We start from the raw sequence: 51189 nt of genomic DNA, 5'->3' as shown, positions 1-51189 counted from the left end.
CATCGCTGGCGCTCCTTCGAATCAAAGCGCCAGTGAGAGAATCATACAACATGCTGCAGAGACGCCACTTCTTGCTGTACCGAGTCAATCTGTCGCGCCCCAAAACCGTGTAGACACGCTAGTGCGAAAGCAGGGACCCATAACCACCGATGTGTGTTGCTAGCGAAAGCTGGGGCCCCAGCCTTCGCAAGACTAGCATCGGTGGTTATGGGTCCCGGGTCGCGCGGAGCCTGTCATCGGGCGGCGCTTCGCGCCGACCCGGTGGCTTGCCCGGGACGACATCGAATATGTGGCACTCGCGTGAGTCATACATCCGCATCCTCGCGGCGCGCTGCATCCGAGTCTTGCGTTTACTTGCCTCCCCGTGGAAGCAGAGGACGCCCCGGAATGACGGTGAAAGCTTCAGGTCGAAATCGGATGACCGGCAGAAATCTTGACGGCAACATAGCGGCGTGTGTTACACCTCGAAAGCAACAGGGACGTGCGCATGACATCCACCGTCGATCTCACGAAACTGCATATTGAAGATTTCACGCCGCATCAGGATGCGGAGTTCGCGATGCAGGCGGAGAGGGATCGCGTCGTGCCGCTGAAGCTCGCCAAGGTCGAGCCCGCGGGCAACAGCGGCCGGCCGGGTGGCGCATTCTCGCTGCTGTTCACGGCGCCGAAGGGCGCGTGGCTGCCGCAGGCGATCTATCCGGTGCGGCATCCGGCATTGGGCGTGATCGAGATGTTCCTGGTGCCGATCGGTCCGGTCGCGGACGGCAATGGTTATCAGGCGATCTTCACCTGACGCTCTGCCGCCCGCCAGCGCATCAGGTCGTAAACGCCCTTGTCTTCCTCGGTGATGAAGCCGAGCCGCCGGTAGAGCCGCATCGCCGGGTTGAGCTTCTCGACGTGGATCGAGACGTCCTTGCCGGCGGCCTTCGCCTCGTCGATCGCGTCGCGCAGCAACGCTTCGCCGTAGCCCCTGCCGCGATGCTCGGGCAGGAAGGCGATGTCGATGATGCGGTGCTGGCTCGGCCACCGTTCGAGATAGAACCGGCCGACGTCTTCACCCTGGCGCGCGATCACCAGCCAATCGGCGTTCGGATAGTGCTGCTGGTAGTGCGCGTGCTGGGCGCGGAATTGCTGCTCGAGAAAGGCAGCCTTGTCGGCCTCGCTCCACGGCACCGGCGCAAGTTCCTCGGCGCGCGTCGAGGCATAGAGGCGGCCGAGGAACGGCAGGTCCGCCTCCGACAGGCGGCGAAAGCCGCAACCGACTTCGGCCGCGCGCGCCCAGCCGAAGGCGGACGTGATGGTGCCTGGCGCGTCGAGAGCCAAAACGAGCTCAGCCTCGCGCCGGGAAGACGCCCTGCAGTGCGATGCAGAAGTTCAGCGTGAGGTAAGGTTGCATGTTGTTGTGCGGAAGGTTGCCGCCCGTCATGCCGATCATGGTGGCGTTCATCTGCGTCAGTGTTGGCGCCGGGCTCCCGGGCACGTAGGCGAACGCGTTGGCCGATTTGCCGAGGATGCGGGTCGGGCTCGGGACTTGAACGTCGGCCGTGTCCTGCGTACCGACGTTCACGGGGTGGTTGTGCTGCGGTATCTGGTTTTGCAGCAGCGTCACATTGGGGGAGCCGATGGTCTCGCCGAGGTCATACAGCGACAGCCCCGGGCCCTGTCCGGGCGCCAGCGGCGCGTTGCCCTGCATGTTGGGAAGCGCGAAATTCGAGGTGCCGTTGCCGCCATAGGTGACGCCGAGCAGCGAAAACAGCGCCGTGTTCTGCGAGATCGGCAGGATCTGGCCGCTGCAGAAGGCCCAGCCCTTGGGAGCGAAGTTGAACGGAAAGATGCGGATTTCGGCGACGAAGGGGTCGGCCATGGTGTCGCGCTCCTAGCCCTGGCTCGGGAAAATGCCGGACAGCGAAATGATGAAGGTGACGCAAAGCAGCGGCTGCAAATTGCTGTGCGGCAGGTTTCCGCCGGTATTCGTCAGCATTCCGCCTGCCATGGCCCCGTCGGGCGGCTGGCCGTCGATATACATCGCGATTGTGCCGGTCGTCTGATCGAGAATATTTCCCTGCGGGTTCGACGCGGTGCCGGTCTGCTTCGCGGCGATGAAGGCGTGCGAATGCTGCGGGATCGTCTGCGTCGTGAGTGTTACGTTTTCGACGCCGCCAGTCTGCCCCATGGCATAGGTCGTGCCGCTGCTGGCGGTGCCCGTGTGGATTGGCACACGGCCGCGCAGATCGGGGACCGCGAAGGTGGATTGGCCATCGCCGCCATAGGTGGTGCCGATCAGATTGAACAGCGCGTCGTACTGGGAGATCGCCAACAGGCTGCCGTCACAGAAATTCCATCCGACCGGGGCAAAGCTGCCGCCGAACATACGGATTTCGCCTAAATAGGATTCTGACATCGGCGCTTCTCGTCAATTCTGCGAGGGGAAAATGCCCTGGAGGGCAATGCTGAAATTGATCGTCAGGAACGGTTGCATGTTCTGATGGGCCTGGCCGCCGCCGGCATTGCCCACGGTCAATGGATTGAGCGGGGTGATGTCGGTCGTCGACGTGCTGTAGCCGTTGTTGAAGGCACCGAGATAGGCCCCCGAATCGAGCGGCTGGCTACCGTTGCTGTTGGTGGCGTTGGCCAAATGATTGTGCTGCGCCATCTCGTTGATCGTGAGCGTGTGGCTCTCCTCGCCGCCGCGTTGGCCGAGCGTATAGCCGGGGCCCATACTTATCGGCACCCGGCCTCGAAGGTCGGGCAGGCCAAAAGTGACGCGCCCGTCCCCGCCATAGGTCGTACCTAGCAACGAGAACAGTGCCTGATTCTGAGCGATGGGAAGCAGTTGGCCGTTGCAAAATGCCCAACCCTTGGGCGCAAAGCCGAACGACATCATGCGGACTTCGGAAAGAAACGGATCGGCCATCGGTCCTCCGCGAATACGCCGTACGATTTGTGAAAAATTCGAAGCAATGATGCTGCGTGTGCAACGTCTGCACGATAGCGTGTTTTGTGGCTAGTGCAACCTCAACGATTGTCTGGTTTCCGCGATTTTTTCGATTCCGCGGCCGCGCGAGCCATTCGCAGTTCGCGACGAGACGGTATCGCTGCTGACGGGACCGTTGTCACGAATCGGACATGTCCAAGCGGACATCATGAGGCGATTGAAGTTTGCCGGGTCGACGGAAGCGCGGATCCCATCCATCTGAGGCAAGCCTGCCGGAACGCTTCGGCAGGCGTTGTGTAGTCGATACGGTGCCCGGTCAGACGATCAGGTCATGGTGCAACTGGGCGTGGTTGTCGGTCGGCGTGCCGCCCATGGCGGCAAACGTCGCCTCATGGCCGACCCACCATGGGGTGCCGGCATTGGCGTGCCCGCTGAACAGATCGGACCAGGTCTGGGTGTTCGCGGCCGGGTCCGCGTGGCTCGTGCTGGCCTGCGACGGTGTCTGGGTGAACGACGAGAAGTCGAAGCCGTCGCGGTTCAGAGTCGAGGATGTGTTGCTCTGCATGGGCATCGCCTTCGCCGATCCCACGTTGGCCTGCGTGACATCCGCGGCGGTTGGGAGCCGCCGCTCGCCGTCGGTGAGACTGATATACATCAGGTCGTTGGCATCGGATGACGACGTCAGGTCGGGGAGGCCGAGCACGTGTCCCAACTCATGGACCACGGCGGTCAATAGATCGAGATGACCGGCTGCGGCCGTCGACGAATCGGTCTGCAGATCGGAGCCGGAAGCATTGAGCGCGTGGGGGAACTCAAAATTGTCAAACGGTGTCGAATCGACGAACCAGCCATGGCCGGCGGCATCGGCATCGATCGTAATGTGGCCGGCGCTTTCCAGGCCGACCACCTGGCCGGCGAGATCAGCGACGCTGAAGGTGACGGCATGCAGCGCGGCCAGTTGATCCGCGTCCACGCCAGCCTTTGCCCATTGGGTAATGGCCGCCGAGACGACCGAGTCGAGCTGGCTTTGCGTCAGGTGGGTTTCACCCGGGGTCGCGACGGCGGCCTGCACGCCGCCATCCGCGGCGAGCAGCGGCGACGAGCCGAAGCCGTTGGTGCTGCCCGCCGTGACGCTGATGGTCGGCGCCGTGGTGACCGTATTGTGCGCCAGGACGTAGCTCGAGATTGCGGCGGTATCGGTCGCGCCGCCGCCATAGGACGAGCCGTCGCCCGCGTGCAGGCCGACGGTGGTGGCAAACCGATCGCGCAGCCGGATGTCGGTGCCGGTCGCGCCCGAACCGAGGAACTGATTTTCCTGGGCGCCGGTGCCGCCCAGCGTCAACGAGACGCTCTGCGCATCGCCCGCGACCGTGCCGGCATTAAGTTCGAAGCCATGAGCGCCGAACGCACCCGGGTTGGACACCGTGTTGCCCATGACGATCGCGGTCAATAGGGCGTTGCCGCCGTTCGCAGCGTCACCGGTCTGCAGTTCGATTCCGTCGTTGTTGTACTGATACAGATGATTGTTGGTGATCGTGACGCTGGAATTGGCCCCGCCCATCGTGACGAAGCCGATGTCACTGCCCTGGGCGGAGCCGCTGTTGGCGACGCCGGCGACGCCGATCGTGTTGGAATCGATCGTGCCGTTGAACGAGCTTGCGCCTGATCCCGTGCTGATGCCGAGCGCGGTGCCGAGGGCATCACGCATGGTATTGTTGGCGATGTTGAAGGTCAGGTTGGCGTGGTCGCCGGTCCCGCCGGAGCTGATGGTGATGCCGCCGCCGCCCGAGACGATATTCTGGTTGTTGTTCGAGAAACTGTTTCCGTTCAGCACGAGGTCCGAGTTGACGCCGCCGTGCAGATCGAGCTGGAACAGGTCGCCGCGCGCCGACGTGAATGTCGAATTCTGCACGGTCGCGTTGAATGTTCCGTCGGTGGCCTGGAACACCAGGGCATCGCCCGAGCTGTTTCCGGCCGCCGAATTGGTCGCGAAGGTCGAGCCGGTAATGGTGATGCGGTTGAGTGTCTGACCGCTGTTGTTGAAGACGTGGAACGCATCGAGCGCCGCGCCCGTGAAGGTCGAATTCGTTACCGACGCCGTGCCGGACAGGCCGGTGAAGTAGACGTCGCCCTCGCCGATGCCGCCGACGTTGGTGCCGTTGGTGCCGGTCACCGTGGTGTTGCCGAGGGCAAAGCCGGTGACGCTGGTGCCGACGATGCCGTAGTTCTGGAAGTCGTGCATCGCCAGATAGGACAGCTGAACGTCCTTGGTGTTGTTCAGATAGACGCCGCTGCCCTGCGTGGTGCTGCCGTCGGCGCCGGTCTTGTTGGCGATGGTGCCGCCGCTGCCCGCCGTCGAGCCGTCGCCGGTGATGTGCAGGCCGCCGTTGCCGGCGGCGGTGCCGGTGTTCGACAGGATGATGCCGTTGTTGGACCCGCCGCTCGAGGTGATGCTCTTGAGGATGAGGTTGGACGAGCCGATCTGGGTGTTCTCGACATCGAGCGCGGTGCCGGTGCCCGACGTGATGGAGTTGTTGGTGCCGGTCAGCGTGATGGTGCCGCCATGGGTGAAGCTCATGCCGGTGCCGCTGGCAGTCTTGACCGTGATGTCGGACATCGTGACGGTGCCGACATTGTTGTTGTCGTCGCTGATGCCCATGCCGGTCGAGGCCGAGGTGTCGATGCTGACGCCGCTGATGCTGTGGCCCGAGGTGCCGAGCAGGTCGATGCCGTTGTCGGCGCCGGTCACCTTGATCACCGGATCGGTGCCGGTCGCAGTGTTGGCGGTCACCACGGCGCCGGTCACCGGATTGGTGAACGTCAGGGAGTGACTGCCGCCGACCAGGTTGACGCCATTGGCGAGGTTGATGCCGTTGGCCTCGGTATAGGTGCCGGACCTCAGCACGACATAGTCGCCAGAGCCGGCCGGATTCGCCGCGTTGTAGGCGGCGATCGAGGTGTATGGATCGGCCGCGGTGCCGAGATTGGCGCTGTTGGCCAGCGCCGTGGGCGAGTTGTCGATATAGAACACCTGCGGGACGACGCCGACGTGGAAGGTCTGGGCGCCCGACGTGAGCGGCCCGCCGGTGCCGGTGTTGCCGTTGTCGTTGATGTTCAGCGTGACGGTATCCGAGCCGGTGAAGCCGTCGTCGCTGTTGTATGTCAAGGTCGCCAGCGCGGTGTTGACCTGTGCGACGGTGCCGGTCAGCGTCACCGTGTGGCTGCTGTTGTTGGTGGAGCTGGCGAGCCCGGCGGTATTGAAGGTCAGGTTCGCATGGCTCGAGGCAATCGTCGCCGTGACGTTGCCGCTGGCGGCATCGATGTCGGCGACCGAAAGTCCTGAAACCGCGAAGTCGGTGTGCGAGAATGCCGTGCCGATCGAATTGTCCGCCGGCACCGACGCGGTGGGTCCGTCGTCCACCGCGGTGACGCTTCCCGTCGTCGATCCCGTCCCGGTGTTGCTGCCGCCATTCGCGGTACCGCCGTCATCGTGCACGGTCAGGCTGTAGGAGCGCGCGGTGGTGTCGGGGTTTTCGCTGGTGTTGTTGAACTGGATCAGGTCCAGCGCCGCATTGTAGTGCGCAAGCGTGTCGGTACCGGTGAAGCTGATCGTTTCGGTACCGGCGGTGCTGGTGATCTCGAAGTGGATGCCGCCGATATCGCCGCTGTTGCCGGCGTGGCCTGCGATCGACAGCGCATCCGACGGCTTCAGATTGTTCAGAACGAAGGTCGCATCGGTCAGGTTATTGCCTTCGGCGTCCGTGATCGTCAGGTTCGGCGTGATCGTGACCGGCGTCGAGTTCGCTGCCGGCGTGCCGTTCGGCGGCTCGGAGAAGCCGGTGATGGCACCGAAGCTCACGACCGGCGCATCGTTGACCGGCGTGACGTGGATGGTCGAGGTCGAGGTGTTGCTGCTGTCGGTGCCGTCGGTGACCGTAAAGCTGACGGTGCGATCCGCCCCGGATGGGTTGTCGCTCGAGTTGAAATAGGTGATGGAATCGAGCGCGGCCTTGTAGTTGGCGACGCTGGCGGAGCCGGTCAGCGTCAGCACGCCGGTCCCGGAATTGTACGAGCCGGTGATGCCGTTCTGGTTGACGAAGCCCAGCACGTCCTGGCCGGCGGCGAAGCCGCCGGTGATCTGCACCGTCGCGCCGGTCAGATTGGCGCTGTCGACGTCGGTCACGTTGACCGACGCATCGATCACGGTCGCGGCCTGGTTTTCGGTGTAGTTCAGCGTGCCGCCGGCGGTCGTGACCGGCGGATCGTTGACCGGCGTGACGTTGATGGTGCCGGTGACCGGCGTGGAGGTCGCCGTGCCGTCGTTTGCGATGATCGTGACGGTGCGCGCCAGGCCCGACGGGTTGTCGCTGGTGTTCTGATAGGTCACCGAGGCGAGCGCCGCCTGATAATCGGCGACGCTGGCGGTGCCTGTCAGCGTCAGCATGCCGGTTCCCGCATTGAACGAGCCGGTGATGCCGTTCTGGGACGTAAAGGCGAGGACGTCCTGACCGTTCGCGTAGTTGCCGGTGATCTGCACCGTCGCGCCGGTCAGCGTGGTGTTGTCGACGTCGGACACGATGATCGCCGGGTCGAACGCGGTCGCGGCCTGGTTCTCGGTGTAATTGAGGGTGTGACCGGCGGTGACGACGGGCGGGTCGTTGACCGGGGTGACGTTGATGGTGTCGGTGACCGGCGAGCTGTCGAGCGTGCCGTCATTGGTCGTGATGGTGACGGTGCGCGCCAGCCCGGACGGATTGTCGCTGCTGTTGATGTAAGTCACCGACGCCAGCGCGGCCTGGTAGTTCGCGACGCTGGAGGAGCCGGTCAGCGTCAGCGTTCCGGTCGCGGCATTGAACGAGCCGGTGATGCCGTTCTGGTTGGTGAAGCCGAGGACATCCTGGCCGCTGGCATAGTTGCCGGTGATCTGCACCGTCGCGGACACCAGATTGGCGTCATCGCCGTCGGTGACGGTGATCGCCGAATCGATCACGGTCGCGGCCTGGTTCTCGGTGTAGTTCAGCGTGTGGCCGGCGGTGACGACCGGCGCCTGGTCGACCACGACGGCGATGGTGAAGGTCTGCTGGCTGTGCAGCGTACCGTCGCTCGCATCGACCGTGACGTCATAGGACGGGTCGGCAATGTTGATCTTGCTGGGATCGGCGACCGTGATCTTGCCGGTGGTCGCATCGATGGTGAAGCCGCCGCCGGAAGTGTCGCCGACCAGCGAATAGGTCACGGCGGGGCCGTTGACGTCCGTCGAGGATGCCGTGACGCTGGTTCCCGCGCCGACCGGTGCGTTGACCGCAACGCGGTTGGCGCCGGCGTCGGCATCGACCGGGGTCGACGGCGCGACGTCGGTGACGGCGATGGTGAAGGTCTGCGAACTCGTGAGCAAACCGTCGCTGGCCTGCGCGGTGACGGTGTAGGCGTGCCCGGCCGGGTTTTCGTAATCGATCTTGGAGCTGTCCGCGACGGTGATGACGCCCGTCGTCGCGTTGATGGTGAAGCCGCCGCCGGAGGTGTCGCCGATCAGCGACCAGATCACGGCCGGGCCGTTGACGTCGGTTGCCGCCGCGGTGATGCCGACGGTCGAGCCGTTGGCAGCGCCTTCGGCGATCGTGTTGGTGCCGGCGTCGGCATCGACCGGGGTCGACGGTGCGGCGTCGTTGACGGCGATGGTGAAGCTCTGCGAGCTCGCCAGCGTGCCGTCGCTGGCCTGCGCGGTCACCGTATAAGAATGGGTCGGGCCGCTGCCCTCATAATCGATCTTGGTCGGGTCGGCGACGGTGATGACGCCGGTCGTCGGGTCGATGGTGAAGCCGCCGCCGGAGGTGTCGCCGATCAACGACCAGGTCACGGCCGGGCCGTTGACGTCGGTCGCGTGCGCGGTGATGCCGACCGCAGTGCCGGCAGCCGCGCCTTCGACAACGATGTTGGCGGCGGCGTCGCCGTCGACCGGCGTCGACGGCGCAACATCTGCGATGTTGATGGTGAAGGTCTGCGAGCTCGCCAGCGTGCCGTCGCTGGCTTGCGTGGTGACGGTGTAGCTGCCGCCCGAGCTTTCGAAATCGAGCTTGCTCGAATCGGCGACCGTGACGACGCCGGTTGCGGCATTGATGGTGAAGCCGCCGCCGGAGCTGTCGCCGATCAGCGAATAGGTCACGGCCGGACCGTTGATGTCGGTCGCCGACGCGGTGATGCCGACGGTCGAGCCGTTGGCTGCGCCTTCAATGACGGTGTTGGCGCCGGCGTCGGAGTCGACCGGGGTCGACGGCGCGACGTCGGTGACGGCGATCGTAAAGGTTTGCGAGCTCGCCGTCGTGCCGTCGCTGGCCTGCGCGGTGACGGTGTAGGAATGGGTCGGACCGCTGCTCTCGTAATCGAGCTTGCTGCCATCCGCGACGGTGATGACGCCGGTTGTCGCGTCGATGGTGAAGCCGCCGCCGGAGGTGTCGCCGATCAGCGAATAGGTCACGGGCGGGCCGTTGACGTCGATCGACGACGCCGTGACACCGACGGTCGAGCCGTTGGCCGCGCCTTCGGCGATCGCATTGGCGCTGGCGTCGCTGTCGACCGGGGTCGACGGCGGGGCTTCGGTGACGGCGATGGTGAAGGTCTGCGAGGTCGCAAGGGTGCCGTCGCTGGCCTGCGCGGTGACGGTATAGGCGTGGCCGGGCGCGCTTTCGTAATCGAGCTTGCTCGGGTCGGCGACGGTGATGACGCCCGTTGTCGCGTTGATGGTGAAGCCGCCGCCGGAAGTGTCGCCGGTCAGCGAATAGGTTACCGCCGGGCCGTTGATGTCGGTCGAGGATGCGGTGACGCCGACCGTGGTGCCGACGGCCGCGCCTTCGACGACGGTATTCGCGGCAGCATTGCTGTCGACCGGGGCCGCCGGCGCAACGTCGGTGACGTTGACGGTAAAGGTCTGCGTGCTGGTCTGCGTGCCGTCGCTGGCCTGCGCGGTGATCGTGTAGGCGTGGCCGGGCGCGGTTTCGAAATCGACCTTGGTGGGATCGGCGACGGTGACGACGCCGGTCGCGGCGTTGATGGTGAGGCCGTGGGCATCGCCGACCAGCGAATAGGTCACGGTGCCGCCATTGATGTCGGTGGCGTGCGCGGTGATGCCGACGGCGGTGCCGATGGCGGCGCCTTCGACCACTGTGTTGGTCGCGGCGTCAGAGTCGGTGGGAGCCGACGGCGGGGCGTCGGTCACGCCGATCGTGAAGGTTTGCGTCGTCGTGGTCGCGCCACTCGTCGCCTGCACCGTGATGGTGTAGGCGTGGCCCGGCGCGCTCTCGTAATCGAGCTTGTTCGGATCGGCGACGGTGACGACACCCGTCGTGGCATTGATGGTGAAGCCGCCGCCGGAGGTGTCGCCGGTCAGCGAATAGGTGGTTGCGGGGCCGTTCGGATCGACCGCGGAGGCGGTGATGCCGACCAGCGTATTGACGGCAGCGCCTTCGACGACGCTGTTGGCGGCGGCATTGACGTCGACCGGGGTGCTGACCGCCACGTCGTTGACGTTGATCGTGAAGCTCTGCGAGCTGACGCCGCCATGGCCGTCGCTGGCCTGGACCGTGATGGTGTAGGCGTGACCCGGCGCGGTCTCGAAGTCGATCTTGGTGGAATTGGCGACGGTGACGATGCCGGTGGTGGGATCGATCTTGAAGCCGCCATTGGAGGAATCCGATGTCAGCGAGTAGGTGACGCCGGGGCCGTTGACGTCGGCCGACGACGCGGTGATGCCGACCGAGGTGTTGACCGCGGCGCCCTCGTTGACGGCGTTGGCGGTGGCGTTGCCGTCGGTCGGTGTCGAGGGCGGCGCATTGCTGACCGCGATCGTGAAGCTCTGCGACGAGACGAAGATACCGTCGGTCGCCTGCACATTGACAACGTAGCTGCCGCCGGAGCTCTCGAAATCGACCTTGGAGGGATCGGCAATCGACACGACGCCGGTATTCGGATCGACCTTGAAGCCGCCATGCGAGGAATCGGACGCCAGCGAATAGGTGACCGGAAGACCGATCAGGCTGGTGGATTGCGCGGTGATGCCGACCGACGTACTGGCTGCGGCGCCCTCAACGACCGTGTTGGCGCCGGAATTGGCGTCGGTCGGAGGCGATAGGAAGCCGGGCACCGGCGGCCACGGCGTGCCGGGAGGACAGCCTAGGTAAAGATATTGCAGACCATACGTATTGACGAACGCCTGCGCGGCCGGATCCAGAATGATATTGCCGCTCGGATCGAGATGAAGCTCGGGGCGGGTTAAACCACCGATTGTATAGGCAGGTATGGTCGTCATGAGTACTCCCGCGATCGGCGTGAAAGCCGATCAACTAACTACAATTTTTGGGGACGACGAGGTGTGAAGCAGTTCACACGTTGAGGTTGACTACTTGCGATCCGAGATCGCACCGGTCTGCTCGCAATATGCGGACACCGCGACGGTTGCGGAGTCCCGACATCAGCAAGTTCAAATGCGCTTGCCATTACGTAATCGCTTCCACTCACTCACGCCGCGAGAAAGGCCCAATGAATGTTCGAGAAAAGCGCGGCGGCCAAGAAAATTTACCGGTTGGCAACCACGACCGTATTGTCGATGCTTCCGAGTGTCAATGTGTGTCCACGTGACACCGCGCCGTTAACCACGATTCGGCCATGCAGCGGGAGGTAGAGTGTGGGAACTCGACCATTTTTAATCTTGTGCGACCCCCGGTGGTTTCTGCGCCGCAGGCGGAATTGTCGTTGTGTGACGAACATGTGTCGGTGATTCGCCTTGTGATTGATTCCCGGCAAGCCGTCTGTGATCTCTCCTCACCCGAAAGGCCAGTGAATCTGTCCCTTCCTGTCGTCACGGCTTTGCGATCACGTCGTAAGGCTTTCAGATTGCGCAACTATTCGCTTGATCCGGCGGCCATCTTGAACAGACTGGGGGGCGGCTACATCTGTGACGTCCGCTGCCGCGACATTGCGGTGGTCCATCCGCGTTGAATCACCGCAAGTTCAATTGCGACTTTCGTAGCCCTGCACTGATCCTGGGGGAGAGGGAATTGAGTTCGATCGACAGAACGGGGCGTGTGGCTCCGGTGACCGGCGTCGAGCGTCATTCGCTTCGCCGCCATGCCTCGCGTGGCCCGTCGCTCAAGCCTTGGCTCGGCCTTGCGCCGATCGGGCTGCTGGCCGCGCTGGCGCTCGGCGGCTGCGACAACAAGAGCGCGCAATCGCAGGCCGCGCCTCCGCCGCCACCCGTGACCGTCGCGCAACCGGTCAAGCGCACCGTCACCGACTGGGACGAGTTCACCGGCCGCTTCGAGGCGATCGAGGAGGTTCAGGTCCGCGCCCGTGTCGGCGGCTTCGTCAACAGCGTCGAGTTCAAGGATGGTGCGATCGTCCACGCCGGCGATCTGCTCTACATTATCGACCCGCGGCCGTTCGAGGCGGTCGTGCTGCAGGCCGAAGGCCAGCTGGCCGACGCGCGCGCCAAGGGGGAGCTTGCCAAGCGCGATCTCGAGCGCGGGCTGAACCTCGTGCAGACCAGCGCGGTCTCGGAGCAAGTCGTCGATCAGCGCCGTCAGGCGTTGCAGGCGGCACGCGCCGCCGAGACCCAGGCCGAGGGCACGCTGAAGGCCGCGCAGCTCAACGTCGAATTCACCCATGTGCTGGCGCCGATCACCGGCCGCGTCAGCCGGCATCTGGTCACTCCGGGCAATCTCGTGCAGGGCAGCGAGGGCGGCGCGACGCTGCTGACCTCGATCGTGTCGCTCGATCCGATCTACATCTATTTCGACGTCGACGAGGCGACCTATCAGCGCAATAGCAAGCTGTGGTTCGAAGGCAGGCGGCCGAGCTCGCGCGACACCGCGAACCCGGTGCAGGTGACGCTGACCGGCGAGACCAAGCCCTCGCATGAAGGCAAGATGGACTTCCTCGACAATCGGCTCGACGTCTCGACCGCGACGCTGCGCAGCCGCGCGATCATTCCGAACAAGGATCTGTCGGTCCTGCCCGGCCAGTTCGGCCGCGTCCGTATCATCGGCTCCTCGCCCTATGAGGCGCTGTTGATCCCGGACAGCGCTGTTGCCACCGACCAGTCGCGCAAGATCGTGTTCGTGGTCAAGGACGACAACACGGTGGAAGCAAGAGCGGTCACGCTCGGGCCGCTCGACGATGGCTTGCGCGTCGTCCGCGAAGGCCTCAAGGCGGAGGATCACGTGATCGTCGACGGCCTGCAGCGCGCCCGCGTCGGCGCCAAGGTGACGCCGAAGATGGCGCAGGCTCCGGCGGATTCCAAGCCCGCCGCAGGCGACAAGCCCGCGGCCGCTGACAAGCCCGCCTCAGGTGCCAAACCATGAATCTCGGCAGGCTCTCCATCAACCAGCCCATCCTCGCGATGGTGCTGTCGATCGTGCTGCTGATCGTCGGCGCGATCGCCTATCCGACGCTGCCGGTCTCGGAATATCCGCAAGTGGTGCCGCCGACCGTCGTCGTCACCACGCAATATCCGGGCGCCTCGGCGCAGACCGTGTCCGACACCGTCGCCGCGCCGATCGAGCAGGAGATCAACGGCGTCGAGGACATGCTGTATCTCTACAGCCAGGCGACGTCGAACGGCCAGCTCACCATCACAGCGACCTTCAAGCTCGGCACCGACCTCGACAAGGCCCAGGTGCTGGTGCAGAACCGCGTCGCGATCGCGCAGCCGCGGCTGCCCGAAGAGGTGCAGCGCAACGGCGTGACCACGCGCAAGAACTCGCCCGACATCCTGATGGTCGTGTTCATGCTGTCGCCCGATGACACGTTCGACCAGCTCTACATCTCCAACTACGCGCTGCTGCAGGTCCGCGACCAGCTGTTGCGGCTCGATGGCGTCGGCGACATCCAGATGTTCGGCGCGCGCGATTACTCGATGCGGCTGTGGCTCGATCCCGACCGGATCGCCAATCTCGGTCTGACCTCGACCGAGGTGCTGGCGGCGATCCGGGCGCAGAACCTGCAAATCGCCGGCGGCCAGATCGCCGAGCCGCCGATCGCCGATCGCGCATTCCAGCCGAACCTCGTCTTCACCGGCCGCCTCAAGGACATCAGGCAGTTCGAGGACATCGTGGTGAAGGCCGGCTCCGACGGCCGCACGGTACGTCTGCGCGACGTCGCCCGCGTCGAGCTCGGCGCGCTGTCCTACGCCACCAACAGCTTCCTGCTGCGCAAATCCGCGGTCGCCCTGCTGGTGACGCAACGGCCCGGATCGAACGCGCTCGCCACCGCCAAGAGCATCTCCGACACGATGGAGCGGATGAAGGCGAGTTTCCCGAAGGGGCTCGACTACAATATCGGCTACAACCCGACCGAATTCATCGCCCAATCGGTCCACGAGCTGATCAAGACGATCTACGAGGCCATGGCGCTCGTCGTCATCGTGGTGCTGGTGTTCCTGCAGGGATGGCGGCCTGCGATCATCCCGATCATCGCGATCCCGGTGTCGCTGGTCGGCACCTTCGCGGTGATGGCGGCGCTCGGCTTCTCGATCAACAATCTGACGCTGTTCGGCCTCGTGCTGGCGGTCGGCATCGTGGTCGACGACGCCATCGTGGTGGTCGAAAATGTCGAGCGGCATCTCGAGCACGGCATGAGCAGGCGCGACGCTGCGCTCAAGACCATGGAGGAGGTCGGCGGCGCGCTGGTCTCGATCGCGCTGGTGCTGTGCGCGGTGTTCGTGCCGACCGCCTTCCTCGGCGGCATTTCCGGGCAGTTCTTCCAGCAATTTGCGGTGACGATCGCGGTCGCGACCGCGATCTCCTGCTTCTGCTCGTTGACGCTGTCGCCGGCGCTGGCCTCGCAGATCCTGGTGCCGCATGAGGCGAAACGCCCGCCGGCGCGCTGGAACATCATCGCGCGCGGCTGGGACAGCTTCACCGCGCTGTTCAACCGCGTGTTTGACCGGCTCGCGCACGGCTATGCATCGGTGGCCGACTTCGTGATCCGGCATACGGTGGTGATGCTTGCGCTCTACCTCGTACTTATCGGCAGCGCCGGCTGGCTGCTCGCGACCACCTCGCAGGGCTTCATTCCGGCGCAGGACCGCGGCTACGTCATCATCTCGGCGCAGCTGCCGGGCGCCGCGTCGCTGGCGCGGACCACCGCTGTTGTGCGCGAGATCGAGCGGATTGCGCTGGATACGCCGGGCATCGTTCGCGTCGCGGCTTTCGCCGGCTTCTCCGGTGCGACGCGCACGCAGCAGGGTAACGCCGCGGCGCTGTTCCCGGTATTCGACGAGCCGGAGGCGCGCCTGAAGAAGGGGCTGACGGCGAACGCGATCACGGCCGAATTGCGCAAGCGTCTGTCGGTGATCCAGGGCGCCTTCATCATCGTCATTCCGCCGCCGGCCGTGCCCGGCATCGGCACCGGTGGTGGCTTCACCATCCGCGTCCAGGACCGGCAGGGGCGCGGACCCGAACTGCTGGCTTCCGCGACCGATGAACTGGTGACAGCCGCGCGCAAATCGCCGTCTCTCACGTCGGTGTTCTCGCCGTTCACCGCGAACACGCCGCAGCTGTTCGTCGACATTGATCGCGTCAAGGCGCAGAAGCTCGGGGTGCCGATCGCCAACATTAACGACACGATCCAGACCTATTTTGGTTCGACCTATGTCAACGACTTCAACCTGTTCGGCCGCACCTATCACGTTACCGCGCAAGCCGATCTGCCGTTCCGGAAAGACAGCCCCGATCTCGCAAGGCTGCGCACCCGCAACGTCGCCGGCGACATGGTGATGCTCGGCAGCATCGTGGACTTCAAGGACGTCTCGGGACCCGACCGCGTCGCGCGCTACAATCTGTACTCGGCGTCCGAACTGCAGGGTGAGCCGGCACCCGGCGTGAGCTCGACGACGGCGCTCAACACCATCAAGCAGCTCGCCGACCAGACATTGCCGAGTGGCTTTTCGTTCGAGTGGACCGACCTGTCCTATCAGCAGGTGACCGGCGCCAATGCCGGCCTCTACGTGTTCCCGATCTGCGTGCTGTTCGTCTATCTGGTGCTGGCCGCGCAATATGGCAGCTGGACATTGCCGTTCGCGGTGATCCTGATCGTGCCGATGTGCCTGTTCGCGGCCACGATCGGCGTGCGCCTGATGGGCCAGGACGTCAACATCCTGACCCAGATCGGCTTCGTGGTGCTGGTGGGGCTGGCCGCCAAGAACGCGATCCTGATCGTCGAGTTCGCACGCGACATCGAGCTCGAGGGGAGGTCGCGGCTGGACGCGGTGATCGAGGCCTGCCGGCTCCGTCTGCGGCCGATCCTGATGACCTCGTTCGCCTTCATCCTCGGCGTGCTGCCGCTGGTGGTATCGACCGGTTCGGGCTCGGAGATGCGGCAGGCGGTCGGCGTTGCCGTGTTCTTCGGCATGCTCGGCGTCACCCTGTTCGGCCTGATCTTCACGCCGATCTTCTACATGGTGGTGCGCAACCTCGCGGAAGGAAAGAACGAGGGCAAGCCGGCCGAGCCCAAGGCAACCGTGGCGGGTTGAGGGCGGCACCCAACGTTCCGCAGCAGCAAGTCCTTGCCCGTCATCCTGAGGAGCCTGCGAAGCAGGCGTCTCGAAGGATGCACGGCCACCGGCCGGGCCGTCGACCCTTCGAGACGCGCGTTCCGCGCTCCTCGGGGTGACGGGAAGCTAGCAAGTGCTGTCGACGCAGCCCATACTTTTGGCTGAGCGGAAAGAGATGGGCAGGCGTGGGGTTATAAAATAATGTCGCGCCGATTTTCCTGATAGAAACTGCTGGGAGAGCATAGAATGAAGTCCGGATTTTTGGCCGCGGTCGCGGCCTGCAGCCTGATGCTTGCGGCGCCGGCGATGGCCCAGGGCGTCAAGATCGGCATCCTGAACGATCAGTCCGGCGTCTATGCCGACTACGGCGGCAAATATTCGCTCGAAGCCGCGCGGATGGCGGTCGAGGATTTCGGCGGCGAGGTGCTGGGACAGAAGATCGAGATCGTTACCGCCGACCATCAGAACAAGCCGGATCTTGCGACCGCGATCGCGCGGCGCTGGTACGAGGTCGAGAACGTCGACATGATCACCGAGCTTACGACGTCGTCGGTCGCGCTCGCGGTGCAGGAGCTGTCGAAGGAAAAGAAGAAGATCGACATCGTGGTCGGCGCGGCGACCTCCCGTATCACCGGGGATGCCTGCACGCCCTACAGCTTCCACTGGGCCTATGACACCCGCGCGCTCGCGGTCGGAACCGGCGGTGCGCTGACAGAAGCCGGCGGCAACACCTGGTTCTTCCTGACCGCCGACTACGCCTTCGGCTACGCGCTGGAGAAGGACACCAGCGACATCGTCACCTCAAAGGGCGGCAAGGTGGTCGGCTCGGTCCGCGTGCCGCTCAATTCGTCGGACTTCTCGTCCTTCCTGCTGCAGGCGCAGAGCTCGAAGGCCAAGATCATCGGGCTCGCCAACGCCGGACTCGACACCACCAACTCGATCAAGCAGGCGGCCGAGTTCGGCATCGTGCGCGGCGGCCAGAAGCTTGCCGGCCTGTTGATGACGCTGTCGGAGGTGCACGGTCTCGGGCTCGAGGCGGCGCAGGGTCTCGTGCTCACCGAGGGCTTCTACTGGGACCACGACGACGCCTCGCGCGCCTTTAGCGAGCGCTTCTTCAAGCGCACCAGCCGGATGCCGAGCATGATCCATGCCGGCACCTATTCGGCGACGCTGAGCTATTTGAAGGCTGTGAAGGCCGCCGGCACCAAGGACAGCGAGGCGGTCGCCGCCAAGCTGAAGGAGCTGCCGGTCGATGACGCCTTCGCCAAGGGCAAGGTGCTCGCGAACGGCCGCATGGTGCACGACCTCTATCTGTTCGAGGTCAAGAAGCCCTCGGAGTCGAAGAAGCCGTGGGACTATTACAAGCAGATCGCCGTGGTGCCCGGCGACAAGGCCTTCTTCACCGCCAAGGAAAGCGGCTGCCCGCTGACCAAGTGAGGCGAATATCCACGGGTGGTGTCGTCCTGGCGAAAGCCAGGACCCATTACCCAGATTGGATGTTGTTGCACCACGCTGTGGCCATCAGATTGCCCATAACCACGCTCTGTGGTTATGGGTCCTGGCTTTCGCCAGGACGACGGTAGTGGTTATGGCGCGACCGCGCCTTCAATGCGCCAGCCGCCACACCGCGCCGCCGATCGCGCCAACCCAGAGGATGACGCAGGCGAGCGCCTGGATGGCGAAGCCGGGGCTGCGTTTCGCCACCGCTTCGCGATAGCCGATGAAATAGACGATGCGGCCGATCACCCAGATCGTGCCGACCGCCGCCGCGGCGGCATCGCCGACATAGACCGCGAACAGCCAGAGCGACGGCAGGAAGATCGGCATCCATTCCAGCGTGTTCATCTGGATGCGGTAGATGCGCTCGAAATCCGGATTTCCCGTGATCGCCGGCAGCTTGACCCCGTAGACCGCGCGGGCGCGGGCGACCTGCAGCGCGAAGAAGAAGTGCAGCGCGACCGCAAGGCAGGTGACGATGGCGGTGTAGTGGTACATGTCAGGCGTGTCCTCTTTCCATTGGCCCCGATGTCATGACGGGACAGCGAAGCCCGGTGTGACATGCGGCCTTGCTTTACCTCTCCTCGCGCGCGGGGAGAGGTCGGAACGCATCGTCAGATGCGTTCCGGGTGAGGGGGGACCTCGGCGAGACCAACTGTCACCGAGTACGCGGAGACGGCCCCTCACCCCAACCCTCTCCCCGTAAGAACGGGGCGAGGGAGCACAGTTATGCCGCGGCCCCATTCGGACCAATTCCGTCACGTCCTAGTACCCCGTCATCTCAAGATAGCCGATTCCGGCGTGGCTGCCTGAGAAGCGGATCGGGCCTTCCCAGTACGGGAAGCTGGTTCCCATCCAGCTCCGTGCATTGAGCGGCGTGGTCTCGATGGCAAGGCCGCGTGCGGGCAGGCTGACGCGCCATGACGTCGGCAGCTTGCGGCCGTCGATCTCGGTGGTCGCGAGCGGCGCGATGCTGTTGCCGCTGGCGGCGATCTCGGCCGAGCGGCCGTCCGGCGTGATCCAGTTGCCGAACAGGTTTTCGCGGCCGTCCTTCTGGCGCAGCCGGTACAGCATCAGCTTCTCGTCGCCGGGCAGATGCAGCGAGAACCAGTCCCAGCCGGTCTGATCGGCCGCCAATGGCTGGCTGCTCCATTCGCGATCCATCCACGCCGAGCCCGTGACGTCGACCGGTCTGTCGTCGATTACGATGCGGCCGGACGCCTTGTAGAACGGCTGGCTGTAGTAATAGGAGGCTTGCCCGCGATCCGACTTGCGGCTGTAGCCGCGGTCGCCCTGCAGCACCAGCGCGCGGTCGGCCTCGAGCCGCAGCGCGGTGCTGAAGTCGGCGGCGGAGGCCTTGAGCTCGAGCGGTGCGACGCGCTGAGCATCGAACGCGTCGCGCCCGCGCAGCTCCCAGGCGTCGATCCAGGCGCGGAACGGAGTGGCTTCGACAGCGGCCTGCCCGACGCCGCCGCGGGCAAAGGTTTCGCTGAAGCGGTGCGTGCCGGCGCTGGTCACGGCGGCGTGGCCCATCCAGAGCTGCTGATTGGCCCAGCCCTCGGCCGGTCCGCCCGCTTTCATCGCTTGGCGGAACAGCGTCCATTGTGCGCCATAGGCCGCGCCGCTCGTGTCGGACAGGTTGGCGGTCACGTACCACCATTCGATCCGGAATTCCGGATGCGGGCCGTGGTCCGCGGGGAACGTGAATGGCTTGCCCGGCGTGACGGCGGCAAATCCTTCCGCGGTCTCGCCGAGCCCGGCGAAGCCCTGCGCGAACGTCTTGCCGCCGAGCGCCAGCCCCAGCGTACCGCCGGCAAAGGCGCGACGGGTGATGGTGCCGCTAGCGCTCATTGACAAAGATCCTGATCAGGCTGGCGGGCTGCATGCGCGCCAGCCTCGCGACCGGAAGCGCCGCGGCACAGAATGCGGCGGCCAGCGCCACCGCGAGCAGCTCGATCAGCTGCAGCGGGAAAATGTGGAACGGCAGCCGCCAGCCGAACGCCTTGACGTTGACGATCGCAAGCAGGCACCACGCCACCAGCAGGCCAAGCGGCAGCGCAAACAGCGCGGTGATCAGCGCGACCGCCATGGTCTTCAACAGTTCGAGCGCGGCGAGCCGCCGCCGGGTCAGGCCGATCGCCCACAGCGGCGCCAGCTGCGGCAGCCGCGAATTGGCCAGCGTGAGCAGGCTGGTCAAAAGCGCAATGCCGGCGACGCCGAGCGTGAAGGCGTTGAGCGCGGCGGTCACCGAGAAGGTGCGGTTGAAGACCCGCTTCGATTCCGTTTTCATCCTGGCCTGGTCGGCGATGTTGCGATCATCGAGACCGAATTTCTCCTGTAGCGCGGTGATCAGCGGTGCGATCTTATCCGGTGCCACGCGGAGGCCCATCCGTGTCATTGGTGTCTGCGGGAAGCGCCGGGTCAGCGCGGCGAAGTTGACCGCGATCTGGCCCTTGGGGTTGCCGTAATCGGCATAGATGCCGACGATCTCGAGCGGCCAGTTGCCGCCGGGGGCGGGTACCTCGATATGATCGCCGATCGCCAGCTTCATCCGCCGCGACAGCTGCTCGCTGACGAGGCAGGTGTCGCCGGGCCGCAGCCGAACCCACGCATTTGCGACGCTTTCGAGCAACGGCCAGCTGTCGTGATAGGTGGCGTGGTCGGGCAGGCCGAGCACCTCGATCGGCGCGCCGTCGAGCTGGGTGTCGGCGCGGCCGCCGGGCAGGATGGCCTGAACCTCGGGCCGATCGCGCAGCCAGGCCTTGATCTCCTTTGCCTGCTGATCGCTGGCGGCGCTGATGTAAACGTCGGCGGCGAGCCTTCCGTCGAGCCAGACCAGGAAGGTGCGGTTGAAACTTTCCACCATGGTGCCGACGCCGACATTGACCGCGAGCGCAAGCAGCAGCGCCATCAGCGCCAGCGACAGTCCCGACAATTGCTGGCGGCTGTCGGCCCAGAACCAGATGCCGACCGGCGCCCGCGCGCTGCGCTGCCCGAAGGCCAGCGCAATCTGCAGGACCATCGGCAGGATCAGCGCCGCGCCGAGCATCAGCGCGGCGAGCACGGCGAAGCCCGCGATCAGGGAATCGCCGAACCAGATCAGGCCCGCGGCGACCGCAAACACCGCGAGTGCCGCCGCGCTCTGGAGCAGCAGCCAGCGCCGCTGCGCCTGCTGCCAGGCCTGCGGCTGCGCCGTCGCCAGCACCGGCATCCGGATCGCCTTGGCAAGGCTCGCAGCCGCCGCGGCGAGCGCGCCAAGAATGCTGATAGCGATGCCGGCGAACCACCAGGCGGGTTTAAGCGAAAGCTGTCCGGGAATCTGCGCGCCATAGAGCCCGCGCAGCGAGGCCGCGACATCCGGCAGCAAGGCAGCCGCAACGAAGTAGCCGCAGACGAGGCCGATGAGGCCGGCGACCAGCGCCAGCGACACCAGCTCGATCACCAGCACGGTGTTGAGCATTCGCGCCGAGAGGCCACAGGCGCGCAGTGTGCGCAGCATCGGCAGCCGCTGCTCGAAGGCGAGGCCGATCGCGGAGTTGACGATGAACAGGCCGACGAAGAACGACAGCAGCCCGAACGCGGTGAGGTTGAGATGGAAGCTGTCGGTGAGGCGTTCGAGGTCGCTCTCCGCGCTCGGCTCGACCAGGCGGAGCTTGTCACCCGCCACGTTTTCGAACGCTGTGTGCGGCGCTTTGGACTTGCCGACGAGCAGGCGCGAGACCTGGCCGGGCACTTTGAGGATGTCCTGCGCGATGCCGATATCGACGATCAGTGCGCCGGGCGCGAGCTCGGCCTGCACGCGCAGCGGCGGCAAGCTCATGCCGTTGGCCTGCGGCCGCTCGCCTTCCTTGAGGCCGAGATCGCGCAGCGTTTCGCCCGCCACCAGCATTTCGCCCGGCGGCGTGACGAAGGACTGCAGGCTGCCGCGTCCGACCGCCGGCGCGTTGCCGACCTCGGACGGCAGCGTCACCGGCTCGACGCCGAGCAGGCGGAAGCTGCGCCCGTCGATCTGGACCCGGCCCTCCAGCATCGGCGACACCGGCCAGCCGGCACGGCGCAGATCGACGAACAGTTGTTGCGGGAGGGTCGCGCTGTCCCTGGCGACCAGCATTGCAGTCCGCGATCCGCCGAAGGTCGCGGCGGCGCGGTCATAGGCGATGCGCGCCTGCTGGTTCAGCGCCTGCACGCCGCTCCATAGCGCGGTGGCCGAGATCAGTCCGATCAAGAGCGTTGCGAGCTGCATCGGATGCCGCCGCCAGTGGCTGAGCAGCACCGCGAGGATCCACAGCGCGCGCCTCATGCGACGATCCCGGCATGCAGGGTGATCTGGCGGTCGAGCGTCGCCGCGAGCCGCGCGCTATGCGTGACCATCAGGAAGCCGCAGCCGGTGCGGGTCACCAGATCGCGTGCCAGCGCCAGCACCTCGTCGGCGGTGTCCTCGTCGAGATTGCCGGTCGGCTCGTCGGCGAGCAGCAACAGCGGCTTTGGCGCCAGCGCGCGGCCGATCGCGACGCGCTGCTGCTGGCCGCCGGACAGTTGCTCGGGATAGCGCTTCAGCAGCTGCTTCAGCCCAAGGCGCTCGACCAGTTCGTCGTGCCAGACGGCGTCATGCCGTCCGGCGATGCGCGACTGAAACACGAGATTGTCCGCGACCGTCAGGCTCGGGATCAAATTGAACTGCTGGAACACGAGGCCGAGCCGGTTGCGGCGCAATTCGGCACGACCGGCGTCGCTGAGGTGGGAGACGACGGTGTCGGCGAGAGCGATCTCGCCGCTATCGGCGGCATCGAGCCCCGCGATCAGATGCAGCAGCGTGCTCTTGCCGCTGCCGGATTCGCCTGATAGCGCCACGCTCTCGCCGGTCGCAACGGCAAGGTCGACGCCGCGCAGCACAGCGACGTCTTCCCCGGCAGAACGGTAACTCTTGGTCAGGCCGGTGACGCGAAGCACCGCGGCGGTCTGGTCAGATGAAGCGATGGCTGGGCCTCATTGCGGCTTCTGGTATTTCAGGACGAACTCGTCGATCGGCACCGGTGCCTTGAAGACGGGAATGTCCTTGGGGTCCTCCGCATGATGCAGGAAATCGCCCTCGGCCACCAGCTTGAAGCCCGCCGCCTCGATCTCCTGCTTCAAGGTGCTCTCCTCGATCCGGTGCAGCGTCTTGGCGACACCGGTGCCTGCGCCCGTCTTGGCCGAGTGATCCGCGATCACGAGCAAGCCGCCCGGCTTGAGCGCGGCGAACATCTTCTTGTTCATCGCGGCGCGGTCGACAGGCAGATAGGTGATGTCGTGATAGAAAAAGAAGAAGGTGATCATGTCGAGGTCCTTGACCTCGGGCGGGATCGGGTCGTCATAGTCCCGCACCACATGGACCACGTTCTTCATCGCCGGCGCCTTGGCGCGGGTGTCGAACTTGTCCTTGACGAAGCGCTCGAGCACGGTCGCGGAATCCTGTGCGTAGACCTTGCCCGACGGGGCGACGGTGCGCGCCAACAGTTCGGTGCTGTAGCCGGCGCTCGCCGCCATGTCGAGGATCGTCATACCCGGCTTGACGCCGGCAAAGGTGAGCATCTTGGCCGGCTGCCGGCGCTGGTCGACCTGACGATCCGCATCGCTGCGATCGGGTGCGGCGACGATCGCGGCGTAGTCGGGATTGGCGGCGTCTTCCGCGCGAACTTGAGGCGCGGCAAGCAGCGCGGCGGACATAAGTGCAGCGCAAGCGGTGGCACGTAGGATCAATCTGTTCATGAAATAACCCCGGGAGCTTTTCGTTGGCCCTGAACATAGCAGTCGGGACATGACAGTTAACCGCTCCACTGGCGCGACCGACGCGATCGTGATCGGGCCGTTAGAAGCGCTCCGGGGCGCACAACCCCGAGGAAATGCGGTGTTGCGTTGCACGGCGAGGCGTGGCTAGCATCGCCGGACGGGGCCGATTTACGAAGCCAAAACGAAACGACGGGGAGCCGGACATGACGACGCAAGCGACGTCCAAGAGGACGTCAGAGGGGCTGTCAAAGGGGACGCCGAAGGGCGCCTGGCAAATCACCTTCCTTCTATTCCTGTTCATGGTGGTGAACTTTGCCGACAAGATCGTGGTCGGGCTCGCCGGCGTGCCGATCAAGAAGGAAATGGGCCTCACCCAGGAGCAGTTCGGCGATCTCGGCTCGTCATTCTTCCTCTTGTTCTCGATCTCGGCGATCGTGGTCGGCTTCATCGTCAACCGCGTCGCCACTCGCTGGGTGCTGCTGATCCTGGCGGTGATCTGGTCGCTGGCGCAGTTTCCGATGGTCGGCACCGTCAGCTTCACGACGCTGGTGATCTGCCGCATCATCCTCGGCGCCGGCGAGGGGCCGGCGTTCTCGGTCGCGGCGCACGCGATCTACAAATGGTTTCCGGACGAGAAGCGTACGCTGCCGACCGCGATCCTGTCGCAGGGCTCCGCGTTCGGCGTGATCCTCGCGGTGCCCGCGCTGAACTGGATCATCGTCAATCACAGCTGGCATCACGCCTTCGGCGCGCTCGGCATCGTCGGCCTGATCTGGGCGGTCGCCTGGTTCGCGCTCGGCAAGGAAGGGCCGCTGGTGTCGACGTCTGCCGTGACGGCTGACGAGCCGCGGATTCCGTATTGGAAGCTGTTGACCTCACGCACCTTCATCGGCTGCGTGGTGGCAACCTTCGGCGCCTATTGGGCGCTGTCGCTCGGGCTCACCTGGTTCACGTCCTTCATCATCGAGGGGCTCGGCTTCTCGCAGCACCAGGCCGGCTTCGTCTCGATCCTGCCCTGGATCTTCGGCGCGACGATCGTGCTGCTGACCGGCTGGATCTCGCAGCTGATGCTGACGCGCGGCTTCACCACTCGCGGTGCGCGCGGCGTGCTCGGCTCGGTGCCGCTGATCTTCGGCGGCGCCATCCTTGCGATGCTGCCCTATGCGCCGCCCGGCGGGATCATGATCGCGCTGCTGGTGATCGGCTCCGGCCTGTGCGGCTCGATCTACGTGGTGTGCCCGCCAATGCTCGGCGAGTTCACGCCGGTGTCGCAGCGCGGCGCGATCATCGCGATCTACGGCGCGCTCTACACGATCTCGGGCATCCTGGCGCCGATGGTGATGGGCAATGTGATCCAGCACGCGGCAACGCCGATGGCCGGTTACATGTCCGGCTTCACTATCAACGCGGCGATCATGGCCGGCTCCGGCCTGCTCGGATTGCTGCTGCTGTGGCCGAACAGCGAGCGGGCGCGGCTGACCGGCACGTCGCAGCCGGCGGGCACGATCAAAGGCGCGATGTCGCCGACGTAAGGGGCGCACCTCTGGCAACTCGCTCCACTTCGCCTCTCCCCTTGTGGGAGAGGCCGGATTTCGCGCGTCAGCGGGAAATCCGGGTGAGGGGTCTGCCTCCGCGAGCTCCGTCCCTCGAGAGACCGCAACCCCTCACCCGGATCGCATTGCGCTCCGCTGCATGCGATCCGGCCTCTCCCACAAGGGGAGAGGCAGGAGTCCTGTAGCCCGGATCGCTGCGTCTCTCAATTCATCCCCTGCGCGCCGCGCACCAGTCTGCCCGGGCGTGCGCCGGTGGCCTTGCCCTCGCGCTGGGTCACGATGCCCGACACGATGGTGGCGTCATAGCCGTCGACCTGCTGCAGGAGGCGGCGGCCGCCGACCGGCAGGTCGTAATGCACCTTCGGAGGGTGCAAATGCAGCCGGTCGTAATCGATCACGTTGACGTCGGCCTTGAAGCCAGGAGCGATCACCCCGCGATCATACAGACCGACCGACAGCGCGGTCTTGCGCGACTGCGCCGCGACCACGAACGGGATCGAGAGCTTCTCGCCGCGGCTGCGGTCGCGCGTCCAGTGCGTCAAGAGATAGGTCGGGAAGCTGGCATCGCAGATGATGCCGCAATGCGCGCCGCCGTCGGACAGGCCGGGCACGGCACTGGGCTCGCGCAGCATCTCATGCACGGCGTCGAGATTGCCGTCGGCGTAATTCAGGAACGGCACATAGAGCATGCCGCGACCCTCGTCGGTCAGCATCGCGTCATAGGCAAGCTCTTCCGGCTGACGGCCCTGGCGCCGCGCCTGCGGCCCGAGCGCGTTTTCCGGCGGCTGCTCATAGTTCGGCGGATTACCCAAGAGATACATCTTGTCGTAGTTCGGCCGGAAGAACAGCGGATCGTCGGTCGCCGTCGCGCTCTCGCTCAGGATCGCCGCGCGCACCTCGGGTCGGCGCAGATGCGCGAGCCGCTCGGCCAGCGGCAGCCTGGCGATCTCGCGATAGCTCGGATGGGTCTGGAACGGGTTGCGCGACAATTCGAGCCCAAGCAGCAGCCCGACCGGCCGTGCCGCGATCTGGGTCGTGATCGAGAGGCCGCGGACGGCGGCTTCGTTGATGGTGTCCATGGTCTGCCGCCAGCGCCGCGGCGCCTTGTCGGCCTGGGCGACCGAAAAAGAGATCGGGCACCTTGTGTTCTCGGCGACCCGCAGCATCATCGGCAGGTCCTCGTGCACGGTGCTCTGGTCGAGCACGAATTGCAGCACGCTGCGGCCGACGCCGTGCATCGCGCCGGCGATCGCGGTCAGTTCATCCTCGCCGGCTTTCAGCGTCGGCGTGTAGTCGCCGGTCGAGGTGCGGTGATTGAGCGTGCGCGAGGTCGAGAAACCCAGCGCGCCCGCCCGCACCGCGTCGCCGGCGAGCGCCGCCATCGCCTTGTTGTCCTCGGCCGTTGCGGGATCGCGGCGCGCGCCGCGCTCGCCCATCACATAGACCCGCAGCGCCGCATGCGGCAGCTGCGCGCCGATGTCCATGTCGAAATTGCGCTTCGACAGCCACTCCATGTAGTCGGGGAAGCTCTCCCACGCCCAGGGAATGCCGGCGGAGAGCACCGGCTCCGGAATGTCTTCGACGCCTTCCATCAGCTGGATCAGCCTGGTGTGGTCGCTCGGCCGGCACGGCGCGAAGCCGACGCCGCAATTGCCCATGATCGCCGTGGTGACGCCGTTCTGCGACGACGGCGTGATGTCCTGGCTCCAGGTCACCTGGCCGTCGTAATGGGTGTGGACGTCGACGAAGCCGGGCGCCACCAGCTTGCCGCGGGCGTCGATCTCTTCCTTGCCCTTTGCCGAGACCTTGCCGACTTCGGTGATCTTGCCGCCTGTGATCGCGACATCGGCTTCATAGAGGTCGCCGCCCTTGCCGTCGGCGATGGTGCCGCCGCGGATCACGAGGTCTGGGGTCGAGGTCATGGCATTTCATCCCGAGGCTGTTTTTGGTTGACGGCATCATGGGTCAGCCCCTGATGCTGTCAACCAGCGCCGATGAAGCTCTGGGATGCGTTGATGCTGATTTGCCAGCTGGGATCGAACGTTGCCGCCCGGCGGAAATTTGTTCCGCCGGGCAAATCGCCGCGAACCTAGCGCGCGCCGAAGAACGCTGTCTTCTGGGTCTCTTCGGCCTGCAGCCTGGCGCGGACGCGCATCAGGTCCTTCCAGCCGATATAGCCGACGAGGCGCTGATCCTCGCGCGAGATCACAGGCAGATGCGAGACGTTGACCTGCATCAGGCGGTCGGCGAGCCGGTCGAGATATTCGTCGGGATAGGCGACGGTGATCTTGCTGCCGGCCAGCAGCTGCTTGAGCGTCGCGGTGCGATGCTTGCCGGCGCGGCGCCAGCGCAGCACGGACGGCGGGTCGATCACCCCGAGCACGTGATGGTTGGCGTCGACGACGGGAAAGCTGGGGTGAGCTGTCTTCGGGTTAGTCAGGAAGGCGGCCGCGCCGTGCAGCGTCATGGTGTCGGCGACGGTCTCGACCGCCTTGGTCATGACGTCGCGCACGCGGGTCAGCGCGAACGGATCGACACGGTACTCGCGCACCAGATGATGGCCGCGCCGAGCCACCTTCTCGGTCAGGATCGAGCGCCGCATCAAAAGCACCGTGACGCCGTGCGCGGTGCCGCAGGCTGCGATCAGCGGCAGCAGCACATGGGTGTTGCCGGTGAGTTCGACGGCGAAGAAGGTCGCGGTCAGCGGCGAGCGCATCGTGCCGCCCATTGTCGCCGCCATCGCCAGCAACGCCCAGAAGCCGGGGCTCGCCGGCGGCAGATAGCCGCTCAGCGCCGTTCCCATCGCGCCGCCCATGATGAGCAGCGGCGCCAGCACGCCGCCCGACGTGCCCGAGCCGAGCGCGACCGACCAGATCACGGCCTTCACCACGAGCAGCAGCAGCGCGGCCTTCAGCACCACATCGCCTTGTAACATCGACGCGAGGTTGTCGTAGCCGACGCCGAGCGCCTGCGGCTCGATCAAGCCGCCGAGGCCGACCACCAGGCCGCCGATCAGCGGGCACCACATCCAGTGGATCGGCAGTTTGAGGAAGATGTCCTCGCAGCCATAAACCAGCTGGGTGAGCACGCCCGACAGCAGGCCGGAGAGGATCCCGATCAGGATCCAGGCGCCGAGCTGCAGCACCGAAATGTCGACGCCGCCGGTGAACGGAAACAGCGGCGCGGGCATGTGCAGGAAGGTGCGCCCGACCGCTGCCACCACGGCGGCGACGGTGACGGGAATGAAGCTGCGCGGCGTCCATTCGAACAGCAACAGTTCGACCGCGAGCATGATCGCGGCGATCGGCGTTCCGAACACGGTGGTCATGCCGGCTGCGGCGCCCGCCACCAGCAGGGTCTTGCGCTCGTTGTCGCTGACCGGGAGCATCTGCGCGATCAGCGAGCCGATCGCGCCGCCGGTCATGATGATCGGGCCCTCGGCGCCGAACGGGCCGCCGGTGCCGATCGACACCGCCGACGACAACGGCTTCAGGATCGCCACCTTGGGGTCGAGCCGGGAACGGCCGAGCAAGATCGCCTCGATGGCTTCCGGAATGCCGTGGCCGCGGATCTTCTCGCTGCCGAAACGCGCCATCAGCCCGATGATGAGCGAGCCCGCGACCGGCACCAGCACGGTCCAGAGCCCGAGCGGCGAATCCTGCAATTTCAGGTCGGCGAAGCTGAACTGGCCGAAATAGGCGATGTTGGTGGCAAGCTTGATCAGCTGCAGCAGTCCCGCCCCGGCCAGCACGCCTGCGGCGGAGACAAACACGGCGATCGCCGAGATCACCACGACGCGCGGATCGGTCGTGAAGTCGCTCAGGAGGTGGCTGGCCTTCTCGCCGATTTTGGCAGTGTTTGGGGCGGTGTTCGTGGCGGAGACGCTCGATTTGGTGGAAATGACGCTCATTGGTGGCGTAAGGCTCGGGTGAAGTGGACGCGGCGTCATATCGCATTGCGATATAATTACAAGCGGGAGACATCGAATGGCACCGTCGAAATCGCCGAGGCAGGACCAGAAGCGGGTTCCCAGCCAGGGCGATTACGAAACGCTGTCGCAATTTCGCTATCTGATCCGCCGGTTTCTGGAGTTCAGCCAGGACGCCGCGAAGGCCGCAGGCCTGACACCGCGGCAGCATCAGGCATTGCTGGCGATCCGGAGGTATCCGGGGGGCGGGCCGGTTGCGGTCGGTGATCTGGCCGAACGGCTGCGGCTTCGTCACCACACCACGGTCGAACTGGTCGACCGGCTGTCCGAGGCCGGACTGGTCGAGCGCGTGCTCGATCCCGCCGACCAGCGGCGGGTGCTGCTGAAATTAACCGGCCTTGCGGCCGATCATCTCGCCGAATTGTCGGCGGTCCATCTCGATGAGCTGTCGCGCATCGAGCCGCTCCTGAAGCAGGTGCTGTCGCGACGGTCGGAGTGAGCGCGCTGCGTGCGCAACGTTTCGCGTTTCAGGCGCGCGGGCTGGCGGTCTCGGCCTCGTATCCCGAAGCCTGCGGCTTGCGCTCGGTGACGAGGGCAAGCAGCACGGTCAGCACCATGAACACCACGGAGGCGCCGAACACCCAGTGCGGCATGTGCTGGTCCATGATCCAGCCGAACAGCAGCGGGCTGACGATGCCGCCGAAGTTGAAACCGGTGGAGACGATGCCGAAGGCGCGGCCGGCGGCGCCGGGCGGCGCGGCGTTGCGCACCATCATGTCGCGGGACGGCGCGATCACGCCGCCGAGGAATCCGGCAAGCCCCATCGCCAGCGTGAGCGCCACCGGCGGCAGGTTGAGCAGCGCAATCAGCAGCACGAGGGCGGCGTTGACCGCGAAGCAGCCCGCAGCGACCTGGCTGTGGCGGTGGGTCCAGTCGGCGAGGTAGCCGCCGGCGAGCACGCCGGCCGCGCTGGCGCCGAGGAATGCGGTCAGCGCGATATTGGCCGTCGAGAACGATGCGCCGTAGCCGCCCATCAGTGCGACCACGCCGAAATTGTTGATGCCCGAGGTCGACAGGCTGAGCAGCGTGAAGAAGGCCGTCAGCACCATCAGCGCCGGTGTGATCACGCTGGCCTTTGGTGCCGCATCGTCCTTTGACTTGTTCTTGTTGGCGCCGGCATCGGGAATGCCGAGCACGATCAGGAACAGCGCCACCAGCGGCCCGACCGCACCGGCGACGATCAGCGCGCCGAGGCCGCCGATCGAGGCCACGAGCGCCGCCATGATCGCGGGCGCCACCGCGCCGCCGAGGAATCCGGCGAAGGTGTGGATCGAGAAGGCGCGGCCCATCCGCGCCTCGTCCATATGCGCCGAGAGGATCGCGTAGTCAGCCGGATGATAGACGCTGTTGGCGAGGCCCAGCAGCACCGCGCAGACGATCAGCGACGTATAGCTGAGATGCAGGCCGAGCCCGATCAGCGCGCAACCGCCGACCGTCAGCCCGATGAGGAGGATCTTGCGCGCGCCGATGTGGTCGGCGAGGTAGCCGATCGGCGCCTGGGTCAGCCCGGAGACCACTGCGAACACCGTCAGCGCCAGGCCGAGCTCGACATAGCCGACGCCGAGCTGCTGCTTCAGGAACGGGAACAACATCGGCAGCACGAAGATATGGAAATGGCTGACCCAATGGGCGACCGAAATCCCCGTCAGCGTGCGCAGCGCACTGTCGGCTTTCGCTTGCTGCGGTGCGGCCAGAACGTCGACCATGTCGTCGAAAACCCCAGTTCCATAGCGTTTTCAAGCGAAGTGGGTACCGGTTCGCGTGAAGAAAACGCGTCAAACAAAATGCCCGGCAGGGCCCGCCCAAAATAGAGATTGGCCGCTAATTGTCTATGAACGCGGGCGCATGGCTGCCCCCGGCGCTGGCGTGCCGGATCGACACATGCGGCATTAAATGCGGCGACAAAGCACGGCGGCACGGCGATGATCGGCCATGATCGACGCCAAAAAGCAGCTCCGCGTGCTGGTGTCGGAGGGCTCCAGCACCTCCGGCCGCGAGGCGATCACGATCCTGGGCCTGGCCGGCCATCACGTCGAGGTTTGCGACCCCTCGCGCTGGTGCCTGGCGCGCTACTCGCGCTTTGTCCGCAAATACCACCATTGTCCGCCGCTGCGGTCGGATCCGGCCGGCTTCCTGCGCTTCGTCGAGCGCCTGTTGGCGTCGCGGCATTTCGATGTGCTGCTGCCGACCCATGAACAGGGATTTCTGTTCGCCCGCGCCGCGGCGGGGCTGGCCTCACGTACCGGCCTCGCGCTGCCGGATTTCGCCAGCTATCGCGCCGTGCACAGCAAGGCCGGCTTCAGCCGCCTGCTCGACCGGCTCGGCCTGCCGCAGCCGCCGACCCGGATCGTGAATTCGGCCGAGGAGCTGCGCGAGGCGGTGCGGTTTCCATCCGTTGTCAAAACGTCGGTCGGCACCGCCAGCCGCGGTGTCTGGTTCGTGCGCGACGCTGGTGATCTCAATCGCGCGCTCTACGACCTCGAATCCTCAGGCGATCTTGCCGGCGAGGTGCTGGCGCAGGATCTGGTCACCGGCACGGTCGAGAAGGCGCAGTCGGTGTTCTGCCACGGCACGCTCGTCGGCTTCCATGCCTACCGCCAGATTGCGGCCGGTGTCGGCGGCGGCGAGGCGATCAAGGAGAGTGTGAGCCGGCCGGCGATCCGCGCCGGCCTCGAGACCATCGGCGCGCATCTTCGTTGGCACGGTGCGCTCTCGGTCGACGTCATCATGCCGCTCGACAGCGCGACGCCGCTGTTGATCGACTGCAACCCGCGGCTGGTCGAGCCGATGAACGCCTTTCAGTCGGGCGTCGATCTGGTCGACCTGCTGCTGCGCGTCTCGCGCGGCGAAACGCCGGCGCCGCTGGCCGAGGGGCGCGCCGGGGTGCGGACGCATCTGGCGATGCAGGCGCTGCTCGGCAGTGCGTCGCGCGATGGTACGCGGCGTGACCTGATCCGGGAATGCGGCCGCATCGCCGCGGGCGAAGGGCACTATCGGGGAAGCAGCGAAGAGCTGACGCCGGTGCGGCTCGACTGGCTCAGCGCTGTGCCGCTTGCGATGACGACAGTGCTGCTGCTGGCATCACCGCAGATCGCCTCATCGCTGGCGCGCGGCGGCTTTGGCGCGCATCTGCTCGATCGCGGCAGCATCAAGGCGATCGAGAATGGCGATTTCCGCTAGGATCCCTCCAGCGCGAATTCACCGCACGATCTTGTCTGCGCGCTTCAAGAGCTCCGGTGGAATCTCGACGCCCACGGCCTGGGCCGCCTGGAGATTGAATATCAGCTCTCGCTTGGTGACGACGCCGACTGGCAGGTCGCCCGGCTTCGCGCCCTTGAAAATCTTGTCGGCGAATGTCGCAAACTCGCGCCATGTATCGGCGACGTTGGCCCCATAAGTAATCACCCCGCCGGCGTCCGCCTGGCCGCCGGGAAACATTGCCGGCAAGCGGTTTTTGATGGCCAGTTCACCGACTCGTTTTCGATTGCTCCAGGGCACCGGCACTTCAAGGACCAGCAGCGCCTGCGCGCGCTCCTTTGCCATCCCGGCAATCGCGGCCTCCAGATCGTCTGCACCCTTGACCTTCACGATTTGCGGCTCCACCCCCTGGGCCTTGGCTGCGGCCTCGTTGGCACGATCAATCGGGGCGAGCCCGCGTTCATCCGCGCCGGGGATCGTTTGATCACTGAGAATCGCAACGCGCTTGATCCCGGGGAATGCCTCCTTCAGAAGCTTGAACTGGTCGCTGGCCTGCTGCGGATCGAGGTTGGTGAGGCCCGTGACATTGCCTCCCGGTTTTTCCATCGAGGCGACAAGCTTCAACGCGACCGGATCGGTGACGATCGCAAAGATCACCGGGATCGTCGACGTGGCTTTCTGCGACGCGACCGACGCCGGGCCGCCGAGTGCGAGGATGACATCCACATTCGCGTCGACCAGCTCCGAGGCGAGGCCCGGAAGGCGCTCGAGCTTCGATTCGGCAAATCGCGGTTCGATGACGATGTCGCGTCCTTCGAGATAGCCGCGCTCGGCGAAGTCGCTCAGAAGGTTTTTCTTGATGGAGTCGAACAGCGGCGACGGGCTGCCGTTGACGAGGATTCCTACTTTCCTGGGGGCCTGTTGCGCATCGGACGGGTCGCACATCGACGCGATCATGCAGAAGACCGTGAGCACCGCCTTCGCAAACCTCATGGCACCGCCCCCAGCAAGGACCCAGCGTCCATGCGAAGCCTAGCATCCAGGGGGTGGGCAACCAATCCGGAAGGGTGGTCCGGCCGATGACCTCGCTGCGACCTAATGTCTGCTTGGCGACGACGAGCCGGGCTCGGTAGCTCGCGAGCTACGAGGCCGCCGCGCGCGACTGCGCGCAGGATCTGTGGATCGATATTCGCCGGGCCTCACAACGGCTCGTCATCATTGCCGTAGCGGTCGAGCTTCGGCGTGGCGATGTCGCCGTCCTCATAGTACTCGTCGTCCTGCAACGCTGCGGGTGGCGGAGGCTTCTTCGACTTGTCGTCGGTCTTGTCCTTGATCTTCGTGCCGCCCTTGGTCTGCTTCCCGGCCTTGGCCATGCGTTTCCCCTGCGCGGGTCAAATCAGCTGCCGGAACTCTACCCCAGTTTCGGTGCGTTTGTAATGTTCGGAGACGGTGCGCGGGGCAGACCCGCCCCACCGGTTCACGCTCTAAAACGTCGCGCCGGCCTTTACCATGTAGGTGCGGCCGGGCAGCGGATAGGCCGAGAAGCGGCCTTCGGTGAACGTGCTCGCGATGGCGTAGTCGTAATAGAGCGCGTTGAACAGGTTGTTCACGCTCAGTGACCAGAAGAAGCGGTCAACTTGCCCGCTCAGCTTGATATCGGCGGTGGCGTTGCCGGGAATCCGGCTCTGGGTGTTGGCCTGATCGTTGTCCATGATGCGCGAGCTCCAGGCCCGCACCGTGGCGTCGAGCACCAGATAGTTCTGCCAGATATTCCAGGTGACGCCGAGATTGCCGGTGTAGCGCGACACCAGCGGCACGTCGTTGCCGGTCCAGATGCCTTCGCGGAACACCGCGCGGGTGATCGCCATGCCGCCGCGCAGGGTCACCGTATCGCTGAACTTGAGCGAGGCACTGGTTTCCGAGCCACAGCGGCGGGTGGGGTCGAGGTTGGTGTTGAAGAACAGCACCGGGTTGAAATGGATCTCGTTCTCGAGATCCATCAGATAGACGCTGGTCTGGACCTGAAACAGGTTGGTCTTGACCCGGAAGCCGCCCTCGACATCCTGCGAGGTCTGGGTCTTGAGCTGGAAATTCTGCGGGATCGGGGCGAAGGTCAGCGGATCGAACGACGGTCCGGATGCGACGCGCTCGTCGACATCGGGCGTGCGGAACGCGCGCGCCGCGCGGCCGAACACCGAGAAGGTGTCGGTCAGGCGATGCTCGGCGCCGACATGCAGGGCGTATTGCGTCTCGTTGCTGTCGAGCGGTGCCGCCTGCGTGTCGAACGCGAATGGCGCATTCGGGTCGTAGCGATCGCGCGCCGAGATGCTGGTATTCTGGACGCGCGCGCCGTAGGAGATGTCGGTCGTTGGCAACAGGCCCAGCGTATGTTGCCAATAGCCGGCCACGCTCTGCTGCTCGATATTGTAGATGTGGAACGGGTCGACGCCCTGATAGGCGCCGCGCGCCTCGCGGAAGCTCGAATCGTAATAGTCGATGCCGGTCAGGATCGTCGACGGCACGCCCAGCATCACATTCTTGACGCTGAGCCGCGGCGTCAGCGACCAGGTCTGCAGCGCGGCATCATTGTAGGTCGAAGCGAAGCTGATGGTCGGCATCGTGCCGAAGAAGCCGCTCTGCGTCTCGCGCTGCCGCCAGCCGCCGTCGACGATGAGGTCGACGCCGTTCATCAGCGTCTTGGTGAAGCCGGCGGTGACGCTGGCGGTCTGCTGGTTGGCATAGTCGAAGGGCGTCGCGGCGCCGCGGCGATCGGTGAGCAGCTCGTTCACGCCGATCGACGGATCGACCAGCCGTCCGCCGGGTAGGCCGAGCTTCTGGTCGCTGCCGGTGACGGTCAGGAAGGCGGTGAGATCAGGCGTCGTGTAGTTGATGTTGCCGACGGCGTTGCGCTGGTCGAGCGCATTGTTGACGCGGTAGCCGTCGGACTTGATGCCATTGCCGTAGAACGAGGTGGACCACGGTCCGGAATTGAGCGCTGCGGAGACCGCGGCCATGCGGGTGTTGAACGAGCCAGCTCCGGCCTCGGCCCGCATCGTCGTCGGCGGGCCGCCGACGCCGGTCTTGGTGATGATGTTGACGACGCCGCCCACCGCATTGTCGCCGTAAAGCACCGCGCCGCTGTTGCCGCGCGTGATCTCGATGCGCTCGATCGAATCGAGCGGAATCGTGGTGAGGTCGAAGCCGGCCTTGTCGACGTCGTTGAGGCGGCGGCCGTTGAGCAGGAACAGCGTATTGTCGGTCGCGAATGCGCCGAAGCCGCGCAGGTCGACCGACGTCTTGGCGCCGTTCGGTCCGCCATAGGGCGTTTGCAGCTGCACGCCCGGCACCTGCGCGAGGATCTCGGGTAACGACTGCACCGGCGAATGCGCGATGTCGTCGGCGGTGATCACGGCCGAGGAGGTGCCGACAATGCCGGCGAACTGGCGGCCGCCGGTGCCGCCCGTTCCGGTGGCCACACCGGTCCCTATCGTGCCCGATCCGGCTCCGCTGCCTGTATTGTTGCCTTGCGAGGTGCCCGGCGCCGGGCGTCGCGGCGCCGGCGCTTCGTCAGCGGCCGGCCTGGCGCGCGTGACGTTCTGGTCGCCCGGCTTGGTGACTTCGATCGCCGGCAGCTGATCGGGAGCGGGTGCCTCCTGCGCCCGCGCTGCGGAGACAAGGAATGCCGGCGCGAGCATCGTCGCCGGCGCGATCATCGTCGACGCGAGCAGAAGCGCGCGGCGCCGCCGATGGAAAGGGAAGGAGAACATAAGCAAGGCCTCGGCAACGTCAGTGGCACGTCACCGCGAACCAGTCTCACCATCGTGCTCACAGCATCAGGTGAAGCTCATGCCTGTACTCCCCGACCGGCAGCATCGCGTGTGACCACGGCTGACGGCAGGTCTCCTGGCTCGCGGGTCGTTACCCTTCGTCGCCTTCCCAGGACCGAGATTCCCAGTGGCCTGTGACGAAGGATTCACCGCATACAGTTGCGGGGGCAGCCGCGGCGTTGGGGAAGTTTCCCCGTACCGCATTCCCTTTTCATCTCATGAAAGAACCGTCATGTTCATCTAGGGTTCGGCCGGGTAGCAAAGTCAATCCGGCGGAAGTCGGGCGGCGGCCGCGCGGCCACGGTTTTTGTCGAGTGTCGCTTGTCTGCCACGGCGATCGCTGTAAGAGCATGGATCCGATGAGCGTGCAGGATTTTGCCTTGGCGGCCGAGGTCGCGGCGCGGCGCCGGTGGGGCGCCACGGCGGCGCTGCTCGCGCTCGTGGTCCTGTTGTGCGTGCTCTCGCTCGGCATCGGGCCGGTGCGGCTGTCGCCGCTCGCGGTGGTCGAGGCGCTGTTCGGCGGCAGCAGCGATGTGGCGCAGGTGATCGTGCGCGAGATCCGCCTGCCGCGCACCATCCTGGCATTTGCGATCGGCGGCATTCTCGGGCTGTCCGGTGCGGCGCTGCAAGGGCTGCTGCGCAATCCGCTGGCCTCGCCGTCGCTATTCGGCGCGCCGCAATCGGCGGCGTTCGGCGCGGTGCTGGTGATCGCGCTGGGCCTCGCCGATGTGCGCTCCTACGCGCTGCCGGTGGTGGCGATCATCGCCGCGTTCGGCTCGGTGTTCGCGCTGCTTGCGATCGCCGGCCGCAATGCCGGGCTGTTGATCCTGATCCTCGCTGGGCTCGCGATCTCGAGCTTTGCGGGAGCCGCGACCGCACTGGTGATGAATCTCTCGAGCAATCCGTTTGTGGTGCTGGAGATCGCGTTCTGGCTGCTCGGCTCGCTGGAGGACCGCAGCTTCCAGCACGTGGCGCTGGCGCTGCCCTTCATCGTCGCGGGCGCCGCCATCCTGCTCAGCCAGGCGAGCGCCTTCCGCGCGCTGACGCTTGGCGAGGAGGCGGCGCAGAGCCTCGGCGTCGACGTCGGGCGGTTGCGGCTCTTCGTGATCACGGGCGTGGCGCTCGGCGTCGGCGGCGCGGTCGCAGTCACCGGCACGATCGGTTTCATCGGCCTCGTCGCGCCGCATCTGATGCGTCCCGTGATCGGTCACGATCCGGCGCGGCTCTTGGTGCCGAGCGCGCTCACCGGCTCGGCGCTGCTGCTCGCCGCCGACATCGCGGTGCGCATCATTCCTTCAACCTCGGACATCAAGGTCGGCGTGCTGACCTCGATCATCGGCGTGCCGTTCTTCCTCTATCTGATCATGCGCGAGCGCCGCGCGCTCGGCGGAGGCGTGGCATGACGCTGCTCTCCGCCGCGGCGCTCAATGCCTCGCTCGGCAGCCGCAAGGTGCTGCACGATGTCTCGCTGTCGCTGCCGTCGGGCCATCTGGTCGCGCTGGTCGGCCCGAACGGCGCCGGCAAGACCACGCTGCTGCGTGCACTGGCCGGGCTGATTTCGTCGGGCGGCGAGATCCGGATCGGCGGCGATCCGCTGGCGTCGCTGCCGCTGCGCGAGCGCGCGAAGCGTTTCGCCTATCTGCCGCAGGGGCACATGGTGCACTGGCCGCTGCCGGCGCGCGACATCGTCGCGCTCGGCCGCTATCCGCACGGCGCGACCGATCCGGCGCGGCTGTCGCAGACGGATATGGAGGCGGTGCTGCGCGCGATGCAGGCGGTCGACGTCACTGAGTTCAGCGATCGCCGCGTCACCGAACTCTCCGGCGGCGAGCGCAGCCGCGTCGCGCTGGCCCGGGTGCTCGCGGTGGAGGCGCCGGTGATCCTCGCCGACGAGCCGACCGCCTCGCTCGATCCACGCCACCAGATCGACGTGATGCAGAAGCTGCGCAACGTCGCCGATGCCGGTGTGCTGGTGATCGTGGTGACGCATGACCTGGGACTCGCCGCGCGCTTCGCCGATCATGTGCTGGTGCTCGCGGAGGGGCGGCTGGCAGCGCAAGGCGCGCCTGTCGAGGCACTGTCGGAGAGCGTCCTCGCCAGCGTGTTCCGGGTCAGCGCCTATCGCGCCGAATTTCAGCGCGAAGCCGTCATCGTGCCGTGGGCGGACGTCTGATGTGGCCACGGCCTCACCACAAGCTCAGTTCACCTCTCCCGCTTACGGGGGAGGTCGCTGCGCTCGACGAGCGCAGCGGGTGGGGGCTCTCTCCACGATATGGCTCGCGGCGAAACCCCCACCCCAACCCTCCCCCGCAAGCGGGAGAGGGGGCGCACCTTCAGCGTGGCAGCCATCTCGCTTCGCTTCATCTTGGAGCGGTGGTCGCCATAGTGCTGTGGCTTATTTCCGCCGGTGCCGCGTTCGCCGCCGGACCGCGCATCGTCTCGATGAATGTCTGCAGCGACCAGCTCGTGCTGTCGCTGGCCGACCCGGATCAGATCATCGGCCTCAGCCGCTTCTCGCGCGATGCCTGGCAATCCTGGGCCGCGGAGAAGGCGCGAAACTTTCCGCGCTTGTCCGGCGAGGCCGAGGACGTGTTGCTGCTCAAGCCCGACCTCGTCGTGGTCAGCCTGTTCGACAAGCGCGCGACCCGTGATCTGTTGAAGGCCCACGGGCTGCACCTCGTCGAATTCACGGTGCCGCGCACGCTGGACGAGGTGAAGGACCAGATCCGCGCGATGGGCGATGTGGTGCAGCACCCCGATCGCGCGGAGGCCGAGATCGCGCGCCTCGATGCGGCGATCGCGCATGCGCGGGCGGCGGCAAGCGCGCATCATTACCGCGTGCTGCCGCTGGAGCGACGCGGCTTTGTCTCGGGCGACCATAGCCTGGTCAGCTCGCTGCTGGCGGCAGCCGGCCTCGCCAACGCCGCCGGCGAACTTGGCGTCGGCGCAGGCGGGTTTGCTTCGCTGGAGGCGATCGTAAAACTGCGGCCGGATTTCATCCTGGTGTCGGAAGCCGGCGACCGCGTCGAGGATGACGGCCGCGCCTTCCTGCTGCATCCGGCGCTGGAGCGCTTCTATCCGCAAAGCAAGCGCATCGTGCTGCCGGAGCGGCTCACGGTGTGCGGCGGCGTGATGCTGGCGGATGCGCTGGATCGCCTGACGGAAGAGTTGCAGCGAGTGACGCAGTGACCTTCCAAACCCGTCATCCTGAGGAGCGGCGAAGCCGCGTCTCGAAGGATGCGCGGCCCGGATACTTCCAGGAGTTCGCGGAAGGAGTGTGGCCGTCGCCCTTCGAGGCTCGCTTCGCTCGCACCTCAGGGTGACGGTGAGATATTTGCGAGCGGGCTAAAGGGTTATGAGACTATCCCATCACCACCGGCCCGCCGGCCTTCTTCCAGGCGTCGATGCCGCCATCGATATGCGCGGTGTTGGCCAGTCCCGCCTTCTTCGCGGCGGCCACCGCCATCGCCGAGCGCTCGCCGAAGGCGCAGAAGAACACGACGCGGCGGCCGGTTGCGGCGGCGACCTCGCGCAGCATGCCGCCGGGCTGCAGGGTGGCGCAAATCCCCGGATAGGGCGCGTGCAGCGCGCCCGCGAGCGTGCCGTGCTTGGCCCGCTCGGCGCTCTCGCGCAAATCGACCAGAAGGATATCGGGGCGGCCGAGACTCGCGATGGCGTCGCGCGCGCTGAGGGAGAGGCCTTCCTTGGCGAGTTCGTCCTGGTGCAGGCCGACATGCATGTTGGCGGGCACCACGACGTCCATCAGCTTCGGGTTCGGCAAATTGAGGTTGTTCATCAGCTCGACATAGTCGTCGATCGATTTGACCTGCAGCCGCGGATTGTAGCGCTTCTCCTCGCCGATGGTGGAGACGGTGTCGCCCTTGTAATCATGCGCGGGGAACACCATGGTCTCCTCCGGCAGCTTCAGCAGCCGGTTGAAGATCGAATCGTACTGCGCCCGCGCGCTGCCGTTCTGGAAGTCGGTGCGGCCGGTGCCGCGGATCAGCAGCGTGTCGCCGGTGAAGACGCGGTCGCCCATCAGATAGCTGTAGGAATCGTCGGTGTGGCCGGGCGTGTACAGCGCCTCGAGGCAAAGGCCCTCGATCGTCACCTTGTCGCCGTCGGAGACGCGCATCGACACCACGTCGGCCTTGCTCTGCTCGCCCATGATGGTGATGCACTGGGTGCGGTCGCGCAGCTCGCCGAGGCCGGTGACGTGATCGGCGTGCAGGTGCGTATCGACGGCCTTGACCAGCCTGAGGTCAAGTTCCTGGAGCAGCTTGCAGTAGCGATCGGCCTTCTCCAGCACCGGATCGAGGATCAGTGCCTCGCCGCCGGCGCGGCTCGCGAGCAGATAGCTGTAGGTTCCGGATACGCTGTCGAAGAGCTGGCGAAAGATCATGACGGCTTACCTATTCTCCGGGCCGAGTCACATGGAGGATATTATTCCATAGATAGGGTTCGTTCAAAGCAAATCCATCCCCACCCCAGCCGGATCCCGTCACCCTGAGGAGCGCGCTCTTGCGCGCGTCTCGAAGGGTGGACGGCCCGGGTCTTTCCGCGAATGGGACAAGGCATCTGGGCCGTGCATCCTTCGAGGCTCGCTCCGCTCGCGCCTCAGGATGACGGGATATGCATCGAGGTCGTGGAAGAGACGAAGTTACGGCCGCACGTAACTCCAGCCTGCTCCTGCGGGCGCGCGTTCGCGCGACCCGTTGGCTCGCAATGACGACGGGGCCGTTACGGCCGGACCAGCGTGTATCCGTTCTCGGTGAGCAGCAAGATCTGCGCGACGCCGACCTGCACGGGGGTGGCGGCGGCGATGTAGTCCGGCCGCTTGCCGCTGTCGCGTTCGATCGTGTCGACGGTGTTGAGGCAGATGTCGACCCGCGCGCCCTGCGCGACCAGGCTCTCGACCAGCTTGCGGTTCGGGTTGTCGGGCTTGAGCAGGTCGATGCCCGGGCCGAAGGCGACGATCTCGACCGCGACCTTGTCGGGGTCGTAGTGCTTCATCAGATTGTTGGCGACGCTGATGACGAGGCCTTGCTTCCTCGGATCGTTGTCGGAGAGCTGCAGCACGACCTTGTGCTCGGCGAACGGCTTGTCCTGCAACGGCGCCTGCTGGGCACGCGCGAGCGGCGTCGCCAGCGCGAGCGCAGCAAGGCCGAATGCCGCGATCAGCGCGCGGCGCGTCATCCGTGCCTCGCGATGCCCGGGTTGTCCTCGACGCCTTTCAGCGTCACGCCGGGTTCGTCGCGGTTCGGCGGCCGGCCGGAGCGCAGGTGCCTGGCGACGACATCCCAGATCGGCGCGCCGCTCTGCTGGTTGACCGAGGCCCAGCCTGCGACCTTGTAGTGCTTGCCGGCTTCGAGACGCTTGCCGTTGCCCAACTTCAGCTCGGAAATGCGCTTGCCGACAGTCTCGGCCGGCGTGCAGGTGTAGGCGAGGCCGCCGACGCGAACCATGTCGCCGCCCTGCTGATAATAGGGATCGACGTTGAACAGATTGTCGCAGACGTCTTCCAGCACATCCTTGATCTGGCTGCCCGTCATCTTGGCGACGTAGGTCTCCGGATAGGTGATCGCGGTTTCCGACAGCACGTCTTCCATGGTCAGCGGCTGGCCGGCGAGCGTGGTGATGCCCCAGCGGAAGCCCGGCGACAGCGCGATCTCGGCGTCGAGCTCGTTCAGCAGCGCATCGCAGATCAACTGGTCGACGGTGCCGGAGAAATTGCCGCGGCGGTAGAGCAGCCGGTCGGCCGAGGCCAGCTTGTTGTTCCATTCGTCGGCATGCGGATCGCGCATCTTGTCGATCAGCGTCTGCATCGCAGGATCGGGCTTCAGCAGTTCGGCGAACACCGGCAGCAGCCGGTAGCGGACATTGGCGACCTTGCCCTTGGCAAGGTCGAGATCGAGCACGCCGATGAATTTGCCGTTGGAGCCGGCATTGGTCACCAGCGTGACGCCGCCGGCATTGGTCACCGTGATCGGGATCGGGATCGCGTCGTGGGTGTGCCCGCCGAGGATGACGTCGATGCCGGTGACGCGGCTGGCGAGCTTGAGGTCGACATCCATGCCGTTATGCGACAGCAGGATCACCGCCTCGACCTTGTCGTTGTTGCGATGGCCGTCGACGAGCTTCTGCAGCTCCTCGTCGCGGATGCCGAACTTCCAGTCCGGCGTGAAGCGCTTCGGATGCGCGATCGGCACGTAGGGGAAGGCCTGGCCGATGATCGCAACGCGATGGCCGCCGATCTCCTTGATGAAGGACGGCTTGAACACCCGTCCCGAAGCCGGGTCGAACGCCTTGGCGTCGTTGAACGCGGCTTCCTCGGTCAGGAACACGTTCTGCGCCAGGAACTCGCCCTTGAAGCGGGAGAGGTTGTCGCGCAGCACCTGCTCGCCATAGGTGAATTCCCAGTGCCCGGTCATCGCCTCGATGCCGAGCAGATTGGCGGCCTCCACCATGTCGGCGCCGTTCATGGCGTTGGCGAGCGCCGAGCCCTGCCAGAGGTCGCCGCCGTCGAGCAGGATCGAACGCTTTTCGCCGACATCGGCGCGCAGCTTGTCGACCAGTGTCTTCAGGTGGGCGAAGCCGCCGAGCCGGCCGAAGCGGCCGGCGGCCTTCTCGAATTCGACGCAGGTGAAGGCATAGGCGTCGGCGCTGTCGGGCCGGATGCCGAAGCGGTCGAGGAAGGCCTTGCCGACGAGGTGCGGCGGCTGGCCGGCCATCGCGCCGACGCCGAGATTGACGCCGGGCTCGCGGAAGAACACCGGCTTCAGCTGCGCATGCGTATCGGTCATGTGCAGGATGCGGGCGTTGCCGAACCGCTCGAGGTCGTAGACGCTGGCGGTATCGGCGCTGCGCGCAAGGCGCGGCAGACCGGCCGTCAGCGTTGCGGCGGCCGCAGCTTTCAGGAATTCCCGGCGGCGGATGATCATCATTCTCTCCGCGCGGCCCCTGGCCTGCGCGCTCTTAACGAACTTCCATGTCCTTCCAGCGTTCCTTTTCGCTGGTGGCCTGGAAGATCGAGGCCTTTGCCAGTGCCTCGGCCTCCTTGGCCTTGGCGACGGCGGTGTCGAAATCACCAGCCTCACCGGCCTTTTTTGCGGCAGATAGTGTCGAGGCGGTGGTGGTCCACTGGTTGCGCAGGCTGCCTGCCTCCTTGTTGGCGGCTTCGGCGGCGGCGTAGGCGGCCTTGTAGTCGGCCTCGGAGGCGGCGAGGGCGCCGGTCGCCGATGCGATCAGCAGGGCTGATGCTGCGAGGACAGCTTTGATGGCCGCGCTCATGGCCGTGCTCCCGGACCCGAAATCGGCAGCCCGTTGCTGACATAGGACAGATAGTATTCGAGGTTGCGGTACTCGTCGTCCTGCGGATTGAGCGGCACGCCGCGGATCTGGCTGTTGCAGGTGGTGAAGCGGCGGCTGGTCGTGCCCATGCCGCTCCATTCCGAGCGGTAGATCGGCATCGCGTTCAGGATGCCGAGCGCCGGTGCCAGCACCTCGGCGCGGATCCGCTCGCCCGGGCTCTGGATGTGGCAGGTGGCGCAGGAGAAATTGAGCTGGCCGCGGCGGGTGTAGAAATACTCCTTGCCCTTCTGATAGGCCTCGAGCGCGCGCGGATCGTTCGGGATCTTGATGTCCATCGGCTTGCCGCGCGAGGTGAAGGCCATGTAGGCGGTGAGCGCGGCCATGTCGTCCTTCAGATAGGAGAACGGTGCCTCGCCATTGGCTTCGCGGCAGCGGTTGAGCGCGAGCTCGAGCGTGACGACCTTGCCTTCCTTCTCGTCGAAATAGGGATAGTTCTGGCGGATACCGATGCCCTTGTTCGGGAAGCAGTCGGCGTAGGTCTTGCCGTTCTTGAACGGCGTCGCGAACATCTCCTTGCCGGCTTCGAGCGAGAACTCGTAGGGCGGAAACTGCTCCTTCTCCTCCCACTGCCTGTGCAGGTCCTCATTCATCGAATAGGGACCGTTGACGAAATCCTCGAGCTTCAGCTTGGGGAATTTGCTGGTGAAGAATTTCTGGAACGCGGCCTTGTCGGCGGCGGGATCGACGGTGTCGGCCGCCCGCGCGGCCGGCGCGAGCGCCAGCACGCCGAGCGCGAACGTCGCGAGTGCTGCACGGATTGCGAGGCGCCGCGTCATTGAATCTTCGCCGTGGCGGTGTCGGTCGCGCCCTTGTTGTCGACCCAGCTGACCTTCAGATCGTCGCCCTTCTTGCCGCCCTTGAAGGCGAACTTGACATAGGGGTCCTTGGAGACGCCGCCGCCCCAGTCGGCGACGAACACCGGCTTGCCGTCATATTCGAAGGTGAGCTGCTGGATGAAATGCGGCGGAATGATCTCGCCCTTGGCGTCCTTGACGAAGCCGGAATCCATCGGATGCTGGATCAGCGCCTGCACCTCGGTGGTGTCGCCGTTTGACGTGGCGCGCACGCGAATGCTCGATGCCATCTGATTATCCCTATTGTTTGCGCATGATCTTGTCGGAGAACCGGTTCCCACTTTTCCGGATCATGCGTACTCAGCCGCCGCAGCCGCCGACGGTGACCTTGATTTCCTTTTTGGCGCTGTAGAGCTTGCCGCCGGCCTCGACGATCGCGGTGACGTTGCTGGTCTTCGCCATCTTGATGCGGTTGGAGACGGTCGGCAGCGTGCCGGCCGGAATCCTGTATGAGGCGACCAGCGAGATCGGATTCTCGCTCACCAGAAACGAGATCGAGGTGACGTCGGCCAGCGTCGTGGTGGCGGAGATCGGCACCACCGCGCCGTTCTCGGCGATCTCCGGCGCATCCATCTTGATCTTGTCCGACGGCTCGGCGGTCTTGCCATAGAGCGCCTTGATCGCGTCGGCCTCGTTCTTCTGCTTGAATGCGTCTTCGGGATATTTGTCGTTGGCGGCGGCGAGCGCCTGCGGCACGTCGAACGGAATGACCCCGAGGCCGATCAGCGCGGCGACGCCGGCGCCCTTCAGCACCATGCGGCGCGCTTTGAAAAATTCGCTGGTCGTGATGTTCATCGAAAAAAATCTCCTCAAGCGACGGTCGCGGCGTCACAGCGTCTGCAGGAAGTCCACCACCGCGTCGATTTCCTTCTCGCTCAAAATCCGGTTTCGGCCGAACGGCGGCATCACCGTCTGCGGATTGCGCCTGGTTTCGTCGGTCACGATCGCGATCAGCTCGTCACGGCTGTATTTGGCCTTCAGGCCGCTTAGCTCGGGGCCGATCGTGCCGGGCAGGTCGCCGCCCCTGATGACGTGGCAGGTCAGGCAATTGCCCTTGCCGCGGTCGAAGGCGAGCTTTTGTCCCTCGGCGGCGGACTGGGCCTGCGCGGGCGCGGCCATGGCGGTGCCCGCCAGCAGCGCCAGGACGAAGGCTGGCTTGGAGAAAGTGGCGATCAAGGACGTTTCCCGGGCTTCAATCTCGATGATCCCATCGCAATATAAAGCGTGGAAAGCACAAAGGCCATCGGCTGGCAACACGGAGAATAGGCGCGTTGCGACGGGGTTAATGCCACAGGGGCAGTCCGGCACTGGAGCGCATGTCCTGCGCCTTCCGCCTGTCATGTTTGTGCGGTTGAGATGTGGCTGAGGCGTAGGGAGAAGCGCGGTGGCGGAATTCGTGGCGGAGTTTGGCAAGGACGGCCGGCCGGTCGAGGCGGACGGGCGGCTCGATGCGCCGGCGTTCCATCGCAACCATCAGCCGATCTGGACCGTCCTGAAGGACTGCCTCGCCGGCCAATCCGGCGACGTGCTGGAAGCCGGCAGCGGCACCGGCCAGCATGTCGTCTATTTCGCCGGTCAGACGCCCGACATCACTTGGTGGCCGAGCGACCTCCATGCGGCGCACCTGCGCAGCATCGAGGCCTGGCGCGCGCATGCCGCCCTTCCGAACATCCGGCCGCCGCAGCCGATCGATCTGTCCGACCCGGCTTGGTCGCCGGCGCCGCCGGACGGCAAAGGTCCGGACAAACTGCTCGCGATCTTCTGCGCCAATGTGATCCACATCGCGCCGTGGCGCGTGGCCGAGGGCCTGTTCGCCGGCGCCGCGCGGCACCTGCGCGCCGACGGCCGGCTGTTGCTCTACGGCCCGTTCAAGCGCGGCGGCAAGCACACCGCGCTCAGCAATGCCGTGTTCGACACGTCGCTGCGCGAGCGCGACGCCGAGTGGGGGGTGCGCGATATCGCCGATCTCGAGACGCTTGCGGAGCGCGTCGGGCTCAAGCTCGCCGGCAGCTTCGAGATGCCGGCCAACAACATGATTTTGGTCTTTGCCCGCAAGTAGCCGCGCTCAATCGTAAGCCAGGCACCAGCCTGGCCCACGCAGCCAGCAACGTTCATCGGGGATCCCGGCGTCGCGATAGAGCTGCGTCACCTTCTGCCAGCCGCCGCGGGCGAAGGCTTCGGCGAGCGTTTTTTCGGACGTCTCGTCCCGGCCGCCGTCGCAGGGAATGATCGCGACCGGTGATATCCAGTCCGCCCGGTACGCTGCCTCCTCGCGCCGGATCCGGAACACGGCGCCGGATCGCGCCACCTGCTCCGGCGCGCCGCCCTTGAATCCCTCATCCGAAGTCAGCGGCAGGATCAGACGGCCGCCGGCGGCGAGCCCGTCTAGCCATCGCGCGACAGGCCGGGTGCAGCCGGCGTTGACATAGATCACGTCGGCGGACTCGAACGCGACCTGTGTGCCGTCGCCCTGGATGATCTCGACATTTGCGCAAGCGGCGAGATTGGCGCGAGCGTCTGCCGCAAGGTCCGGATCGTATTCGGTGCCGGTCACGCGGCCGGACGGTCCGACCAGATGCGCGAGGATCGCGGTGTAGTACCCCGTGCCCGTGCCGATATGCACCACGTGCTCGCCGGCGGTGGGTGCGGCCTGGTGCATGAGATAGGCATGCAGCGAGGGCTGGCCGTTGTTGAGACGTCGCTCGGGGCGCAAGGCGACGAGATCGTTGGTGTAGAGATAGACCGGGTCGGCATCGGGCGTCGGCGCATAGTCGCGGCTCCACCAGCGCAGCATCATCCATGGTCCCGGGCCGACGAAGTCCTCGCGGCGAATGGCGGCGAAGGCCTCCGTCAGCCGCGGATTGATGGTGTTGGCGGCGGCCAGGATCTGCTTGGCATAGGCCGCGCGGACGATGCGGAGTTCGGCTTGCGGGTCCATTGCCGCGCGCTCCCACGATGTCGCGTGTTGTGTGATTTGACACACACCCGAGGTGTGTGAAATAGCATACTGCGGCGACGGAGGCCAGAATGAAGAGACGGCTTTATCCGGCCGTGCTGGAGCGCGGTCCGCGCGGCGCGTTCGGGGCGTGGTTTCCGGATTTTCCCGGCTGCGTCGCCGCGGGACGATCGCAGGAAGACGCGATCGAGCGCGCCGAGCAAACGCTGGCGCAAACCGTCGACGGCTGGGTCGAGCAAGGCAAGCCATTGCCGGAGCCGACCCCGATCGAGCGCATCGTGCCGCCGAAGGGCTCCGACGTTGCAGCCTTCTTCATGGTCGGCGTCGATCCGCCCGACCCGTCCGAGCGCGTCAACGTCTATTTGCCGAAGAGCCTGATCGCACGGATCGACAAGCATGCCGCCGGACTCGGCATGAGCCGTTCGAGCTTTTTTGGTTTCGCCGCGACGCTTGCGCTTGAATGGCACGTTCACAAGCCGCACCTCGTCGGGCCGCGCTCCAAGGTGCACAAGACCGGCGCGCTGCGCGCCGAGAAGCGGATGGGCAAGAAGCCGGCGCGGTAGGCGATCGATCATCGAGCGACAGCTCTCTCACCGTCACCCTGAGGAGGCCGCAGAGCGGCCGTCTCGAAGGGTCGACGGTCCGGCTGTTGGCCGTGCATCCTTCGAGACGCGCTACGCGCTCCTCAGGATGACGGTACTGATAGAAGTGCCGGGCTGCTGTGACGTCACTCTGTGAGAGCAAGCGATCCCCTCGTGCGCCTCCTGCATGGCGTACGTCCGTTTGCGCCGGTTGATCGGCTTCGACCCGCTCTCCATAGTGCGCCCGATTGGGGGCTCCCGCCGGGGCTTCGAGGCGGGACCACCGATGATTGACGTGACGGCTGCGGATGAGGCGAGCGACGACGCGCGGGCGCGCAGCAATGTGTGGCGGCTTGCGGCGGCGCAGGCGCTGACCGGCGCCAATTCGGCGGTGATCTTCGCCACCGGCTCGATCGTCGGCGCGACGCTGGCACCCGACGTCTCGCTCGCGACGGTGCCGCTCTCGATGTATGTGCTCGGGCTTGCCGCCGGCACGCTGCCGACCGGCGCGATCTCGCGCGCCTATGGCAGGCGCGTCGCCTTCATCATCGGCACCTTCTGCGGCACGCTCACCGGCGCGCTCGGCGCCTGGGCGATCCTGCATTCATCGTTCTGGCTGTTCTGCGGCGCGACCTTCCTCGGCGGGCTCTACGGCGCCGTCGCGCAGTCCTACCGCTTTGCCGCGGCCGATGGCGCCAGTGTCGCGTTCCGGCCCAAGGCGGTGTCCTGGGTGATGGCCGGCGGCGTGTTCGCCGGCGTGCTCGGGCCGCAGCTCGTGCAATGGACCATGGACATCTGGCCGCCCTATCTGTTCGCGTTCTCCTTCGTGATGCAGGCGCTGGTCGCGCTGGTGGCGATGGCGGTGCTCTCGGGCGTCGACGCGCCGAAACCTGCGGCTGCGGACCTGCATGGCGGCCGCCCGCTGCTCGAGATCGCAAAGCAGCCGCGCTTCATCGCCGCGGCGCTGTGCGGCGTGATCGCCTATCCGATGATGAATCTGGTGATGACCTCGGCGCCGCTCGCCATGAAGATGTGCGGGCTGTCGGTCAGCGATTCCAATTTCGGCATTCAGTGGCACATCGTTGCGATGTACGGCCCGAGCTTCTTCACGGGCTCGCTGATCGCGCGGTTCGGCGCGCCCGTTATCGTCGCGCTCGGGCTGGCGCTGGAAGCGGTCGCCGCGATGATCGGACTGTCAGGCGTCACCGCGCCGCACTTCTGGGCGACGCTGTTCGTGCTCGGGTTCGGCTGGAATTTTGCGTTCGTTGGCGCTTCCGCGCTGGTGCTGGAAACGCACCGGCCGCAGGAGCGCAACAAGGTGCAGGCGTTCAACGATTTCCTCGTGTTCGGCATGATGGCGATCGGTTCGTTCTCGTCGGGCCAGCTGCTCGCGCATTACGGCTGGAATGCCGTCAACTGGGTGGTGTTCCCGCCTGTGCTGCTCGGCCTTGCCGTGCTCTCGTTCGCTTCATTCGCCAAGCGACGCGCGAAATTGCGCGCGGTGGAAGAAATCCCGGATCCCAGCATCTAAAGCTTGTCGTTTGACCATGGTCTGTTCGGAAAACCGCTTCGCACTTTTCCGCACCATGCTGCTGCCAATTGCTGACACTTCGATCAGCTTCGAAATGATCCGCTTGCAACGCTGTTCACATCATGGGATCGGATCGGTCCGGCCATGACGATGTGAGAAGCAAGAGCAAGAATGGACGCATCCTCAGCCACGCTGCCTGATGAATCCTCGCTTGGCTACGAAGGCTGGCGCATCGTCGTCGTCTGCTTCCTGCTTGCGACCTTCGGCTGGGGATTGGGCTTCTACGGACAGAGCGTCTATGTTGCCGAGCTGCAGCGGCTGCACGGTTGGCCGGCGTCGCTGATTTCGTCGGGCACGACCTTCTTCTATCTGTTCGGCGCCGCGCTGGTTGCCTTCGTCAGCGAGGCGATCAAGGCGTTCGGCGCGCGCAGCTGCCTGATCGCCGGCACCTTCGCGATGGCGATCGCGGCCGTTGCGATCGGCGAGGTGCGCGAGCCCTGGCAGCTCTATCTTGCCGATGCGCTGCTGGCGTTCGGCTGGGCCGGCACCAGCCTCGGCATCATCACCAACACACTCGGCCTGTGGTTCGACAAGAAGCGCGGCATGGCGATCAGCCTGGCGCTGAACGGCGCGAGCTTCGGCGGCATCGTCGGCGTGCCGCTGCTGGTGGCGGGGATCGGCACGTTCGGCTTCTCCGGCGCGATGATCGCGGCCGCGGGGCTGCTGATCGTGGTGATGGTGCCTGTCATCCTGATCTTCGTCGGGCAACCGCCGGTGCATCTGCACGCGGTCACGGCGGCCGCTGCCGACGCGCCGTCGGCGACGCAGGTGCGCAGCCGGGCGCTGCGCGACATCCGCTTCCTCTCGGTCTCGATTGCCTTCGCGCTGGTGCTGTTCGCCCAGGTCGGCTTCATCGTGCATCTGATCGCCTATCTCGATCAGGTAATCGGCCGCGAGCGCGCGACGGTGGCGATGGCGCTCTTGACCGCGATGGCCGTGGTCGGGCGTGTCTCGTTCTCCTTCGTGATCGACCGGCTCAACCAGAGGCTGGCATCGGCGCTGTCTTTTATCAGCCAGGCGGTCGCGCTCGCCGTCATCATCAATGTGCACAATGACGTGGCGCAGATCGCCGCCTGCGCGCTGTTCGGCTTCTCGGTCGGCAATCTGATCACGCTGCCGGCGCTGATCGTGCAGCGCGAGTTCGATCCGCGTGCGTTCGGCGTGCTGGTCAGCCTGATCACCGCCATCAACCAGATCACCTACGCCTTCGGCCCCGGCGTGGTCGGGCTGCTGCGCGATCTCTCGGGCAGCTATTCGCTGCCGTTCTACGGCTGCATTGGCCTGGAGCTGATCGCGGCGGCGACGATCATGGCGAAAGGGAAGTAGCTTTCCACCTCCCCTTGAAAAGGGGAGGTCGCTTTGCTCACAGAGCAAAGCGGGTGGGGATCTGCTCTCTCCGCTTGCAACATCGCCTGCGGCTGACCCCCATCCCGACCTTCCCCCTTTCAGGGCAGGGGTGTCCGGGGAAATTCAGGCATAGCGGAGCTCCATCTGGTCAGGTGAGATGGTTGATTTCCGACGGCTGG

39 protein-coding genes and 1 riboswitch are annotated in these 51189 nt (G+C 65.8%); of the genes, 14 read left to right on the top strand and 25 right to left on the bottom strand.

Features of this window, described 5'->3' with window-relative positions:
• Positions 1-487: 487 nt before the first annotated feature.
• Entirely contained in the window at positions 488-793 is a 306-nt protein-coding gene (locus tag Q2M23_RS36035) for a DUF6916 family protein (protein WP_316398564.1), read from the top strand.
• Here the strand turns inward: Q2M23_RS36035 and Q2M23_RS36030 are convergent.
• From Q2M23_RS36030 to Q2M23_RS36010, 5 genes are all read right to left on the bottom strand, one after another.
• Positions 775-1323, bottom strand: coding sequence for a GNAT family N-acetyltransferase (locus Q2M23_RS36030; RefSeq protein WP_244559027.1), 549 nt, complete (start codon positions 1321-1323; stop codon positions 775-777). The genes Q2M23_RS36035 and Q2M23_RS36030 overlap by 19 nt on opposite strands.
• A gap of 7 nt (positions 1324-1330) precedes the next feature.
• Complete coding sequence (locus tag Q2M23_RS36025; protein WP_057021215.1) at positions 1331-1864, bottom strand: phage tail protein; 534 nt, start codon at positions 1862-1864, stop codon at positions 1331-1333.
• Between the two features lie 12 nt (positions 1865-1876).
• The gene (locus Q2M23_RS36020) at positions 1877-2401 is read right to left on the bottom strand and encodes a phage tail protein (protein ID WP_168858612.1); all 525 of its coding nucleotides are present in this window, start codon (positions 2399-2401) and stop codon (positions 1877-1879) included.
• Between the two features lie 12 nt (positions 2402-2413).
• Complete coding sequence (locus Q2M23_RS36015; protein ID WP_076834879.1) at positions 2414-2914, bottom strand: phage tail protein; 501 nt, start codon at positions 2912-2914, stop codon at positions 2414-2416.
• Between the two features lie 337 nt (positions 2915-3251).
• On the bottom strand, positions 3252-11237 hold the full coding sequence (locus Q2M23_RS36010; protein WP_316398561.1) for a cadherin domain-containing protein: 7986 nt from the start codon (positions 11235-11237) through the stop codon (positions 3252-3254).
• A gap of 865 nt (positions 11238-12102) precedes the next feature.
• Between Q2M23_RS36010 and Q2M23_RS36005 the strand changes: the two genes are divergently transcribed.
• From Q2M23_RS36005 to Q2M23_RS35995, 3 genes are all read left to right on the top strand, one after another.
• Positions 12103-13287: an efflux RND transporter periplasmic adaptor subunit gene (locus Q2M23_RS36005; protein WP_316398568.1), complete on the top strand. Its 1185-nt coding sequence runs from the start codon at positions 12103-12105 to the stop codon at positions 13285-13287.
• Entirely contained in the window at positions 13284-16457 is a 3174-nt protein-coding gene (locus Q2M23_RS36000; RefSeq protein WP_168858610.1) for an efflux RND transporter permease subunit, read from the top strand. The genes Q2M23_RS36005 and Q2M23_RS36000 overlap by 4 nt, the downstream gene beginning before the upstream one ends.
• 267 nt (positions 16458-16724) lie before the next feature.
• Complete coding sequence (locus Q2M23_RS35995; RefSeq protein WP_057021219.1) at positions 16725-17915, top strand: ABC transporter substrate-binding protein; 1191 nt, start codon at positions 16725-16727, stop codon at positions 17913-17915.
• 168 nt (positions 17916-18083) lie between these two features.
• On the opposite strand, the gene Q2M23_RS35990 is transcribed toward Q2M23_RS35995, so the two are convergent.
• The 5 genes from Q2M23_RS35990 to Q2M23_RS35970 all read right to left on the bottom strand — a co-directional run bounded on the left by Q2M23_RS35990 (position 18084) and on the right by Q2M23_RS35970 (position 23723).
• The gene (locus Q2M23_RS35990) at positions 18084-18473 is read right to left on the bottom strand and encodes an MAPEG family protein (RefSeq protein WP_253638371.1); all 390 of its coding nucleotides are present in this window, start codon (positions 18471-18473) and stop codon (positions 18084-18086) included.
• Positions 18474-18740: 267 nt separating this feature from the next.
• A complete protein-coding gene (locus tag Q2M23_RS35985) occupies positions 18741-19826 on the bottom strand; it encodes a lipocalin-like domain-containing protein (RefSeq protein WP_316398560.1) in 1086 nt (361 codons plus the stop codon).
• A complete protein-coding gene (locus Q2M23_RS35980; RefSeq protein ID WP_316398559.1) occupies positions 19816-22275 on the bottom strand; it encodes an ABC transporter permease in 2460 nt (819 codons plus the stop codon). Before Q2M23_RS35980 ends, Q2M23_RS35985 begins: the two co-directional genes overlap by 11 nt.
• The gene (locus Q2M23_RS35975) at positions 22272-22925 is read right to left on the bottom strand and encodes an ABC transporter ATP-binding protein (protein ID WP_316398558.1); all 654 of its coding nucleotides are present in this window, start codon (positions 22923-22925) and stop codon (positions 22272-22274) included. The genes Q2M23_RS35980 and Q2M23_RS35975 overlap by 4 nt, the downstream gene beginning before the upstream one ends.
• A 36-nt stretch (positions 22926-22961) precedes the next feature.
• Positions 22962-23723, bottom strand: coding sequence for a class I SAM-dependent methyltransferase (locus Q2M23_RS35970; RefSeq protein ID WP_057021224.1), 762 nt, complete (start codon positions 23721-23723; stop codon positions 22962-22964).
• 224 nt (positions 23724-23947) lie between these two features.
• Here Q2M23_RS35970 and Q2M23_RS35965 point away from each other — a divergent pair, with 224 nt between their 5' ends.
• The gene (locus Q2M23_RS35965) at positions 23948-25276 is read left to right on the top strand and encodes an MFS transporter (protein WP_253638375.1); all 1329 of its coding nucleotides are present in this window, start codon (positions 23948-23950) and stop codon (positions 25274-25276) included.
• A gap of 224 nt (positions 25277-25500) precedes the next feature.
• Here Q2M23_RS35965 and Q2M23_RS35960 read toward each other — a convergent pair whose 3' ends face one another.
• Together Q2M23_RS35960 and Q2M23_RS35955 are read right to left on the bottom strand one after the other, a co-directional pair.
• Complete coding sequence (locus Q2M23_RS35960) at positions 25501-27219, bottom strand: N-acyl-D-amino-acid deacylase family protein (protein ID WP_316398557.1); 1719 nt, start codon at positions 27217-27219, stop codon at positions 25501-25503.
• A gap of 167 nt (positions 27220-27386) precedes the next feature.
• Positions 27387-29207 (bottom strand): chloride channel protein, encoded by a 1821-nt coding sequence (locus Q2M23_RS35955; protein WP_316398556.1) that lies wholly within the window; start codon positions 29205-29207, stop codon positions 27387-27389.
• 76 nt (positions 29208-29283) lie between these two features.
• Here Q2M23_RS35955 and Q2M23_RS35950 point away from each other — a divergent pair, with 76 nt between their 5' ends.
• Positions 29284-29724: a helix-turn-helix domain-containing protein gene (locus tag Q2M23_RS35950; protein WP_316398555.1), complete on the top strand. Its 441-nt coding sequence runs from the start codon at positions 29284-29286 to the stop codon at positions 29722-29724.
• Between the two features lie 28 nt (positions 29725-29752).
• Here Q2M23_RS35950 and Q2M23_RS35945 read toward each other — a convergent pair whose 3' ends face one another.
• Complete coding sequence (locus Q2M23_RS35945) at positions 29753-30991, bottom strand: MFS transporter (RefSeq protein WP_316398553.1); 1239 nt, start codon at positions 30989-30991, stop codon at positions 29753-29755.
• A 226-nt stretch (positions 30992-31217) separates the two neighbouring features.
• Here Q2M23_RS35945 and Q2M23_RS35940 point away from each other — a divergent pair, with 226 nt between their 5' ends.
• On the top strand, positions 31218-32465 hold the full coding sequence (locus tag Q2M23_RS35940; RefSeq protein WP_253588624.1) for a hypothetical protein: 1248 nt from the start codon (positions 31218-31220) through the stop codon (positions 32463-32465).
• Positions 32466-32483: 18 nt separating this feature from the next.
• On the opposite strand, the gene Q2M23_RS35935 is transcribed toward Q2M23_RS35940, so the two are convergent.
• The 3 genes from Q2M23_RS35935 to Q2M23_RS35925 all read right to left on the bottom strand — a co-directional run bounded on the left by Q2M23_RS35935 (position 32484) and on the right by Q2M23_RS35925 (position 36250).
• Positions 32484-33476 carry an ABC transporter substrate-binding protein gene (locus Q2M23_RS35935; protein ID WP_253638377.1) on the bottom strand — a complete coding sequence of 331 codons (993 nt, stop codon included), beginning with the start codon at positions 33474-33476 and terminating at the stop codon, positions 32484-32486.
• Positions 33477-33682: 206 nt separating this feature from the next.
• Positions 33683-33856 (bottom strand): hypothetical protein, encoded by a 174-nt coding sequence (locus Q2M23_RS35930; RefSeq protein ID WP_168858599.1) that lies wholly within the window; start codon positions 33854-33856, stop codon positions 33683-33685.
• Positions 33857-33967: 111 nt separating this feature from the next.
• Positions 33968-36250, bottom strand: a complete 2283-nt coding sequence (locus Q2M23_RS35925; protein ID WP_316398552.1) for a TonB-dependent receptor — start codon at positions 36248-36250, stop codon at positions 33968-33970.
• 108 nt (positions 36251-36358) lie between these two features.
• A riboswitch (cobalamin riboswitch) is annotated at positions 36359-36557 on the bottom strand.
• A 112-nt stretch (positions 36558-36669) separates the two neighbouring features.
• On the opposite strand from Q2M23_RS35925, the gene Q2M23_RS35920 reads away from it, so the two are divergent.
• From Q2M23_RS35920 to Q2M23_RS35910, 3 genes are all read left to right on the top strand, one after another.
• The gene (locus tag Q2M23_RS35920) at positions 36670-37713 is read left to right on the top strand and encodes a FecCD family ABC transporter permease (RefSeq protein ID WP_253638379.1); all 1044 of its coding nucleotides are present in this window, start codon (positions 36670-36672) and stop codon (positions 37711-37713) included.
• The gene (locus Q2M23_RS35915) at positions 37710-38483 is read left to right on the top strand and encodes an ABC transporter ATP-binding protein (RefSeq protein WP_253638380.1); all 774 of its coding nucleotides are present in this window, start codon (positions 37710-37712) and stop codon (positions 38481-38483) included. The genes Q2M23_RS35920 and Q2M23_RS35915 overlap by 4 nt, the downstream gene beginning before the upstream one ends.
• 269 nt (positions 38484-38752) lie before the next feature.
• Entirely contained in the window at positions 38753-39499 is a 747-nt protein-coding gene (locus tag Q2M23_RS35910) for an ABC transporter substrate-binding protein (protein WP_316398566.1), read from the top strand.
• Positions 39500-39671: 172 nt separating this feature from the next.
• Here the strand turns inward: Q2M23_RS35910 and Q2M23_RS35905 are convergent, their stop codons facing one another.
• The 8 genes from Q2M23_RS35905 to soxX all read right to left on the bottom strand — a co-directional run bounded on the left by Q2M23_RS35905 (position 39672) and on the right by soxX (position 45654).
• Positions 39672-40712 carry an MBL fold metallo-hydrolase gene (locus tag Q2M23_RS35905; protein WP_253588628.1) on the bottom strand — a complete coding sequence of 347 codons (1041 nt, stop codon included), beginning with the start codon at positions 40710-40712 and terminating at the stop codon, positions 39672-39674.
• 338 nt (positions 40713-41050) lie between these two features.
• Positions 41051-41506, bottom strand: coding sequence for a hypothetical protein (locus tag Q2M23_RS35900; protein WP_057021234.1), 456 nt, complete (start codon positions 41504-41506; stop codon positions 41051-41053).
• Complete coding sequence (soxB, locus tag Q2M23_RS35895) at positions 41503-43251, bottom strand: thiosulfohydrolase SoxB (RefSeq protein WP_076834894.1); 1749 nt, start codon at positions 43249-43251, stop codon at positions 41503-41505. Before soxB ends, Q2M23_RS35900 begins: the two co-directional genes overlap by 4 nt.
• 34 nt (positions 43252-43285) lie before the next feature.
• Entirely contained in the window at positions 43286-43600 is a 315-nt protein-coding gene (locus tag Q2M23_RS35890; RefSeq protein WP_245311939.1) for a hypothetical protein, read from the bottom strand.
• Positions 43597-44457, bottom strand: coding sequence for a sulfur oxidation c-type cytochrome SoxA (soxA, locus tag Q2M23_RS35885; RefSeq protein ID WP_316398551.1), 861 nt, complete (start codon positions 44455-44457; stop codon positions 43597-43599). Before soxA ends, Q2M23_RS35890 begins: the two co-directional genes overlap by 4 nt.
• Positions 44454-44765 carry a thiosulfate oxidation carrier complex protein SoxZ gene (soxZ, locus tag Q2M23_RS35880; RefSeq protein WP_057021236.1) on the bottom strand — a complete coding sequence of 104 codons (312 nt, stop codon included), beginning with the start codon at positions 44763-44765 and terminating at the stop codon, positions 44454-44456. The genes soxA and soxZ overlap by 4 nt, the downstream gene beginning before the upstream one ends.
• 70 nt (positions 44766-44835) lie before the next feature.
• Complete coding sequence (gene soxY / locus Q2M23_RS35875) at positions 44836-45330, bottom strand: thiosulfate oxidation carrier protein SoxY (protein ID WP_057021237.1); 495 nt, start codon at positions 45328-45330, stop codon at positions 44836-44838.
• A gap of 33 nt (positions 45331-45363) precedes the next feature.
• Entirely contained in the window at positions 45364-45654 is a 291-nt protein-coding gene (gene soxX / locus Q2M23_RS35870; RefSeq protein WP_316398565.1) for a sulfur oxidation c-type cytochrome SoxX, read from the bottom strand.
• A 265-nt stretch (positions 45655-45919) separates the two neighbouring features.
• Here soxX and Q2M23_RS35865 point away from each other — a divergent pair, with 265 nt between their 5' ends.
• Entirely contained in the window at positions 45920-46594 is a 675-nt protein-coding gene (locus Q2M23_RS35865; protein WP_316398550.1) for a DUF938 domain-containing protein, read from the top strand.
• 6 nt (positions 46595-46600) lie between these two features.
• Here Q2M23_RS35865 and Q2M23_RS35860 read toward each other — a convergent pair whose 3' ends face one another.
• Positions 46601-47473, bottom strand: a complete 873-nt coding sequence (locus tag Q2M23_RS35860; protein WP_316398549.1) for a protein-L-isoaspartate O-methyltransferase family protein — start codon at positions 47471-47473, stop codon at positions 46601-46603.
• An 89-nt stretch (positions 47474-47562) separates the two neighbouring features.
• Here Q2M23_RS35860 and Q2M23_RS35855 point away from each other — a divergent pair, with 89 nt between their 5' ends.
• The 3 genes from Q2M23_RS35855 (at position 47563) to Q2M23_RS35845 (ending at position 50989) form a co-directional block, all read left to right on the top strand.
• Positions 47563-48054 carry a type II toxin-antitoxin system HicB family antitoxin gene (locus Q2M23_RS35855; RefSeq protein ID WP_168859287.1) on the top strand — a complete coding sequence of 164 codons (492 nt, stop codon included), beginning with the start codon at positions 47563-47565 and terminating at the stop codon, positions 48052-48054.
• A gap of 304 nt (positions 48055-48358) precedes the next feature.
• A complete protein-coding gene (locus Q2M23_RS35850; protein ID WP_316398548.1) occupies positions 48359-49603 on the top strand; it encodes an MFS transporter in 1245 nt (414 codons plus the stop codon).
• A 171-nt stretch (positions 49604-49774) separates the two neighbouring features.
• Positions 49775-50989 carry an MFS transporter gene (locus Q2M23_RS35845; RefSeq protein ID WP_057021242.1) on the top strand — a complete coding sequence of 405 codons (1215 nt, stop codon included), beginning with the start codon at positions 49775-49777 and terminating at the stop codon, positions 50987-50989.
• The last annotated feature ends 200 nt before the right edge of the window (positions 50990-51189 follow it).

The organism is Bradyrhizobium sp. 33ap4 (assembly GCF_032654765.1).
Classification (GTDB): Bacteria; Pseudomonadota; Alphaproteobacteria; order Rhizobiales; family Xanthobacteraceae; genus Bradyrhizobium; species Bradyrhizobium australafricanum.
This window is presented reverse-complemented; position numbering and strand designations above follow the sequence as displayed.

Coding starts and splice junctions, on each gene's coding strand:
- Q2M23_RS36010 (WP_316398561.1), bottom strand. CDS start 11,237: ATGACGACCATACCTGCCTATACAATCGGTGGTTTAACCCGCCCCGAG.
- soxZ (WP_057021236.1), bottom strand. CDS start 44,765: ATGGCATCGAGCATTCGCGTGCGCGCCACGTCAAACGGCGACACCACC.
- Q2M23_RS35915 (WP_253638380.1), top strand. CDS start 37,710: ATGACGCTGCTCTCCGCCGCGGCGCTCAATGCCTCGCTCGGCAGCCGC.
- Q2M23_RS35905 (WP_253588628.1), bottom strand. CDS start 40,712: ATGATCTTTCGCCAGCTCTTCGACAGCGTATCCGGAACCTACAGCTAT.
- Q2M23_RS35845 (WP_057021242.1), top strand. CDS start 49,775: ATGGACGCATCCTCAGCCACGCTGCCTGATGAATCCTCGCTTGGCTAC.
- Q2M23_RS35950 (WP_316398555.1), top strand. CDS start 29,284: ATGGCACCGTCGAAATCGCCGAGGCAGGACCAGAAGCGGGTTCCCAGC.
- Q2M23_RS35920 (WP_253638379.1), top strand. CDS start 36,670: ATGAGCGTGCAGGATTTTGCCTTGGCGGCCGAGGTCGCGGCGCGGCGC.
- soxA (WP_316398551.1), bottom strand. CDS start 44,457: ATGACGCGGCGCCTCGCAATCCGTGCAGCACTCGCGACGTTCGCGCTC.
- Q2M23_RS35995 (WP_057021219.1), top strand. CDS start 16,725: ATGAAGTCCGGATTTTTGGCCGCGGTCGCGGCCTGCAGCCTGATGCTT.
- Q2M23_RS36035 (WP_316398564.1), top strand. CDS start 488: ATGACATCCACCGTCGATCTCACGAAACTGCATATTGAAGATTTCACG.
- Q2M23_RS36000 (WP_168858610.1), top strand. CDS start 13,284: ATGAATCTCGGCAGGCTCTCCATCAACCAGCCCATCCTCGCGATGGTG.
- Q2M23_RS35945 (WP_316398553.1), bottom strand. CDS start 30,991: ATGGTCGACGTTCTGGCCGCACCGCAGCAAGCGAAAGCCGACAGTGCG.
- Q2M23_RS36015 (WP_076834879.1), bottom strand. CDS start 2,914: ATGGCCGATCCGTTTCTTTCCGAAGTCCGCATGATGTCGTTCGGCTTT.
- Q2M23_RS35985 (WP_316398560.1), bottom strand. CDS start 19,826: ATGAGCGCTAGCGGCACCATCACCCGTCGCGCCTTTGCCGGCGGTACG.
- Q2M23_RS35900 (WP_057021234.1), bottom strand. CDS start 41,506: ATGACGCGCCGCGCGCTGATCGCGGCATTCGGCCTTGCTGCGCTCGCG.
- Q2M23_RS35855 (WP_168859287.1), top strand. CDS start 47,563: ATGAAGAGACGGCTTTATCCGGCCGTGCTGGAGCGCGGTCCGCGCGGC.
- Q2M23_RS35940 (WP_253588624.1), top strand. CDS start 31,218: ATGATCGACGCCAAAAAGCAGCTCCGCGTGCTGGTGTCGGAGGGCTCC.
- Q2M23_RS35935 (WP_253638377.1), bottom strand. CDS start 33,476: ATGAGGTTTGCGAAGGCGGTGCTCACGGTCTTCTGCATGATCGCGTCG.
- Q2M23_RS35965 (WP_253638375.1), top strand. CDS start 23,948: ATGACGACGCAAGCGACGTCCAAGAGGACGTCAGAGGGGCTGTCAAAG.
- Q2M23_RS35925 (WP_316398552.1), bottom strand. CDS start 36,250: ATGTTCTCCTTCCCTTTCCATCGGCGGCGCCGCGCGCTTCTGCTCGCG.
- Q2M23_RS35960 (WP_316398557.1), bottom strand. CDS start 27,219: ATGACCTCGACCCCAGACCTCGTGATCCGCGGCGGCACCATCGCCGAC.
- Q2M23_RS35910 (WP_316398566.1), top strand. CDS start 38,753: ATGAATGTCTGCAGCGACCAGCTCGTGCTGTCGCTGGCCGACCCGGAT.
- Q2M23_RS36025 (WP_057021215.1), bottom strand. CDS start 1,864: ATGGCCGACCCCTTCGTCGCCGAAATCCGCATCTTTCCGTTCAACTTC.
- soxX (WP_316398565.1), bottom strand. CDS start 45,654: ATGGCCGCGCCCGCGCAGGCCCAGTCCGCCGCCGAGGGACAAAAGCTC.
- Q2M23_RS35990 (WP_253638371.1), bottom strand. CDS start 18,473: ATGTACCACTACACCGCCATCGTCACCTGCCTTGCGGTCGCGCTGCAC.
- Q2M23_RS35850 (WP_316398548.1), top strand. CDS start 48,359: ATGATTGACGTGACGGCTGCGGATGAGGCGAGCGACGACGCGCGGGCG.
- Q2M23_RS36020 (WP_168858612.1), bottom strand. CDS start 2,401: ATGTCAGAATCCTATTTAGGCGAAATCCGTATGTTCGGCGGCAGCTTT.
- Q2M23_RS35970 (WP_057021224.1), bottom strand. CDS start 23,723: ATGAACAGATTGATCCTACGTGCCACCGCTTGCGCTGCACTTATGTCC.
- Q2M23_RS35930 (WP_168858599.1), bottom strand. CDS start 33,856: ATGGCCAAGGCCGGGAAGCAGACCAAGGGCGGCACGAAGATCAAGGAC.
- Q2M23_RS35860 (WP_316398549.1), bottom strand. CDS start 47,473: ATGGACCCGCAAGCCGAACTCCGCATCGTCCGCGCGGCCTATGCCAAG.
- soxB (WP_076834894.1), bottom strand. CDS start 43,251: ATGATCATCCGCCGCCGGGAATTCCTGAAAGCTGCGGCCGCCGCAACG.
- soxY (WP_057021237.1), bottom strand. CDS start 45,330: ATGAACATCACGACCAGCGAATTTTTCAAAGCGCGCCGCATGGTGCTG.
- Q2M23_RS35890 (WP_245311939.1), bottom strand. CDS start 43,600: ATGAGCGCGGCCATCAAAGCTGTCCTCGCAGCATCAGCCCTGCTGATC.
- Q2M23_RS35980 (WP_316398559.1), bottom strand. CDS start 22,275: ATGAGGCGCGCGCTGTGGATCCTCGCGGTGCTGCTCAGCCACTGGCGG.
- Q2M23_RS35955 (WP_316398556.1), bottom strand. CDS start 29,207: ATGAGCGTCATTTCCACCAAATCGAGCGTCTCCGCCACGAACACCGCC.